Source organism: Streptomyces sp. NPDC054842 (assembly GCF_053611025.1).
Genome location: NZ_JBSGZN010000013.1, coordinates 111,493 through 167,817 on the forward strand (window position 1 = coordinate 111,493; position 56,325 = coordinate 167,817).

The following is a 56,325-nucleotide window of genomic DNA, read 5'->3' on the forward strand; positions in this document are numbered from 1 at the left end:
CGAGCAACTCTCCACCACCGGTGAGCGGTTGGGCGAGCTGCGCCTGGACTCAGCGCGCGTCGCCGCACGGGACGTCATCGAGGCGGACGGCGCCTGGGAGGGACTGCGTGAGCTTCTCACCACCGGCACGTGCGCGCTGGCGCTCGGGCTCGGGGAGCGCGTGCTCGGCATGACGAGCGCGTACACGAGCAAGCGTGAGCAGTTCGGCTTCCCGGTCGCCACCTTCCAGGCGGTGGCCGTGCAGTCCGCCGACCGCTACATCGACCTGCGCGCGATGGAGGTCACGCTGTGGCAGGCCGCGTGGCGGATCGGCACGGGCGCGGGAGGCGCGTTGCCCGCCGCGGCCGACGTGGCCGTCGCCAAGACGTGGGCGTCCGAGGGCGTGCGACGTGTCGTGCAGACCGCGCAGCACCTGCACGGCGGCTTCGGGGCGGACGTGGAGTACCCGTTGCACCGCTACCACGCCTGGGCCAAGCAGCTCGAACTCTCCCTCGGCCCGGCGGCAGCCCACGAAGAGGCCCTGGGCGACCTCCTGGCAGCCCACCCCCTGAGCTGAACGGCCCCACAGACCCCCGGCCCCGCACCCGGCACCCGGCACCCGGCACGCGGCACCACCCGGCAACGACATCCGCCCCCGCCGACCCGCCGGGCGTCCGGCCCGCGCATCTCACCTAAGCCGAAGCCGCAACCTCACCGGAGGCCGGCGGCCGGCGCTCAGGACCCCGACGACCGGGACCACCGGCGTCGGCCCTCGCGCCGCCGGGCGTCCGCCTCCGTCGTGGCCCGGCGCGCGAAGCGCCCTAGAGCACGAACCCCGGCTCGCCCTTGTCGTTCAGCACCGGGCGGCCCGCGGCGGCCCACACCTGCATGCCGCCCTCGACGTTCACCGCGTCGACGCCCTGCTGTACGAGGTACATGGCCACCTGGGCCGAACGACCCCCCGAACGGCAGATCACATTGACCCTGCCGTCCTGCGGCGCCGCCTCGGTCAGCTCGCCGTAGCGGGCCACGAACTCACTGATCGGGATGTGCAGCGCCCCCTCGGCATGACCTGCCTGCCACTCGTCGTCCTCGCGGACGTCCAGCAGGAAGTCTCCGTCCGTCAGGTCCTTGACCTCGACGGTGGGCACACCAGCTCCAAAATGCATGCCTCGACGCTACCTGACCGCACCGGCACTCCGTCGCCCCAGCCACCCGCGGTCCCACCACAGCCACCGGTGGTCCCACCACGGCCCTTGGTGCCCAAGCCCACCACGACAGCCCGCCGACTCGGCCTCCCGCTGATCAGCCCTGCCAGCCGGGCCTCCCGCTAGCCGATCAGCCCTGCCAGCTGGGCCTCGCGCTCACCGACCTGGGTCAGGAGCTGTTCGGCGATCTCCTCCAGCAGCCGGTCGGGGTCGTCCGGGGCCAGCTTGAGCATCGCGCCGATCGCGCTCTCCTCCAGGTCACTGGCGATGAGCGTGAGCAGTTCCTTGCGCTGCGAGAGCCATTCGAGGCGGGCGTAGAGCTCCTCGCTGCGACTCGGCTTCCACTCCTCCGGCACGGGACCTGCGGCCCACTCGGCGGACAGCTCCCGCAGCAGGCCCTCGTCACCGCGCGCGTAGGCCGCGTTGACCCGGGTGATGAACTCGTCGCGACGCGAGCGTTCGCCGTCGTCCTGCGCCAGGTCGGGGTGGGCCTTGCGGACGAGTTCGCGGTAGAGCCTGCGGGCCTCGTCACTGGGCCGCACACGCTGCGGGGGCCGCACCGGCTGGTCCGTGAGCATCGCCGCGGCCTCAGGGAAGAGGCCCTCCGAGTCCATCCAGCCGTGGAACAGCTCCTCGACGCCCGGCATCGGCATGACCCGGGCCCGGGCCTCGTCCGCCTTGCGCACGTCCTCGGGGTCGCCGGTGCGGGCGGCCTGCGCCTCGGCGATCTGGGCCTCCAGCTCGTCGAGCCGCGCGTACATCGGACCGAGCTTCTGGTGGTGCAGCCGCGAGAAGTTCTCGACCTCGACGCGGAAGGTCTCCACGGCGATCTCGTACTCGATCAGCGCCTGTTCGGCCGCGCGCACGGCCCGTTCCAGCCGCGCCTCGGGCCGCGCGTCCTCGTCGGCCACGACACCCGCACCCTCTCCGGCCGCGTCGGCCCCGGCCACCGCGTCCTGGCCCGCCCCCTCACCGGCACCGTCGGGCTGAGGGCTCGCGGCGCTGCGGGAACGGGCGTTCTCCGCCGCGCGGGCGGCCTCCGCCTCGGTGCGGTCGGGCTGGCTGTGCTCGGCTTCCGGGGTCGTCACCCGTCCAGCCTAGGCCACGGGACCCCGCGGATTCCCGGGCCGACCCGGGATGCCGCCCGCCCCTCCCGTCACACGCCGGTCTCCGCGGCGACGCGACCCCGCGCGACCGCCGCCACCAGCTCCGCGTGGTCCGCCTCCGTGCGGTCCGCGTAGGCGACGGCGAAGGCGGCCATCGCCTCGTCCAGCTCCTCGTTCTTGCCGCAGTAGCCGGCGATCAGGCGCGGGTCGGCACTGTGCGCGTGGGCCCGGGCGAGGAGGGCGCCCGTCATCCGGCCGTAGTCGTCCACCTGGTCGGGGGCGAGGGCGGCGGGGTCGACGCTGCCCTTGCGGTTGCGGAACTGCCGCACCTGGAAGGGGCGCCCGTCGACCGTCGTCCAGCCGAGCAGGAAGTCGCTGACGACCTGTATGCGCTTCTGGCCCAGCACCACGCGCCGGCCCTCGTGCTCCGCTTCGGGCACGGTGTAGCCGGCCGTCCGGAGATGGGGGACCAGCGCCGACGGCCGTGCCTCCTTCACCTGGAGGACGAGGGGCTCCCCGCGATGGTCCAGGAGCAGGACCACGTACGAGCGGGTGCCGACACTGCCGGTGCCGACGACGCGGAAGGCGACGTCGTGCACCGCGTACCGGGCGAGGAGCGGAATGCGGTCCACGGACAGGGTCGTCAGATAGTCCTCCAGGGACGCAGCGACCGCCGCGGCCTCCCCGTCGGGCACGCGGCGCAGCACCGGCGGTGCGTCGACGAACCGGCGGCCGCCGCCCTCCACGGTCTCGGTCGACTTCTCCGCGAACCGTCCGCTGGTGTTGGCCCGTGCCTTCTCGGAGACCCGCTCCAGGGTGCCGAGCAGGTCGTGGGCGTCGGCATGGGAGACGAGCTCCTCGTCCGCGATGGCGTTCCACGCGTCGAGGACCGGCAGCTTCGCCAGGAGGCGCATGGTGCGGCGGTAGGCGCCCGCCGTGTCGTGCGCGGCCTTGCGACAGGTGTCCTCGTCCGCCCCCGCCTCCCGTCCCGCGAGCACGAGAGAGGTGACGAGCCGCTTCAGGTCCCACTCCCAGGGGCCGCGCACCGTCTCGTCGAAGTCGTTCAGGTCGATGAGCAGGCCGCCGCGGGCATCGCCGTACAGGCCGAAGTTCGCCGCGTGGGCGTCGCCGCAGAGCTGCGCCGCGATGCCGGTCATGGGGGTGCGCGCGAGGTCGTGGGCCATGAGGCCGGCCGATCCGCGCAGGAACGCGAAGGGGCTGGCGGCCATTCTGCCGACGCGTATCGGGGTGAGCTCGGGGATGCGGCCGGTGTTGGACTCCTCGACCGCGGTCACCGCGTCCGGCCGGCCGGTGTCGAGCGTCAGCGCGGCGTGCGCGGTGCGCGGCACCGGTTGCCGCAGCGCCTTGCCCTCGGCCTTGGGGCCCCGGTGCCCCCCGGCTTCCCCGGCGCCGCCGGCCGTCCGCTGGAAGGGCTGCTCCGCGAACCCCCGCACGCGGAAGACCCTCGGCGCACGCCGGACGGAAGCCTCCGCGGCCTGCTCGGTGACCCCTGTGTCCTGCTCGGTGACCCCTGCGTCCTGCTCGGTCATCGCGACCGCCTCCCCCGTGCACAACATCAACTCGTGATGACCGTACCGCCGGGCGCCGAGACGCGTCAGACCCTGTGGACAACTATGCGCACCGGCTGCTTACCGGGGCAGGGCACCGGCTACTTGCCGGGACAGGATCCGCCTTCAGGCAGGTGCCGCTCGGCCCAGACGCCGAGTTCCTTGAGCGCGGGTTCGAGTGCGGCCCCCGCCTCGGTCAGGCGGTAGGCGACCCGCAGCGGGGGCCCGTCGTCCACCTCGCGCACGACCAGTCCTGCCACACCCAGCTCCGTGAGCCGGTCCGAAAGCATCCGTTCGCTGATGCCGGGGATGGCCCGGCGCAGTTCGGCGAAGTGCACGGGCCGTTGGATCAGCACCGACACGATCAGGCCGGTCCAGCGCTTTCCGAGCAGCTGGAAGACCCGCGTCATCCCGTCATCGACCTTCTGACACGGCCCTGCGTGGTGGGGCACCGACTCCGCCATGGCTCCAGGGTACTGCGTTCACGCAAGGGGATGAAAAAAAGTAAGTAGCTGTGTTATCTCTAGTCAGGTACGAAAAAGAAGCCCGCCGACCGGGCCGCTTCGCTCTTCCTTGGAGATTCCGATGGCCACGCTCCTGCACATCGACTCGTCCGTGTTCCCCACCGCCGCGTCGGCCTCCCGCGCCGTGACGGACGCCTTCCGCAACACCTGGGAGGAGCAGCACCCCGACGGCACGGTGATCTACCGCGACCTCGCCGCGAACCCCGTGCCGCACATCAGCGCCGACGCCCACACCGCCGGCTTCGCCGCCCCGGACGCGCACACCCCGGAGCAGGCCGCCGCCTTCGCCGAGCGCGTGAAGCTCATCGAGGAGCTGGAGCAGGCGGACGCCGTCCTGATCGGCGCCCCCATGTACAACTTCTCGATCCCCTCGACCCTCAAGGCGTGGCTGGACAACGTGATCCTCATCGGCCGCACCGCCATGGCCGAGGACTCGAAGCTCAAGGGCACCCCGGTCACCGTGGTCGCCAGCCGGGGCGGCTCCTACGCGCCGGGCACCCCGCGCGAGCCCTACGAGTACGTGCAGAACTACCTCCAGGCGGTCTTCGGCGACAGCCTGGCCATGGACGTCCACTTCATCGTCCCGGAGCTCACGATGGCGCCGCAGAACCCGGCGATGTCCGAGCTCGTCCCGCTCTTCGAGGCCTCGCGCACCCAGGCCCTCGACGCCGCCACCGCGAAGGCCAAGGAGGTCACGGCCCACCTGGCCGCCTGACCCGCCGCCGGAACACCCGGCACCGACCCCCCGAACGGCGCGCGCCCTGCGACCGGCCTCACCACCCGGTGACACGACGCGCGCCTGCTCGTACGAAGGGAATGGGTCCACGCCCCCTCCAACGAGCCGGCGCCGCAACGGCTACCGGTGTCGCCCCCATGGCACGAATGCGTCGGGTGCGTGCAGTGAGATAGCTCACCGCCCGGGTCCGAGTCGCCCGCGTCGAATGCCTCGGCCGGCTCTGGCGGGCAACGAGAAACGGACCCTCCCCCCGACTTTCGTCGGAGTGAGGGTCCGTTCGCTGTGCGCGAGGGGGGAGTTGAACCCCCACGCCCTTTCGGGCACTGGAACCTGAATCCAGCGCGTCTGCCTATTCCGCCACCCGCGCATTGGGTGTGTCGTCCGTCTCCCACCAAGTGGTGCGAGCGCCTGTCGACATGCAGAAGATTAGCACGCTGTCCGGGGTGGAATCACATCCCTTTCCCCGGGCCCCGCACCCCCCGTGGACCTCGGCCGATCAGAGCGCGCGTGAGGCGCCCGGGACCCCCGCCGGCGTCCCGGGCCAGGTCCGGGGCGGTGTCGGCACCGGAGGGGGACGCGTCGACACGGGAGGTCGCACGGGGCGCTCCGCGCTCCCGGCCGTCCCCTGTCGCTCTCACCGAGTCCCCCTGCCCACCTGCCGCCCTACCGACCTTCCGCCCTTCACGGATGCGCTCCCGCACGCCCCGCCGCACGCTTCTCGCCCTTCTCGTCCCTCTCGCCCCGCTCGTCCCCTGCCGTTCCGTTCCCCCCGCACCGAACGGAACCGGTTCACGTATCAACCTCGTACCGGTCCTGGCCATCTGTACAGGAGCCGGACAAGGTCCACAGTCAGGTGCGGGACACTGGTCCCGGGCCGCCTCTACGATCCTTGTCGGAAGGAGTTCGAAGAGGCGCTCCGGCGGGAACTTCGGGAGGGAAACCCGGCTCGGTGCTTCGCGAGGTCTCGACACTCGTCGACCGGGCCGACAGGGGGAACCACCCGTTTTCCCGGCGCGTGGATACGATCAGTAAGCAGTATCAGGACGAAGACGATCAGCAGTACGCCGTAAGTGGCACCGCGCTGGGCAGTAGACACGTGAGTGACACGGCGGTGAGCAGCACAGGAAGCACCGCACGCGGCAGCGCGGCGAGCGGTACGGACGCAAGCGGCACGCGGGACGACGTCTAGGAGGAGGTGCCCCATGGGAGTCCTGAAGAAGTTCGAGCAGCGTCTCGAAGGTCTGGTCAACGGCACCTTCGCCAAGGTGTTCAAGTCCGAGGTCCAGCCCGTGGAGATCGCGGGAGCGCTCCAGCGGGAGTGCGACAACAACGCCACGATCTGGAATCGCGAGCGGACCGTCGTACCCAACGACTTCATCGTGGAGCTGAGCACGCCGGACTTCGAGCGCCTCAGCCCCTACTCGGGCCAGCTCGGCGACGAACTCGCCGGCATGGTGCGCGACTACGCCAAGCAGCAGCGCTACACGTTCATGGGCCCCATCAAGGTCCACCTGGAGAAGGCCGACGACCTGGACACCGGTCTGTACCGGGTGCGAAGCCGTACGCTCGCCTCCTCCACCAACCAGCAGTCGCCCGCGTCCGCCCCGGCGGGTCCGGCCGCGGGGCGCCCCGGCGGATACGGCTACCCGCCGTCCGCCCAGCCCTCGGCAGCTCCTCCCATGCCGTCCGCGCCGCCGCCCGGCGGCCGCCCCGGCGCCGCCCCCCTGGGACAGCGCGCCGCGGCAGCCCCGGGACCGGGCACCAGAACACGGCACTGGATCGAGGTCAACGGCACCCGCCATCAGATCTCCCGCCCGACGCTGGTGCTGGGCCGCAGCACCGAAGCCGACGTGCGGATCGACGACCCCGGCGTCTCGCGCCGGCACTGTGAGATCCGGACCGGAACGCCCTCGACGATCCAGGATCTCGGGTCCACCAACGGCATCGTGGTGGACGGGCAGCACACCACCCGCGCTACGCTCCGCGACGGCTCGCGGATCGTCGTGGGCAGCACCACCATCATTTACCGGCAAGCCGAAGGGTGAAGCGGGGGCAATGTCAGAGCTGACCCTCACGGTCATGCGGCTGGGTTTCCTGGCCGTACTGTGGCTGTTCGTGATCGTGGCCGTGCAGGTCATCCGCAGCGACCTGTTCGGAACGCGCGTCACCCAGCGCGGCTCGCGCAGGGAAGCCGCGCGGCCGCAGCAGGCCGCGCGCCAGGCCGCGCCCCCGCAGCAGCGCCAGCAGGCGGCGCCGAGCGGCGGTGGCCGCCAGCGCCGCGGCGCCCCCACCAAGCTGGTCGTCTCGGAGGGCACCCTCACGGGCACGACCGTCGCGCTCCAGGGGCAGACCATCACCCTGGGCCGTGCGCACGACTCGACGATCGTGCTCGACGACGACTACGCGTCCAGCCGGCACGCCCGGATCTACCCCGACCGGGACGGGCAGTGGATCGTCGAGGACCTCGGCTCCACCAACGGCACCTATCTCGACCGGGCCCGGCTGACGACTCCCACACCGGTCCCGCTGGGCGCGCCGATCCGCATCGGCAAGACCGTCATCGAGCTGCGGAAGTAGTACTACGTCATGAATAGGCGCGAGCGGAGCGAGCACGCAGCAGCGGTCCACACGACGGACCCCCGCGCGCTCCCGACCGGAGGGTGGGCACCGTGCGGATGTACCCGGAGCCGACGGGCGAGGTGCGCATGAGTCTGTCACTGCGCTTCGCCGCCGGATCGCACAAAGGCATGATCCGCGAGGGCAACGAGGACTCCGGTTACGCCGGTCCGCGCCTGCTCGCGATCGCCGACGGGATGGGCGGCCAGGCGGCCGGCGAGGTCGCGTCGTCCGAGGTGATCTCCACCATCGTCGCGCTCGACGACGACGTGCCCGGCTCCGACATCCTCACCTCGCTCGGCACCGCCGTGCAGCGCGCCAACGACCAGCTCCGCATGATGGTCGAGGAGGACCCCCAGCTGGAGGGCATGGGCACGACGCTCACCGCCCTGCTGTGGACCGGTCAGCGCCTCGGCCTCGTCCACGTCGGCGACTCGCGGGCGTACCTGCTGCGCGACGGCGTCCTCACGCAGATCACGCAGGACCACACCTGGGTGCAGCGCCTCGTCGACGAGGGCCGGATCACCGAGGAAGAGGCCACGACGCACCCGCAGCGGTCCCTGCTCATGCGGGCGCTCGGCAGCGGCGACCACGTCGAGCCCGACCTCTCCATCCGCGAGGTCCGCCCGGGCGACCGGTACCTGATCTGCTCCGACGGCCTGTCGGGAGTCGTCAGCCATCAGACGATGGAGGACACCCTCGCCAGCTACCAGGGCCCCCAGGAGACCGTGCAGGAGCTGATCCAGCTCGCACTGCGCGGCGGCGGCCCCGACAACATCACCGTCATCGTCGCGGACGTCCTCGACATCGACAGCGGCGACACCCTCGCCGCCCAGCTCTCCGACACCCCGGTCGTCGTGGGCGCGGTCGCCGAGAACCAGCTCCAGTCGCACGACAACGGCGCCATGCAGACCCCCGCCGGACGCGCCTCGAACCTCGGCCGCCAGGTGCCCGGACAGGGCGGCGGCGAGTTCGGCCCGCCCGGCAGCGGCGACACCACCGGCTACGTCCCGACCGGCAGCTTCGGCGGGTACTCGGACGACGACTTCGTGAAGCCGCGCTCGGGGCGCAAGTGGCTGAAGAGGTCCTTCTACACGGTGCTCGTGCTCGCCGTCATCGGCGGCGGCCTGTACGGCGGCTACCGCTGGACGCAGACGCAGTACTACGTCGGCACCAACGACGAGCACGTCGCGCTGTACCGGGGCATCAGCCAGGACCTGGCCTGGGTCTCGCTCTCCAAGGTGGAGAAGGACCACCCCGAGATCGAACTCAAGTACCTCCCGCCCTACCAGCAGAAGCAGGTCAAGGCGACCATCGCCGAGGGCGGGCTCGACGACGCGCAGTCCAAGATCGACGAGCTGGCCGTGCAGGCGTCCGCGTGCAAGAAGAACGCCGAGCGCCGCTCCGCCGAGAACGAGAAGAACGCCAAGACCGGCGAGGGCGAGGCCGGCGGCGTCACGGGAACCACCAAGTCGTCCCTGACGTCCAAGGCCACGTCGTCGCCGACACCCAGCCCGTCGGCGTCGCAGCCCACGTCCCCCAAGTCCAAGACCGCACCCACTCCCACACCCGGCCCCAGCCTCTCCGAGGAAGAGCAGAAGCTGGTCTCGCTGTGCGGTAAGCAGTAAGCAGCCGTGAGGGGCCCTGTCACACCATGAGCAGTACTACGAACCCGTCGACGCACCAGACGTCCACGATCGGCTCGATCGGTACGCCGAGCCGCCGCAACACCGAGCTGGCGCTGCTGGTCTTCGCCGTCGTCATCCCGGTGTTCGCCTACGCCAACGTGGGCCTCGCCATCAACGACTCGGTGCCGCCCGGCCTGCTGAGCTACGGCCTCGGCCTCGGTCTGCTCGCCGGCGTCGGGCACCTCGTGGTCCGCAAGTTCGCGCCGTACGCGGACCCGCTGCTGCTGCCGCTGGCCACGCTGCTCAACGGGCTCGGACTGGTGGTGATCTGGCGGCTCGACCAGTCGAAGCTCCTCCAGTCGATCAACCAGGCGGGCAACGCGGCGCCACGCCAGCTCCTGTACACCGCGCTCGGCATCGCGCTGTTCGTGGTGGTGCTGGTGTTCCTCAAGGACCACCGGGTGCTCCAGCGCTACACGTACATCTCGATGGTCGCGGCCCTCGTGCTGCTGCTCCTGCCGCTGGTGCCGGGGCTCGGCGCCAACATCTACGGCGCCAAGATCTGGATCTCGATCGCCGGGTTCTCCATCCAGCCCGGTGAGTTCGCGAAGATCGTCCTGGCGGTGTTCTTCGCCGGCTACCTGATGGTCAAGCGCGACGCGCTCGCCCTCGCCAGCCGCCGGGTGATGGGTCTCTACCTGCCGCGCGGACGCGACCTCGGTCCGATCCTCGTGGTCTGGTTCATCTCCATCCTGATCCTGGTCTTCGAGACCGACCTCGGTACGTCGCTGCTCTTCTTCGGCATGTTCGTGATCATGCTGTACGTCGCCACCGAGCGGACCAGCTGGATCGTCTTCGGTCTGCTGATGTCCGCGGCGGGCGCGGTCGGCGTGGCCACCTTCGAACCGCACATCCAGACCCGCGTGCAGGCCTGGCTCGACCCGATGCGCGAGTACGCGCTCAGCCAGGCCGGGACCAACGACGGCATCGTCCACTCCGAGCAGGCCATGCAGGCCCTCTGGGCGTTCGGCTCCGGCGGCACCCTCGGCACCGGTCTGGGTCAGGGACACTCCGAGCTGATCCGCTTCGCCGCCAACTCCGACTTCATCCTCGCCACCTTCGGCGAGGAACTGGGCCTGGCCGGCGTCATGGCGATCCTGCTGATCTACGGCCTGATCGTCGAGCGCGGCATCCGCACCGCCCTCGCCGCCCGCGACCCGTTCGGCAAGCTGCTGGCCGTCGGCCTGTCCGGCGCCTTCGGTCTCCAGGTCTTCGTGGTCGCCGGCGGCGTCATGGGCCTGATCCCGCTGACCGGTATGACCATGCCGTTCCTCGCGTCCGGCGGTTCCTCGGTCATCGCCAACTGGGCGCTGATCGCCATCCTGATCCGCATCAGCGACACCGCCCGGCGGCCCGCGCCGGCCCCCGCCCCCAACCCCGACGCCGAGATGACCCAGGTGGTCCGCCCGTGAACAAGCCCCTGCGCCGGATCGCGATCTTCTGCGGGCTGCTCGTCCTCGCCCTGCTCATCCGGGACAACTGGCTGCAGTACGTCAAGGCCGACTCCCTCAAGGACGACCCCAAGAACCGCCGTGTCGCCATCGAGCGCTACGCCACCCCGCGCGGCGACATCATCGTCGACGGCAAGTCGATCACCGGCTCGAAGAGGACCGACAACAGCGACTTCGCGTACAAGCGGACCTACAAGGACGGCGCCATGTGGGCGCCGGTCACCGGGTACGCCTCCCAGGCCTTCGGCGCCACGCAGCTGGAGTCCATCGACGACGGGATCCTGACCGGCAACGACGACCGGCTGTTCTTCCGCAACACCCTGGACATGCTGACCGGCAAGAAGAAGCAGGGCGGCAACGTCGTCACCACCCTCAACTCGGCCGCCCAGAAGGCCGCGTACCAGGGTCTGCTGAAGCAGGGCAAGGGCGCCGTCGCCGCGATCGACCCGCAGACCGGCGCGATCCTCGCCCTGGCATCCACCCCGTCGTACGACCCGTCGACGTTCGCCGGGAACTCCACGACGACGGACAGCAAGGCCTGGACGAAGATCCAGAAGAAGAACGACCCGGACGAGCCGATGCTCAACCGGGCGCTGCGCGAGACCTACCCGCCGGGCTCCACGTTCAAGGTCGTCACCGCGGCCGCGGCGCTGGAGGACGGGCTGTACACGGACGCGGACCAGAAGACCAAGACGCCGCTGCCGTACACCCTGCCGGACACGACGACGGAGCTGAAGAACGAGGGGAACATCCCCTGCAAGAACGCCACCATGCGCGTGGCGCTCCGGGTCTCCTGCAACACCGTCTTCGGCAAGATCGGCGTCGACGTCGGCCGCGACAAGATGGTCGAGCAGGCCGAGAAGTTCGGCTTCAACGAGGAGCAGTTCACGCCGGTGCGCACCAGCGCCTCGACCTTCCCCACGAAGATGGACCGGCCGCAGACCGCGCTCAGCTCCATCGGGCAGTTCGAGACCGCCGCGACCCCGCTCCAGATGGCCATGGTCGCCTCGGCCGTCGCCAACAACGGCACACTCATGAAGCCGTACATGGTCGACAAGCTCCAGGCGCCGAACCTGGACGTGATCGAGCAGACCGACCCGCAGAAGATGAGCGAGCCCCTCTCCGAGGAGAACGCCCAGATCCTGCAGTCGATGATGGAGACGGTCGTCAAGGACGGCACCGGCCAGAACGCGCAGATCAACGAGAACGGCATCACGGTCGGCGGCAAGACCGGTACCGCCCAGCACGGCGTCGACAACAGCGAGAACCCGTACGCCTGGTTCATCTCCTACGCCAAGCAGAGCGACGGCAGCTCCCCGGTCGCCGTGGCCGTCGTCGTCGAGGACGAGAGCGCCAACCGCGACGACATCTCCGGTGGCGGCCTCGCGGCGCCCATCGCGAGGGACGTGATGAAGGCGGTCATCGACAGCAAGAAGTGACCCCCGTCACGTCCCCTGCGCATCGGTGCACGTTGCGATACCGGTCCTGTATCGGGTGACGGTCTTGGCCAGGTCACACAAAGCGATCCGGGTACGGTATGCCCGGACAGCACACCGCCGGACCACACAAAGGTGCGGTCGGGACTGACGGAGAGGGCTGGTAGGTAGCTATGGAAGAGCCGCGTCGCCTCGGCGGCCGGTACGAGCTGGGCCAGGTGCTCGGCCGTGGTGGCATGGCCGAGGTTCACCTCGCCCACGACACCCGGCTCGGCCGCACCGTGGCGGTGAAGACGCTGCGCGCGGACCTCGCGCGCGACCCGTCGTTCCAGGCCCGCTTCCGCCGGGAGGCCCAGTCGGCCGCCTCGCTCAACCATCCCGCGATCGTCGCCGTCTACGACACCGGCGAGGACTACATCGAGGGCATCTCCATCCCGTACATCGTGATGGAGTACGTCGACGGTTCCACGCTGCGCGAGCTGCTGCACTCCGGGCGCAAGCTGCTGCCCGAGCGGACGCTGGAGATGACCATCGGCATCCTCCAGGCGCTGGAGTACTCCCACCGCGCCGGCATCGTCCACCGCGACATCAAGCCGGCCAACGTCATGCTCACCCGCAACGGCCAGGTCAAGGTCATGGACTTCGGCATCGCGCGCGCGATGGGCGACGTTGGCATGACGATGACGCAGACCGCGGCGGTCATCGGCACCGCGCAGTACCTCTCCCCGGAGCAGGCCAAGGGCGAGCAGGTCGACGCCCGCTCCGACCTCTACTCCACCGGCTGCCTGCTGTACGAGCTGCTGACCGTGCGGCCGCCGTTCGTCGGCGACTCCCCGGTGGCGGTGGCCTACCAGCACGTCCGCGAGGAGCCGCAGCCGCCGAGCGTCTTCGACCCCGAGATCACGCCCGAGATGGACGCGATCGTCCTCAAGGCGCTGACCAAGGACCCCGACTACCGCTACCAGTCCGCGGACGAGATGCGCGCGGACATCGAGGCCTGCCTCGACGGCCAGCCCGTCGGCGCCACGGCCGCCATGGGCGCCGTCGGCTACGGCGGCTACCCCGACGACCAGCCGACCACGGCCCTGCGGTCCACGGACGGGCAGGCCACGTCGATGCTGCCCCCGATGAACCCGGACGACGCCGGGTACGGCTACGACGACCGGCCCGACCGCCGGCGCCAGAAGAAGAACAACACCTCGACGATCCTGCTGGTCGTCGCGGGCATCCTGGTGCTCGTCGGTGCGATCCTCATCGGCAAGTGGGCGTTCGGGGGCGGCGGTTCGGGCGACGAGCCGTTCCCGGCACCGAACTTCGTGGGCCAGACGAAGGCCGATGCCACGCAGATGGCGGAGAACCGCGAGCTGGAGCTCACGTTCACGAAGAAGCCCTGCGAGAACCAGAAGACCGGCAGCATCTGCTCCCAGGACCCCGCGGCCAAGACCGAGGTCAACAAGGGCGACACGATCAACCTCGTGGTGTCGACCGGGGCCCCGAAGGTCGCCGTGCCCAACGTCATCGACGACGAACTGGCCGTGGCCAAGAAGAAGCTCGGGGCGGACAAGTACCAGTTCCAGGTGGAGACCACGTCCAAGGAGTCCACCCAGAAGCCGGGCACCGTGCTCGCCCAGGACCCGGACCCGGGCAAGGAGGTGGAGAAGGGATCGACGATCACCCTCACCATCGCCAAGGAGAAGAAGCAGGCCACCGTCCCGGACGTCACCGGCAAGTCCTGTGACGAGGCCAAGCAGCAGATGCAGGCCAACAACCTGGTCGGCGAGTGCCAGGACGTCGAGACCGCCGACGCCGCACAGGTCGGCAAGGTGCTCCAGACGGCTCCCTCGGCGAACTCCACGGTCGACCCGCAGTCGAAGGTCACCATCCAGATCGGCAAGGCCGCCGAGAAGCAGAAGGTGGCCGTCCCGGGTGTGACCGCCCAGCGCCTCAAGGACGCCAAGAAGGCGATCCAGGAAGCGGGCCTGCAGGTCGGCAACGTCACGGGGTCCAGTGACGACAACGCCTTCGTCCTGGCCTCCGATCCGCCGGCCGGCACCCAGGTGGACCAGGGCACCGCGGTCAACCTGACCACCACCGGCCAGGCCGAGGGTGACAACGGGGGCAACAACGGCGGCAACGGCGGCTTCTTCGGAGGCGTCACCGGCACCGTGTTCCGCACGGAGGACTAGCCGGCCGGCCCGCACCGGGCCCGTACACGACGGAGCCCCGGCACCCACCAAGGGTGCCGGGGCTCCGTCGTACGCGCTCCGTCGTACGCGCTCCGTCGTACGCGCTCCGTCGTACGCGCTCCGTCGAACGGCTTTCCGCTAGCGCAGTTCCTTCGGCGGCGTGCGGTCGCCGTCGACCTTCTCGACCCGCTCCAGCTCGCCCCAGACCACATAGCGGTAGCGGGACGTGTAGACGGGCGTGCAGGTCGTCAGGGTGATGTAGCGGCCCGCCTTCTTCGCGCCCGACTGCTTCGGGACGGCGCCCAGGACGCGCACGTTGTACTTCGAGGTCTCCGGGAGGACCGAGAAGACCTTGTAGACGTACCAGTCGTCCTTGGTCTCGAAGACGATCGGGTCGCCCTTCCTGAGCTTGTCGATGTTGTGGAACTTGGCTCCGTGGCCGTCGCGGTGGGCTGCCAGCGTGAAGTTGCCCTTCTTGTCCTGCGGAAGGGCCGACTTGACGGGGTCCGTGTAGTAGCCGGCCACGCCGTCGTTGAGGACCTCGGAGGACGTGCCCTTCTTGACGAGCACCTCGCCGTTCCGCATGGCCGGCACGTGCAGGAAGCCGATGCCGTTCCTGGTGTCCAGGGCGCCGGGGCCGCCCCGGTCCTCCAGCCAGTCGTCGCGGACCTGGTCGGCCTCCTTGTGCGCCGTGCGGTCGGCGATCACGTTCGTCCACCACAGCGAGTAGACGACGAAGAGGCCGAGCACCAGCCCGGCCGTGATGAGGAGTTCACCGAAGACACTGACGGCCATCGCGATCCGGCCGCCGCGGCGGCGCGGCGCCGGCACCTCGCCGGCGTCGGCACCGGCGTCGGCGCGCTCGTCGTGGTCCGTCCTCGCTGCCACTGTGCATCCGCCCCGTCTGGTCCGTCCCGAAATGCGTCCCGGGGCACCCGGATGGTCCGGAAGTGCCCCGGGGAAGCCGCTCCCCGCGCTCCTACTCGACGAGCGCGTCCGGCTTGCCCTTGCTGCGCGGCCGTTCCTCGACCAGCTTGCCCCAGACGATCATCCGGTACTTGCTGGTGAATTCCGGCGTGCACGTGGTCAGTGTGATGTAGCGCCCGGCGGTCGTGAAACCCGACCCCTTGGGGACGGGATCCAGTACGGCGGTGTTCGAGGGCGATGTCACCGGGAGGATCGACGCCATCTCGTAGACGAAGTACTCGTCCTGGGTCTCGACCACGATGGGGTCGCCCGGCTTGAGACGGTTGATGTAGCGAAACGGTTCGCCGTGCGTGTTCCGGTGCCCCGCGATCCCGAAGTTGCCCGTCTTGTCCTCGGGCATCGCCGTCTTCACGCTGTCCTTGTCGTAGTGGCCGACCATCCCGCGGTCGAGGACCCTCGACTTGCTGATGCCCTCCGCGATCGGCGCCACGACGTCCAGGTCGGGGATGTGCAGGATGGCGAACCCCTGTCCCGGTTCGAACGCCCCCGGCTTCCGCTTGCCGTTCGCCCAGTCCTCCTGCAGGTTGTGCGTCGCGCTGCCCGCCTGCTGGTGCGCCCGGATGTTCGACCACCACAACTGGTAGGTCACGAACAGCAGCATCAGGACGCCGGTGGTGATGAAGACCTCGCCGATCACGCGGCTCACCACGACCGCCGCGCCGGGCCGCCGGGCCCGCGCCGCTCGCCGCGCCTCCAGCCGCGACCGGGGCGCCCCCGACGGCCCGTCGGCGGACGGCTCCACGGCCGTCTGCGCGCCTCCGTGCCGCCCCCGGCGTCCGGCGGCCTTCCGGCGGGCCGCCCGGCCCCCTGGCGGCCGTACGGGATCGCTGCCGGCCCCGCCCGGGGAGCCCCCGGCCGCGCGCGGCACGTCGGCGATCCGCAGCGCCACCGTCTCGTCGTCCGGCAACCGCGGCGATACGGCCGGCTGGACGAGGGTGGGAGCCGCGTGCGGGGCGAAGGTCCCTTCCTCGTACGCGGGGACGCCCGGCGCCGGCTGGGGGGCCGCGTACGTCTCCCCGTGCCCGCGCGGGCTCCCCTGCTGCCCGTACTCGGCGTACTGCTCGTAGGACCGGGGCGTCGCCTGGTACGGCTGCGAGGGCGCCGCGTACGTGCCCTCGGCCGCCCCGTACCAGTCCCGCGCGTACCCCGCGGGGTCGTACCACTCCTCCTGGAACCCCGGCCGGGGCTGCGCGGTGAGCGGGTCCGTCAGGGGATCGGCGGTCCGTCCAGCCGGCGCCCCGAACGCCTCGGCGCCCTCGAACGCGTCAGCGCCCCCGTACGCGGCCTCGCCGCCGTGGGGGGAGCTGTCGCGCTCGGGGCGCAGCGCGGTCACGCCGTGGCCCTGCCCACCACCGGGGCGAGCCCCGCCGACCTCGCCACCGCGTCCTGGTCCCCGCACTCCGCCAGCCAGTTGGCGAGCATCCGGTGCCCGTGCTCGGTCAGCACCGACTCGGGATGGAACTGCACGCCCTCGACCCGCTGTTCACGGTGGCGCAGTCCCATCACGATCCCGTCGTGCGTGCGTGCCGTCACCTCCAGCTCGGCCGGCACGGTGAGCGGCTCGGCGGCCAGCGAGTGGTAGCGCGTGGCCGTGAAGGGGGTCGGCAACCCCGCGAAGACGCCCGTGCCCTCGTGCTCGACGAGGGAGGTCTTGCCGTGCAGCAGCTCCGGCGCGCGGTCCACCACCCCGCCGTACGCCACCTGCATCGACTGCATGCCGAGGCAGACACCGAAGACGGGGACGTCGGTCCGGGCGCAGTGCCGGACCATGTCGATGCAGACGCCCGCCTGTTCCGGGGCGCCCGGTCCCGGCGACAGCAGCACGCCGTCGAAGCCGTCCTGGGCGTGCGCCGTGGACACCTCGTCGTTGCGCACCACCTCGCACTCGGCGCCCAGCTGGTACAGGTACTGGACCAGGTTGAAGACGAAGCTGTCGTAGTTGTCGACGACGAGAATGCGCGTGCTCACTGGTCGTCCACCGTCACATCGTTGAAGGGCAGCAGCGGTTCGGCCCACGGGAAGACGTACTGGAAGAGCACGTAGACCACCGCGAGGGCCAGGACGAGGGAGATCAACGCCCTCACCCATGCGTTCCCCGGCAGATGCCGCCAGATCCAGCCGTACATGCCGTCCCTTCCGTAGCACCACGGCACCAGAGTCACGCCACACCCCACCGGACTCACGCCGTACCTCACCAGACTAACGGCGCAGCGCCTCCGGTTTCCCGGCCTCCACAGGCTGGGTGGAATCCAGATGCGCCCAGACGATCAAGCGGTGGCTGTGCCCCCACTCCGGCTCGCAGGTGGTCAGCGTGAGGTAGCGCCCCGCTCGCGTGTACCCGGACTTCCTCGGTACGGGGTCGACGACCGCGACATCGCCGGGCAGCGTCCGGTAGGGCTTCGTGTCGATCCGGTACGTGAACCAGGTCGTGCCGTCCGTCAGCACCACCGCGTCCCCGGGGCGCAGCCGGGGGAAGTCCTTGAAGGGGTCGCCGTAGGTCCGGCGGTGCCCGGCGACCGCGAAGTTGCCGCGCTGTCCGAGCCGGGCGGTGCGCGCGTAGTGCCCGAGCCCCTTCTTCAGGGTGCCGGTTCCGGTCCCCTCCAGCACGGGCTTGTTCCACGTGAAACCAAGACGCGGCACGTACATGATCGCGAACGGCTCGTCGTTCTCGTAGGGTGCCGGTTTCGCCGGGGCGGTGGCGACGGGCTCGCCGGAGCTTCCGCTTCCGCCCGGTGTGCCGGTTCCCGGGGGCGCGGGCCGGACGCTTCCCTGCGACCAGCGGTCCTGGAGCTCGTCGATCTGGCGGTCCATGACGCCGTCGGCCTTCACGCCGGTCCAGAAGAGCACATAGACGACGAAGAGCACGATCACGGCGCCGACGGTGATGCACAGTTCGCTGAGCGTCCGGACGACCACTCGCACCGACACAGGCCCCCCAGTGGCAGCTGCTCCGCTACTCCGGCCACCGCGTCCGCCCGCCGACCGCGCTACTCCACGGGCTTCGCGTAGTGGAGATCCACTGTGCCCGAGTAGCCGGGAAGAGTCACCTTCCCGTCGTCCTCGACTTTCCAGCCGAGCCCGTAGACGTTGACGTACACCATGTAGTTCTGGATCGCCGCGGAGGCGGCCAGCGCCTTCTTGAGCTTGGCCGGGTCACCGACCGCCTGGATCTTGTAGGGCGGCGAGTAGACCCGTCCCTGCAGGATCAGGGTGTTGCCGACGCAGCGGACCGCGCTGGTGGAGATCAGCCGCTGGTCCATCACCTTGATGCCCTCGGCGCCCCCCTGCCAGAGCGCGTTCACCACGGCCTGGAGGTCCTGCTGGTGGATCACCAGGTAGTCCGGCTGGGGCTCGGGGTAGCCCGGCAGCTTGGCGGTCGCGTTCGGCGGGGCGTCGTTGAGCGTGACCGTGATGGCCTTGCCCCTCAGCTTCCGGGTGCCGGCGTTCTTCTCCAGGGCGGCCAGTTTGGCGTCCTCGGCCTCCGTACGGCCGTCGTCCCGCTCGGCGAGGGACTCCACGTCGTCGCGCAGTGCCCCGTTGGACTCGTCGAGCCGCCCGTTCTTGTGGCTCCGCTCCTGGATGAGGTCGGAGAGCTTCAGCATGGACGCATCCGTGCGGATATTGGTGCCCTTGGCCGTGTTGAAGCTGGTGAAGAAGATGAGGCCCGCCAGGGCGAACACCGCTACGGTGAGCACCCGCACGGGCCGGAAACGGCGCGTGCGGCCAGGGGTGGGACCCGTCCCGGGGGAGTCGGCAGAATTGCTCAACGTACCCTTATCTCCTTAGGCGCCGCGGAAGCACTACGCTAACGGACGCCCGGGGGAGCACTCAGTGTCCCCTTGTACGCTGCCCCGGAGCCCGCCCCCGTTCCCTGCGCGGCCACGCAGCGCATCGACAGGAGAGACCCTCGTGCCGAAGTCACGTATCCGCAAGAAGGCCGACTACACGCCGCCGCCGTCCAAGCAGACGACGGCCATCAAACTGAACAGCCGCGGCTGGGTCGCCCCGGTCATGCTGGCCATGTTCCTCATCGGCCTGGCCTGGATCGTCGTCTTCTATGTGACCGACGGTTCGCTGCCGATCGACGCGCTCGACAACTGGAACATCGTGGTCGGTTTCGGCTTCATCGCGGCGGGATTCGGCGTCTCCACGCAATGGAAGTGACGTCCTTCCCGGTGGGATAACGGTGGCCCACGGCGGAGTGGACTCAGCTCTGCCCTCAGCTATCCACTGAGTTATCCACAGAAGTTTTCCACAGTGGGGAAAAAGAACGACGATCTGTGGATAACCCACCGGGTGTTGACGCCGGTGTGACTGGCCTACCGGGATGCGGAAGCCTGTTCGCCCCCTGTCCTACCTGCGAAAACGCGGGTCAGCGACAGGGGGCACAGTTGTTCCCGCACAGCGTGCACAAGATCCGCCACAGACTGTGGACAACATCGGTCACTCAGGTGAGCTGACCGGTCCTGACCAGCGTCATGACGACCACCACGGCCAGGACCAGCGCACAGGTCCCGTACTGGACGAGACTCCGCCGCTTCCGCGGGGCGTGGACCATGGCGTACCCGACGACGAGCCCCGCGACCAGCCCGCCCACATGGGCCTGCCAGGCGATGTCGGGCACGGTGAAGGTGACGACCAGGTTCACCGCGAGCAGGATCAGGATCGGGCGCAGGTCGTAGTCGCGCCGGCGCAGCAGGACGACGGTCGCGCCGAAGAGGCCGTAGATCGCACCGGAGGCCCCGACCGAGGGCTGGTTCTGCGCGGCGATCACGTACGTCAGCGCGCCGCCCGCGAGGCCGGACACGACGTAGAGCGCGAGGTAGCGGGCACGGCCGAGGGCTTGCTCCAGCGGCCCGCCCAGCCACCACAGCAGAAGCATGTTGAAGGCGATGTGCGTGAGGCCGCTGTGCAGGAACGTCGAGGTCAGCAGCCGGTACGGCTGGCCCTCCGCGACGCCCTGCAACGAGTTGAGCACCGGGTCGTAGCCCCGGCCGACGAGCTGGAAGCGGCTCGTGAACCGGTCCCCGGCCGTCTGCTGCACGAGGAACGCGGCGAGGTTGATGCCGATCAGGATCTTCGTGACGAGCCGGGGGTCCGCGGCGACCGCGCCGCCGGCGAGGGTGCGGGGCCGGGCGACGTCGGGGGCGTGCCCGGTGCCCGATCCGTTCCGCACGCAGTCGGGGCACTGGAAGCCGACCGAGGCGCTGACCATGCACTCGGGGCAGATGGGACGCTCGCAGCGGGTGCAGCGGACGCCCGTCTCCCGGTCGGGATGCCGGTAGCAGGCGGGCAGGCTCCGGGCGTCCTGCGGTCCGTGGTCACCCGGTCCCTGCGGGCTGCCTGGCACCTGGTCCATGACGGGGTCCCCTCACCTCTGCGTACGGCGGGCTGCGCGGCCGGCGCACAGCGGTCCGCCCGGGCTCCGTGCGGGCCCGTGCGCGAACGCACCGCCCCGCCCATCCCTACGGACGAACGGGGCGTTTGGTTCCCCACAGGATCCGCGGGCTCAGCCCTCGCGGGTCTCCACGACGACGGACTCGATCACGACGTCGTTGACCGGACGGTCGGTGCGCGGGTTGGTCTGGGTGCTCGCGATGGCGTCCACGACCTTCTGGCTGGCCGCGTCGGTGACCTCGCCGAAGATGGTGTGCTTGCGGGTCAGCCAGGCCGTCGGGGAGACGGTGATGAAGAACTGGGAGCCGTTGGTGCCCGGGCCGGCGTTCGCCATGGCCAGCAGGTACGGCTTGTCGAAGGCCAGGTCGGGGTGGAACTCGTCCTCGAACTGGTAGCCGGGGCCGCCGGTGCCGTTGCCCAGCGGGTCACCGCCCTGGATCATGAAGCCGCTGATCACCCGGTGGAAGACCGTGCCGTCGTAGAGCCGGTCCGTGGACTTCTGGCCCGATTCCGGGTTGACCCACTCACGCTCGCCCTGGGCGAGCTCGACGAAGTTCCGGACCGTCTTGGGCGCGTGGTTCGGCAGGAGCCGGATCTCGATGTCGCCTTGGTTGGTCTTCAGGGTGGCGTAGAGCTGCTCAGCCACGTTGTGCCTTCCGTTGCCTTCTCTGACTCCCCGATCCTCGCACGGACCGGCCTAACCGACGCCCGCCACCACTCGTCCCGGCGATTGGGTCTCTTTCTACCGGGCACCCGGATCACGTCCCCGGACAGACGTCCGGGGGTGATGTGCGCAGAAAACCGGTCGAGTCCTCCCGGATGGGGGCGCGTCGCGACGATCCGTGGCATTGTCGTCGACAAGCTCCCGTTGCCCTGTATTAATCCGCTATTGGACCTGATCGTCGCCTGATGGTCACCGATCGTCCTGTGATCGGCGACCACTCCGGGCTCGCCCGGGAGGGGGGCATTCGTGACCCGGATGCCCGTCCTCACATGCCCCGGTGGTCACTGGCGGGCATGATCCCGATAAGGGCGGAAAGGTGAAATACCGTACGCCACCGAGGAGGAGGAAACCCGTGACCCGCATCGACAGCGTGCGCGCCGCGACCGGCTCGGCAAAGGACAGCGTGCTGCACGCCGCGGAAGTGGTGGCGCCCTATGCCGACACGGCCAAGGACAGGGCCGCTCACTACGCAAACGAGGCACGCGTACGGCTTGCGCCGAAGGTGTCGCTGGCCGCCGACCAGGCCCGCGTCCAGTACGGCGCTCATCTCGCGCCGCGGCTGGAACAGGCCCGCTCGCACGTACCGCCGAAAGTCGACCAGGCCGCCCATGACGCGGCGGTCCGTACCCGCAAGGCCGCTCGTCAGGCCGCCGACTACTCGAAGCCGAGGATCGACCAGGCGGTCGCGGCGGCCCAGCCCGTGAGCAAGGAGGCCGCGGCCCGCGGAGTCGCCGCACTGGCCGCCCTGCGCGGTCAGGTCTCGCCCAAGCAGATCGAGAAGCTGGTCCGCAAGCAGCAGCGGCGGGCCAGGGCCGGGCGGATCGCCAAGGGCCTGGCCATTCTGGGCGTCGTGGCGGGCGGCGCCTTCGCGGCCTGGAAGTGGTGGGACAAGCAGGCCAACCCTGACTGGCTGGTCGAGCCCCCCGCCGCCACCGAGGTGCCGGACAACGGTCACCTCTCGGCCGTGGACGGCAGCCAGGCCGCCCTGGACCCGGAGGTACAGGCCAAGGAAGCCGAGGAGGAGTCGGCGGACCGCGACGAGCACCGCTGATCCCGGCCACCGCGCCGGCCTCAACAACGCCGTGGGGCAGAAGACTTGAGGGTCTTCTGCCCCACGGCGTTGTTTCACGTGGAACACGAACCGGAACGGCGCTTCCGGGTGCGGACAGTGGCGTTTACAGCACTCGCCCTCGATGACGTTTGCAATGACCCGCACACATGACATCCACACAAAAACCTTAACGGAGCGCATTGCGCCGGTTACGGGACGGCGGCCACCCCCGCCCCCGTAAGGCCCCCTCATCGGCGGACACGACTCCATGGAGGCGCGAGCCGCCGGCGTGACCGCCCCGCGGGCTTCGGTTTCGACTTCCCTTTGCGCAAATAAATGCAACGGAGCAAATGTTTTGCGTGTGATGCAGGTCACTCGTCCGTGCCCGCATCGCCTCCACCGGGCTCCCGGAGTCGTCGGACACCGGGAGAAACGGGGGCATAAGAAGACCGACCGGCCGCCCCATGAGGGTGGCCGGCCGGTCCGAGGTGTGGAGCCTAGGGGAGTCGAACCCCTGACATCTGCCATGCAAAGACAGCGCTCTACCAACTGAGCTAAGGCCCCGGAAGAGAACGTCCGGCCGGAGGAGACTCGCACCGGCGGGCGCCGCAGACCAGAGTACCGGGTCACCCCCGGGATCTCGCAAAAAGATAGGGGGTCCCCGTGGACGACCACTCTCCGTAAGATGCTCGGCGTGGTTCGCGGCAGCGAACCACGGTACTTGGGGAAGCGATGGGGAGACGCAATGGACGCCGCACAGCAGGAAGCGACCGCAAGAGCCCGGGAGCTGCAGCGGAACTGGTACGGGGAGCCGCTGGGGGCGCTGTTCCGTAGGCTCATCGACGATCTGGGTCTCAACCAGGCGCGTCTCGCCGGGGTGCTTGGGCTGTCCGCCCCCATGCTGTCGCAGCTGATGAGCGGTCAGCGCGCCAAGATCGGCAATCCCGCCGTGGTCCAGCGGGTCCAGCTGCTCCAGGACCTGGCGGGGCAGGTCGCGGACGGCAGTGTCAGCGCGGCCGAGGCCACCGCCCGGATGGACGAGATCAAGAAGTCCCAGGGGGGCTCGGTGCTCAGCAACACCACGCAGACGACCAGCAGTTCAGGGGCCCCGACGGTGAAGCGGGTGGTCCGCGAGATCCAGTCGCTGCTGCGTTCCGTGGCGGCGGCGGGGGACATCATCGAAGCGGCGGACACCCTCGCCCCGACCCACCCGGAACTGGCAGAGTTCCTCCGGGTGTACGGCGCGGGCCGTACCTCCGACGCGGTGGCGCACTACCAGTCCCACCAGAACTGAGCAGACCGCCCGGCGGCAACACCCCCGTGACGAAGGGTTCCTGGGCCTTCGGACGGGGAGGTGGGCAGCCGGGCACCTGACGGGGTATGCGCAGTCAGGAGACCGCACGACGGCCCGGGCAACGGCACCCGGCAACCGAGACCACCGGGCGGCCCGGACAGCGGGGCGCCTTGAAGTGCCCCGGGGGCGCGGGCACTTCGACGAGCTCCGGCCGACCGGGCACCGCGGCACGCGGCAGCCGGGCCGACTCCGAAGGGGGAGCGAGGCACGACCATGGGTGAGGTCTTCGCCGGCCGGTACGAACTGGTCGACCCGATCGGACGCGGGGGAGTCGGTGCCGTCTGGCGCGCCTGGGACCACCGGCGCCGCCGGTACGTGGCCGCCAAGGTCCTCCAGCAGAGCGACGCGCACTCGCTGCTGCGGTTCGTGCGCGAGCAGGCGCTGCGGATCGACCATCCCCATGTGCTCGCCCCGGCCAGCTGGGCAGCCGACGACGACAAGGTCCTCTTCACGATGGATCTGGTGGCCGGAGGCTCCCTGGTCCATCTCGTCGGCGACTACGGCCCGCTGCCCCCGCACTTCGTCTGCACCCTGCTCGACCAGCTCCTCGCCGGGCTCGCCGCCGTGCACGCGGAAGGAGTGGTGCACCGCGACATCAAGCCCGCCAACGTGCTCCTGGAGGCGACCGGCACGGCCCGGCCGCGGCTCAGGCTCTCCGACTTCGGCATCGCCATGCGTCTCGGCGAGCCCCGGCTGACCGAGACCAACTACGTGGTCGGCACGCCCGGTTACTTCGCGCCCGAGCAGATGATGGGCGCCGACCCCGACTTCCCCGCCGACCTGTTCGCCGTCGGGCTGGTCGCCGTCTACCTCCTCGAAGGCGCCAAGCCCGACGCCAAGGCGCTGATCGAGCACTTCGCCGCCCACGGCACGCCCAGGGCGCCCCAGAGCATCCCCGAGCCCCTGTGGCAGGTCGTCGCGACGCTGCTGCAGCCCGACCCCGACGCACGGTTCCGTACCGCGACGGGCGCGCGCAAAGCCCTGGCTTCCGCCATCGAACTCCTGCCCGAGCCGGGGCCCGACGACGAGCTGGTCGAGGTCTTCGACCAGGTGGGACCGCTGCCCGCCGGGTTCGGCCCCGAGGGACCGCTCCGCAAGGCACCGGGAGTGACACGGACGCCCCCGCTCCCGGGCTCCGCGTCCCCCGACGGCGCCGACACGACACCGCCGTGGCCGGACATCGGCGCGGCGCCCTCGCTGCCCGACGGCACCCCGATCCCCCCGCGGCCCGACGGCGGCACGCTTCCCCCGGGACCGGGCCACGGCACGATTCCGCCGCGTCCTGCCCACGGGGCGCCACTCCGCCCGGCCGGCGCCGAGACACCTCCCCACCCGGTCAACGGCGCCGTACCCCCGTATCCCGGTACCGGCCCCGGCACGGGCACCGGTTTCGGCACGGGGACCGGCCCTGGTGCGGGTACGGAGACCGGTTTCGGCACGGGAACGGGAGTCCCGCCCCACCCCGCCGCCGGCGTACCGCCCCGCCCTCCTGCGGGTGCGATACCCCCGCTCCCCGGCGGCGGCGACGGGCGCCCCCGTGCGGACGGCGGCGTTCCGGACTCCGGACCGCGCACGGAGACCGCACAGCCCGGCTTCCCCACGACCGGCGCCGGGCACCCGCAGCCCTACGAGGGCGCGATCCCTCCCCGCCCGGCCGGTGAACCCGTACTCCCCCAGGAACCCTCCGGCCAGCCGGAACAGGGCCGGCACCGGGGCGGGACGACGTACCCCGCTCCGCCACGGCACACGGACCCGACGCCGTCGGCCGTCGGTGACGACACCGCGCCCCAACCGTCCACGATGTCGGACACCGGGAGCTTCCATCTGCCGCCGCCCCGGGCCCTGGCGGAGACCCCCCGCCCGCAACCGGCCGTCCCCGTGCGGCCGTACCCGTCCCCGGCCCCCGCCGAGCTGCCGACACCGGCCCACGTGCACGCCCTCCCCTTCGCACCCACGCACGTCTCCACCGTCCACCAGCCCATGGCACCGATGACCGCGCTGCCGCAGCACGCGCTCGCCCCCACGGCCTCGTACGCCGCCCCGGCACCCGCGCCGCAGGCCCCGCGTCCGTCACCCTCGGCCGCACGGCACCGCACCAGGCGCCCGGGCCCGCCCGCGAAGGTGGCCCTTCCGATGCTGCTCCTGGCCCTCGCCTGCTTCGCCGTCGGGTTCTGGGCGCTGGCGAGGATCTGACCGGGAGGCAGGCCGCAGGAGCCTCCAGAGGGGCACACGGGCACTCTCGAAGAGAGCGGAGCGGAATCGGGACTTCCCGCCACTCCGGGCCCCGCCGATGCCGGAGACCGCGCGGTGCACGCCGTACTCGGCCCCCGTGACGGCCGCGCCCCCGGAGTCCGGGTGCATCTTTGGAATCCGGGGTTCACCCTCGGAATCCGGGGTTCAGCGGCTCCGTCTCCGCCCGGAGCCCGCACGCGCCGGGCTCGCGCGCCGGCGCGCCAGGGCCGTCCACAGGACAAGCGTGAGCACCAGCGCGCAGCCGGACCCGATCCCCGTCGCGGCGACCACCTTCATCGCGGCCTTCCCGCCGACTCCGCCGCCGTCCTCGGTGCCGTCGCCGCCCCCGCCCGACAGGCCGCTTCCCGCCGCTCCGGAGGCCGCCCCGCGGTCCTCCGCGGTGACCTCGAACGCGCCGTCCGGCCGGGCGCGGCCCAGGTAGGCCGGGCCGTCCTCCGCGTCGCCGCGCACGCGCACGCGCAGCGTCAGCGGGACCGGGCCGTCCCCGAACTTCTCGGCGACCCCGGCGCCCAGGTGCACCACGAGGTAGTAGGAACCGGCGAAGCGCATCGCGCTCACCCGGGCGCTGATCGCGTGCCGGTTGTCGTACGCCACGGGCGGCAGCACGGGCAGCGCGGCCGACCGCCGGCTGCCGCCGTACCCGGAGCCGACGTCCTCGACGAAGCCCCGCACCGGGTTGTAGAGCGCCATGGCCAGGGCGGTGCCGACGTAGCGGCCGCCGCTGCCCGCGGCGCCGAGTTCGGCGGTCGCGTAGACCTGCTGGCCCCAGTCGACGGGCACCTTGTAGAAGAGGGTCTGCCCGGCCTCGATCCCGGTCTGCCAGACGCCCTCACCGAGGGGAGCGGCGGTGCTGAAGCCGGTACCGCCCACGCGGCGCCCGGCATCGCCCAGGAGGCCCTCGGGCGGGGCAGAGTCCCAGTTCTCCGGGGCGGTCGTCGCGTCGGCCTTCCGCAGCCTGGGCTCCGTCACGTAGCCGATCTCCAGGTCCCAGTCGTCCGGGGAGGAGCCGGGCGGCCCGCTGCGCTCGACGACCGCGTAGTACGTCCCGGGCTCCTGGCACACGTACTTCGTGCGCCCGATTTCACGGGACGCGGAGGCGGCGATCGGGTGCGGGCTCTGGGTGGCTCCGATGTGGGCGGACTTGACGGAGCAGGTGGAGCCGTCGGCCTCCTGCACGGACACCTTGACGCCGTCCGCCGCCGAGACCTCGCTCCCCGGGGCGGGCACGGCCGTGGCGGAGACGTACGCGCTGGAGGCGGCGTCGAGTTCGAGGCGGTAGTAGAGCTTGCCGTCCTCGCCTATGGAACTGCGGTACGTGCCTCCGGGCTCCAGGCGGACGGCCCCGGTGGCGCCGTCCGCGCCCTCGACCGTCCTGGCGTCCTCGTCGAAGGCGTACGGGTCCGGGTCACCGGCGGAGGGGAGCAGCCGGGCCGCGTGCACGGGGGACGCGGAAACGGCTCCCGCACGGGCACCGGCGCCCTGCGCTGCACCGGCCGGCCACGACGACGGGTTCGCCGCCGCCTGTCCCGGTACCGCCGCCGTCACACCCAGGGCCCCTGTCGTGCACAGCGCCGCCACCACCGCCACCGGTGTACGGCCGCGCCTCACCGTGCGCCGCCCCATCCCGCGCCACCCCTCGTCGTCTCCCCCGGACCGTGGCCCATCCTGCCGCGCACGTCGTCACGGCGCCCGCACTCCGGTCAGGAGAGGCCGAAACGAAACTCCCGGGACCACGGCCACGAGCGGAAGCGGTGCGTTCCCCCGGGCGCCACGCGCTGAACGACCCGGCTCGGCGGGCCCGCCCGGCCCGTGACAACACAAAACCCCGACCGTGTGGACGGCCGGGGTCTGCTCTGAGACTGGTGTCGCTACTCACGAACCCGTGGGCACGGAGTCAGTCGCCTCCGTCCACAGATCCTGCTCGGCGCGATCCGCCTGGATCTGGCGGTACACGAGGAGCCCGCCGATGGCGGCCAGTGCGACCAGGAGAAGCTTCTTCACCGCGCTACCTCGTCTTTCCTTGACGTAGGGGACCTCTGGCGCCCGACTATACACACCGACCGATACCGATCGGTGACCTGCGTCGGCCCTCAACTCCCGCCCCGCGCACCCCAGTAGGACCGTAGAGCCGGGCCCCGTTCATAGGGTGACAACTCATCACACACAGTGATTTACCACCGCAGATCCGGGGTTTTCGGTCTCCATGGGTCCATCCGGGTGGTGTTCATCTGAACATCGACGCGCCACGGGCGTCGGTCCACCACTTCGCGGCGCTCATACACATCATGAGGAAAGTACGCAAATCGCCCAACCCGAAAGTGAGGGGCCATGGCCCAGAACAAGGTCATGAAGCTGTGGATCGCCATCGTCACCGCCTTCCTCGCGGTGTGCACGACGCTCGGACTCATCACGACCGCCGCGGCCGCCGCGGTACCGCAGGCCGAGGCCCCGCGCAACACCGGCACCGCCGTGACCGTGCCGACGGCATCCCCCTGGGCCTGGTCCTACAGCCGGTCCCTGCCCCCCACGATGAAGCAGCGCATCCGCGCCGAGGCCCACGGCTCCTCACCGAGCTGCCGCCACCGCGCGACCGACGACGAGGCCGCGACGGACACGGACGCCCCCTGCGACGACGACTCCCCCGCCGAGGCCGCCCCGGAGCCCCTCACACCCCTCCAGCACTGAGCCCGCGGCACCACCACAAGGCACGCCCCTGACGTAGCGGCGAACTTGCGTACAAAGCCACACAGGGCGAAGGCCCGGCGACTCCTGCGAGTCGCCGGGCCTTCGACGTTCCAGGCTCTTCGGACCCTCACCGCTGCCCCCGGCCCAGCGGACCACGGCACCGGCCGGCACGACGAACGCCTCATGTCACGGCACTTCCACGACAGACCCCTAGGCAACTTCTGAGGCGGCAACCGCCCGGGCGACATCGTGTACCTGGACGGGCGGCCCGGGAGGGACAACCGAGTCGCCAGTTACCGGGAACCGGCCGATACTGGTCGTATGGCCCAGAAAACCGCGAAACCTCGTGGGCCGTCCACCTTGACGGTCAAGGGGCGGGACTACCGGTTGCGTTCCGTCGGCTTCTTCGTGCTCGCAGCCCTCGCCATCTGGTTCATCGCCGCCAACACCAAGTCGGTGACCATCCGGCTCTGGATCTCCGACGTCACCCTCCCCCTGTGGATCGTCCTGACCGCGACGCTCCTCGTCGGCATCCTCCTGGGCCTGCTGATCGCCTACCGCAGGGCCCGCAGGTAGTCGCCTGGAAGGCGGTTCCGGCCAGGGCCGGCGGCGGGGAGGCCAGGCCCTCGGCCCCAGGAGTCCTGCAGACGCCGAAGACCCCCGATCCATCCGGACCGGGGGTCTTCGCACTGTGGGGCTAACAGGATTTGAACCTGTGGCCTCATCCTTATCAGGTCGATGATCGGAGGGTGTTGGCGCTCGTCAGCCCTAGCGCCTCCCAGGCCGGCGATCCGCTGGTGTTCGGCGGGAACCGTCGCCGTGCGCCCCTGTTGGTGTCAGCCGCTGGTGTCAGGTCGAGGCACAGAGTGGAAACCCAGCTGTCCCAGGAGTTGTGCTCATCTCCACACCACTCGCGGGCAGAGCCATGCTCACCTAACGATGGACAGGCGGGGCCTAGAAGCGACTGGGGGCACACCACGACCGGCTCCGGCCCGAACCGTGACCACCAATCCGAAGATCCAGCTACTGAGCTCTTGGGTACTGACGTCTAGATCATCTGCAACTTGACGAGTCGAAATACCCTTCCCATGCGCCATATTGAACACTTTCTCCAAAAGCTGCGATTTTTCGCGAGTAGGAATACCCCGAGGTTCCGAAGACCGGTAACCCTTCTTACTCAGCTCAATACACGCTTTGCGATAGTGCCAATCCGACAACAGATCAAGATCGTGCAGCCGATACGTGAGCGCCATGGCTGCAACTTTCCAAATCCTCTTAGCCTCAATAATCTGAGATGGCAGGGGCGACTTCGGAATGAGATTCTTAACGCTAGCCTGTGGCATCAGAAAGGCGCTGGCGAACGAGTTAGCTTCTTTCTCCGCAGGAGGGCCGTGAAGACCCCGTTCTTCACCATGGAGCACAAGGTGGCCTAGCTCGTGGGCCACATCGAACCGTCCACGCTCCGGACTCTTCAGAGTACTCAAGAAAATGAAGGGCGTACCATTCCGCCAGAAGGAAAAGGCGTCCACATCAGAAAACTCGGGGGGCAGTGAGAATACCCGCACGCCGCGCGATTCGACCAAGTGAACCATGTTCGAGATCGGCGCATCACCCAAACCCCAGCGTGCCCTAAGAACGTCCGCCGCAGACTCAGGGTCGAGACGACCCAAAGTAGGCAGTTGCGCGGCTGGCAGCTTGTAGCGGGACTCAATCCAGTCGTTCAACTCCAACGCCAACGTGCTGGCAGCGAGTGCCGCATCCCTTGGCGCCGCAGCCAGCTTGCTACGCGCCCGAAACGACACGGCATCTAGCGGCAATAGCTCGACGTCGCTTTTCCGAAAGAACGATTCCGGGAAGTCTAGTGCGGCTGAGATCCTTGCAAGCGTCTCGCTCGTAGGGTCGGTGCGCCCAGTCTCATAGTTGGACAGGCTCTGAAGACTCACCCCCACGCGCTCGCTGAGTTCCGCGAGGGTGAGCCCCCTTCGCTTGCGAGCGATGGCGATACGCGAGGAAGAAACCATCTGCTACCGCCACCCTCACATATGACCGGATTGCCCCTATCTCACCACTCTTCGACGGGAACGTCGAAGCCAGCGTCGCCCTCAGGGTAATCGAACGTCCTTTTGAATCGAATAGCAGGAAGGAGGATCCTCCGGTCCCAGCTATCGATCTTGCCCTTGGCACCCACCCTACTGGGGAGGGACAGTTCGCTCCGCACCTCGATGAAGCCCTGCTTCCTCGCTGCGTACCGGTAAGTCAACAGGTACCACGTCGTCAAACGTGCGTACTCGTCCTCCGTGAGCTCCGCCTCGGCCTCTTCCTGGTGGGGCAGCGGGAACAGGCCCGGTTCGAGGTCCTGGTTGCGAGCCACCAAGGACTCCTTCGCGACCCCCGCCGGCCTGTGACTTCGAGGCTGCGGCTTCCCCGGCAGTCCTGTGCGGGCATCGCCCAGCAAGACCCCAATGGCCATCGTCTTGGCGGGGTTGACTGTGAGCGGGGACTGCTTGGGGTCGTAGCGCTTCCAGCCCTCCTCGGTCCTGAGCAGGTAGCGCAGGGTGCGAACACGGGCGAAGTAGTCAAAGGTGCCCGCAGCGTTGGCAGCGTCGTCCTCCGTGGCGCCAGCCCGAGCCTCTTCCCCCTCGCTGATCAGGCGCTCGAAGTACTCGTACTTCAAGCCCAGTTCCGCGAGCTGAACTTCGTGGCCGCCGCTTTCGTCGGGCCTGGCCCAGGCGTTCTCGCTCACACACCCCTCCCTGGGGTTATAAGAACGCTCCCTCTGGTGAGGGGCGATTTTTATAAGCGTAGCGTCCCTCACTGACAACTGTCGGCTTGATTGGTAGTCAAGTCCCTTTGTAAGCAGGCCAGTCGGTGTGCCGACAGGTTCCGACGCGTCCCTTACTCACGACTCACCCGCGCTCCCATCCCGTCCGCCGTCGACCCACACACCGTGGAGCGGGCGTGGTTCATGGCGTCCAGGTGGAGCGCGCCACTGTACGAACGACCTGGACGCCATGAACCGCGTCTGCTCGGCTCTGCCTGGGTCGGCGGTGGACGGGATGGGAGCCCTCCGGGCACCCCCCTACGGGCCCGCGGCCGCGAACGGCGCCCCCTCCATCCCGGTGCCGGCCGATCCCCCGCCGGAGGCATCGTCTTGACCGTAGGCGGCGCAATGCGGTGATCGACTCATGGCTTCCGGCCCTATCCACATGTGAGCGCGCGTCGGCGGCGGCAGCGCCGAGCGGGCCGAAGGCAGGAGCGCGGGCGCAGCCAGAGCCGGGAAGCGCGCCCGGCGGAGCGGAGCGCAGCCGGGGCTTGATGAGGTAGAGAAACCTGTAACAGCTCTCGCTCTTGCTCGGATCAAGCCGAAGGCGCGTCGGTGGCCATGAGTCGGCTCGTGAATCCGGCTTGGCACAGGCGCTCGTACGCATCGGCCACGTCGGCGGGCACCGGTTGGCTGATCATGAATCCCTGCTCGGGGTAGATCATCAGTCGTTGAAGCGCACCGACCAGCATGTCGATCACTAGGCGGGCGTCGCCGATGGAGTCGACGTACTGGTCGAGCGTCATCGGAGTGGAAGCGCTGACGATCTCGACTTCGGGCCAGAGCTTGCGTGCGGTGGCGTACGCTCGCCGCTCCTCGTACGGCTTGCTGATCATGAGCACCGAGGACACCTCGATGCCGGCCTCTTCCAACAGTTCTCGCGAGAAGCGGATGTTCTCACCCGTGTTGCGAGCGCGAGGCTCTACGAGAACGGCCGTACTGGGGACACCGAGTTCCAATGCCCGCTCCCGGTAGTGCACCGCTTCACCGCGGGGCATGCGTTCCCGTGTCGTGGGGCTGGTGGCACCGGTGAACAGGAGTAGGGGAGCCATGCCGCGCTTGTACAGGTCCACTGCCGTGTCGGCCACTCCCAGGTCGTGGCTCCCGAGCCCGATGGCAACCGAGCACGGCCGGGGTGAGTGACCCATCTGGTGGTAGTCCCATACGCGCCGGGCGTCTGCCCAATCCTGTGTCGAGATCACTGCTACCCCTCACTGTCCTTCGCTGAGTCGGGCACCTTGAAGTCGTACTCCCACGCGAAGCGCGATGCCGCGTGTACCCCGATGGCGTACTCCACGACGATGCCCGCGGCCGTGTAGGTCGTCCGGTGCAGCTCGACGACCGGTTCGCCCGGCGGTAGCTGGAGCTGCTTCACCTCGTCCGGTGTGGCAGCACGGGCGAAGAGTCGCTCCTTCATGTGGTCGATCTCGTAACCCGCGTCGTACAGCACGCGGAACCCTCCGCCTCGGCCGGCGGGCCCCGGCGTGGGGTCTACCAATCGAGTGCCTTCGACGTGCTCGGGCCGGTAGTAGCTGGTCAACGTGTGTGTCGGCTGATCGCCTTCCTTCACCAGCCGCGCGCGGGCGTAGACCTCGGCGCCTTCCGGCAGTTCATGAGCGGCTGCCACTTCCGGTGGCGCTACGACGCGGCTGACCGTCTGGGTCTGCTCGTTCCGGCGGTACCCCCGGCCGGAAGCCACACGGTCCGCGATGAAAGCGACCTCGTCGCCGTCCCGCCACTTGGCCTTGTCGTACCTGGCGATGCCGAGCCGCTTAAGAGGCACTCGCTCGCGCACCACGGTTCCGTGACCGCGAGACGACGTCACCAGGCCCTCGGCCTCAAGCGCCTTGTATGCCTGATGGACGGTGGACTTGCTGCCCTCGCCTGCTGCGACCAGCTCCCTGATCTGCGGGAGCTGCTGGCCGGGGGCGTACTCACCCCTCTTGATCTGTTCAGCCAGCTTGTCCGCCAGCTCCCGCCACTTGGGCGCCATTGCATGACTCCTCTCAACCCGTCCAGTCAAGCACAGTCCCAGGACTGTTGACAGTCCTAGGACTGCGTGCCACAGTCGTGGCAAGCCCACCGCAGTCCCAGGACAGCGGGAAGGAATGGCCTTCTTTGGGCTGCTCCAAAGCTTCAAAACAGGGAGTGCTCATGCCGTCGTTCAAGATCGACCTTTCGACTGCCGTCGTGTTCGTGGCAACCGCGCCGGAACCGAAGATGGCGAACAAGAAGACCGGTGAGCGGGCCATGGACCGGGACAACCCGAGCCTGGGGCTGTCCACGGTGGGCCTGCTGGTCTCGGACGAGGGGGAGGGCAACCTCTACCAGGTGACCGTCCCGGAGAACGGCTACCCGGAGAACCTCGTGCCGGGGACGCCCGTCAAGGTGCACGGCCTGAAGGCACGGGACTGGGAGAACGAGTTCAACGGCCAGAAGCGGCACGGGATCTCGTTCCGCGCGGTCGCGATCACCCCGGCGGCCTGATCATGGCTGACCTGACGATGTGCCTGGAGGCCGCGGGGGCGTTAGCGGGGGCCAGCGGTCTCGGCTACGCGAGAGTACGGGCCCCGCAGGTCTACTGGTCGCTGGTGGGCATGCCGCTCACCTGGGGCCGGTTCACCTTCTCGTACCGGTCGACTATGGATGTGTGCGGGCTGACGGTTCAACCGTCCGGGCTGCGGGCGTTCATGACACGCAGCGTCGCTCGTCGCGAGGTCCAGCCGGTACCGCCGAAGATCCGTCGTGTCCGGCCCACGTCGACCGGCCTGCGGGTGACGCTGCGGCTTCCGGCCGGCCTGGAGCCCGCCGACGTGACGGCTTCCTCCGAGCGGCTGCGGCACGCCTGGGGTGTGCACTCCGTGACCGTCGTTGAGACGAAGCCCGGGTTTGTCGAGCTGCGCATGACCGGTTATGACGTGCTGCGCCAGGTGCGGATGCCACGCAAGGCTGCCCCGCACGATCTGGTGGTGCCGGTGGCGTTGCGGGAGGACGGGACCGCATTCGAGCGGGACTACCGCAAGGCCCCGATGGCGCTGACGCTGGGCGCGAATCACTCGGGCAAGTCGATGTATCAGCGGAACCTGATCAAAGGGCTGGCTCAGTTGCCGGTGGCGTTGGTCGGTATCGACTGCAAGCGCGGGGTGGAACAGTCCGCGTTCGCTCCCCGGCTGTCGGCCCTGGTCACCACTCCCGACGATGCCTCTTCCCTGCTCGCGGTCCTGGTCGCGGAGATGGAAGACCGCTTCGACCTGCTGAGCCGGAACGGGGTCTCAGACGTGTGGGAGCTGCCCGAACGTCTGCGGCCGGTGCCGGTCGTCGTCCTGGTCGACGAGGTGGCAGAGCTGTTCTTGATCTCGGCGAAGAAGGACGAGGAACGCCGCGAGCGGATCGTCACGGCGCTGATCCGGCTGGCGCAGATGGCCCGCGCGGTCGGGATCTACCTGGAAATCTGCGGGCAGCGCTTCGGCTCCGACCTGGGCAAGGGCGCCACCATGCTCCGTGCCCAGCTCACAGGCCGTGTCGTGCACCGGGTCAACGACAAGCAGACCGCCGAAATGGGCCTGGCGGACGTGGCCCCGGACGCCGTATTGGCTGCCGGTCTGATCCCGATGGAGCGCCCCGGGACGGCTGTCGCGGTCGACTCGACGGGCGGCTGGTCGAAGATCCGCACCCCGCACACGTCCCGCGCGGAAGTGATCGCAGCCTGCCAAGAGTTCGCCCACTTGGTCCCGGACTTCCCCGCCCTCGACCCGTTCCGGCCTCTCGTGCCCACCGAGGCGCCGGTGGCCGGTCCGTCGCTGGTCAAGCCGCGCCCGGTCACCGACTGATCCCCACGGCCGGGCGGCCGGCCACCGCTCCCCGCTCCTTCCCTCGCCCAACCCCCCTCGAAGGGAGGTGCCCCCATGCCCCGCTCGATCCGTATCGACGCCGTGCTGGTCCAGGCCGTCATCGCCGGCGCGCTGTCCTTCGCCCACTTGCATGACCTGGCCGAAGCCGCCGGACAGTCCGGCTGGAAAGCCTGGGCCTACCCGATCTCCGTCGACCTGCTCTTGGTCGCCGCCTGGCGCCGATTGCGCACGGCCCGCCGGGACCGCTCCGCCTGGACCTGGTTCGTCATCGCCCTGTTCGCCTCGCTCGGCGCGAACATCGCGACCGCCGGACTCCTCGACCTGGCCCACGTGCCCGACTGGCTACGCATCCTCGTTGCTGGCTGGCCCGCCCTGGCTTTCCTCGGCGGAACTCTCCTGGTCCACACCCCGGCCGACAATCACGGCCCTGCTCCTGCACAGCCTTTGGACGACGAACCGGCAGGTCCGCCGGAAGCCGACGTCACACACTCTGACGCTCCTGCGGCACCCGCCCCGTCCGAGCTGCCACCGGCACCGTCGCAGCCCGCGGTACCGGCCGCGCTGCTGGATCACGCCCGCAAGCTCGCCGACGCACACCAAGCGTCCACCGGTGCCCCGATGCCCGCGGAGGCCCTTTCGGCCCGGCTCGACCTGCCCGCGCCGATGACCGACGCAATCGCCGCCCAACTCCAGCTCACCTGACCAGGAAGGAGAACTACCCATGAGCGTCTACCGCCGCTTCCGTAACCGGATTCGGATCGGGCCCGTGCAGGTCGGCACGTACTACGACGGTCGGGGCCGCGAGATGCACACCGCCGCCTGCACCGCCCCGCGCTGCGGCTTCTCCGCCGACTACCACGACCGCTCCGCCGCCGAACTCGCCGCCCGCACCCACCGCTGCAAGGCATAGGAGGACACCGCGTCATGGACGTCCCGCTCTGGCTCGCGCTGCTCGTCGTCGGCTTCCTCGGCATCAAGCTCATCCGCCCGCCTTGGTGGCTGGTGGCTGTGCTCCTCCTCGGCGGCTACCTCCTCGCCGACAGCCTCCTGTCCCCGGTCATCGACACCGCCGTCAAGTAACCCGCGAAAGGAGATCCGCCCATGTTCCGTCCCAAGCTCCCGACCATGCCGCAGCCCACGGGCCTGGCCACCCCGCCGATCCTGGTCGAGCCGACCAGCATCACGCCGGGCACCCCGGCATCTCGGCCGGCCCCGGTCGCTCCGGCCTCAACCCGTTCCACGATCCAGGTCACGCCCGGCACCGTGCTCGCCCTCGTCGGCGGCGGTACCGCCGTCGTCCTCGTCGTCGGTGCGGTCTTGGTCTCGATGCTCCTGGCGGTCGCCATCACGGGCGTGTCCGTCGCCCTGGTCGCCGTCGTCCTGCGCCTGCTCGTCAACGACATGCACAAGGGACGGTGAGCTATGGAAACCGTGATCGCCGCCGCCTTACCGGCCCTCGGCTGGGCCCTGCACGGCAGCCTGCTCCTGCGCCGCCTGTCCACCGCCCGTCGCGACCCGCTGACGGGCCTTCACACCCGGGTTGGCTTCACCACCCGCGCCGAACATCTGCTCGACAGGAACCCGGCCGCGCTCGTCATCCTGATCGACCTGGACGACTTCAAGGCCATCAACGACACGCACGGACACCCCGCCGGTGACGCCGTCCTTACGGCGACCGCCCGCCGACTACGTGACTGGTGCGCCGGCCATGGCATCGCCGCCCGACTCGGCGGAGACGAGTTCGCGGCCATCGTCACCGACCCTGCACGCACGCCCGGAACAACGGCACTGCGGACCGCCCTCGACCGACCCGTCGCCCATGACGGACAACTTGTGCCGGTCTCCGCCTCGGTCGGCCTCTGCCACCGCACCGACCTGCCGGTCCCCGCCCTTACCGACGCACTATCGGCGGCCGACGCCGGGATGTACGCGGCCAAGGGCCACGGAAGGCGCAACGTCCACAACTGAACGGCCCCCGGAGCGGCCTCGGTCGCCAAACTTCCGCCGCTCCGGGCGCCTGCACCCAATCCAGATCCAAGGGACCTGAAAGGGAAGCCCCATCATGCCCCAGCACGCCCAGCCAACGCGGGTCTGCCGCGACTGCGATGGCTTCGCCTCCGCCGCCATCGCCACCGGCACCCGCCGAACCGACGGCATCCGCGCCACCCTCCGCGTCACCTGCCCGACCTGCCAGGGCACCGGCCGCACCGTCGCCGCCGCCTCGCTGTACCGCGCAGGGCGGTGACCACGTGACCAACACCGCCACCATGGCGGGCCTGGACCCGGCCACCCTCGCCGACGTGCTGAGGCTGGCCGGGTCCACCGGCTTCGATCGCATCCAAGACCAGATCCGCCGTACCGGCGGCTGCTCCGACCCCATCCACCTGCAAGGCTCCGTCGTCGTCCGCGACGCCCAGACCCGCCACGTCCTGCACCGATACTCGACCGACGCCGAGCCCGGAGGACGCCTGCGCATCGCGTGCGGCAATCGCCGTGCCTCGCGCTGCCCGGCCTGCGCCTGGACGTACGCGGGGGACACGTACCACCTCATCCGCGCCGGACTGGTCGGCGACCCCGCCAAGGGCACCCCGGACACCGTCCGGGACCACCCGAGGGTCTTTGCCACGCTCACCGCTCCGTCCTTCGGCCCTGTGCACAACCGGCCCGGCAACCGGCCGTGCCGTTGCGGCGCCCGCCACCTCGAGGACGCCCCGGAGTTGGGCACCCCGCTCGACCCGGATGCCTACGACTACGCAGGCGCGGTGCTGTGGAACAACCATGCCTCCGAGCTGTGGCGCTACTTCACGATCTACCTGCGCCGCGAGATCGCCAAGCGGGCTGGTCTCACGCAGAAGGCGGCACGGGAACAGTCGCGCGTCTCCTTCGGCAAGGTCGCGGAGTACCAGAAGCGCGGAGCCGTCCACTTCCACGCCGTGATCCGCTTCGACGGCCCCGAAGGACCCGACGATCCGCCCCCGGCGTGGGCGACCCTCGACCTTCTCACCGACTCCATCCACGCCGCTGCTGCTCGCGTCGCCGTAGACGTGCCCCCCAGCGGTGACCAGCCTGCCCGGACTCTGCGCTGGGGCACGCAGCTGGACGTCCGCACGATCCGGGCCTTCGGCAACGGCGAGGAAATCACCGAACAGGCGGTGGCCTCCTACGTCGCCAAGTACGCCACCAAGGCGGCCGAGACCACCGGCACCGTGGATCGCCGCATCGGCAACAAAGAGGCCCTGGCGCTGCTCGGCGTACCCGCTCACCCCGCCCGGCTCATCGCCGCGTGCCTCGACCTGCACGCCCTCTACCCGGACCGAAAGCTTTGGGACTGGGCTCACATGCTCGGCTTCCGGGGCCACTTCTCCACCAAGTCCCGCCGCTACTCCACCACCCTCGGCGCCCTCCGCCAGACCCGCGCCGACTACCGCGCCGCCCAGCAACGCGCCGCCCTCGGCCTGCCGGACCCCGACGCCGAAGAGGCCACCACGCTCACCCTCGCCCACTGGACCTACGCCGGCCACGGCCACACCCCCGGTGAATCCTGGCTCGCCGCCAGCATCCGGCGGGACATCCAGCTCAACCGCGAGATCGCCCGCGAGGAACTACCCGCCCTGCTCGACCTGGAAGGAGCCGCTACATGACCACCGCTGCCCCGGAGCTACTGACCGTCCCAGAGGTCATGGCGCGGCTCAAGGTGGGACGGACCAAGGTCTATGACCTCATCCGCACTCACCGCCTCGTGTCCATCAAGGTCGACGGATGCCGTCGCATCCCGGATGACGCCGTCCGTGACTTCATCGTCGGTCAGATCGGGAAGGCTGCCTGATGGCCAAGCGTCGGCCCAACGGCGGCGGCACCATCGCGAAGCGGTCCGATGGCCGGTACCAGGGCGCTGCCTACGTCACCGACACGGACGGCAACCGCGTGCGCAAGTACGTGTACGGCCGGACCTGGGACGAGGCGAACGAGAAGCTCGGCAAGCTCCAGGACCAGGAGCGCAACGGCGTTCCCGTCCCCTCCCGCTCGTGGAGCCTCGGCGAGTGGCTGGCCTACTGGCTGGAGCACATCGTGAAACCAGAGCGGGAGCACAACACGTACGTGAAGTACGAGTCCAAGGTGCGGCTGTACCTGGTCCCGCATCTCGGCAAGAAGGCCATGATCAGGCTGACGCCCGCGCAGATCCGTACCTTCATGGCGAAGCTCAAGGCGGACGGTGTCGGCGCTGCTGCCCGGTTCGAGGTGCTGCGCGTCCTCCGCAACGCCCTGAACCGCGCCATGCGCGAGGAGCTGGTGACGCGGAATGTCGCGCTGCTGGTGGACATGCCCAAGGTCAGCAAGGGCGAGGCTCGGCCCTGGAACGCTCAGGAGGCCGTTGCCTTCTTGCGGGCTTCCCGCGCGCACCGGCTCTACGCGGCTTGCGTCCTGGTGCTCGTTCTCGGCCTGCGTCGCAGCGAGGTCCTGGGCTTGCGCTGGCAGGACATCGACTTCGACCGGGGACAGTTCACGCCCATCAAGCAGGTGCAGCGGGTCAAGGGCGCCGGCCTGGTCCTCAAGGACCTCAAGACCGAGTCCTCTCAGGCCGTGCTGCCGCTGCCCGAGTTCTGTGCCCGGGCTCTTCGCGAGCGTCGGGAGCTTCAGGACCTGGAACGCCGGATCGTCGGCGACTGTTGGGCCCAGGAGCCGGGGCAGGATCTCGTCTTCTCGTCCGAGCGGGGCGGCCCGATCGACCCGATGGGCTTTTCTCGGAGCTTCGAGCGGCTGGTGAAGCGGGCCGGTGTCCGCCGCATCACGGTCCGGCTCGCCCGGCACACCTGCGGGACCCTGCTGGCGTTCCTGAAAGTGCATCCCAAGGTCGCGCAGGCGATCCTGCGGCACAGCCAGATCAGCATGACCATGGACGTCTACACGCACGTGGTGGGCGACGGCGAACGCGAAGCCGTGGCGATGCTCGCCGAGCTTCTGGAAGATCCGCTGATCGGCTGATGTCAGCCGTGGATGTCAAAGACCCCCAGCCGGTATCGACTGGGGGTCTTTGCACTGGTGGGGCTAACAGGATTTGAACCTGTGGCCTCATCCTTATCAGGGATGCGCTCTAACCAACTGAGCTATAGCCCCGCCGCGCTCTGCGGTGTATGTCCCGCGCGCTGACCTCTGAAGATTAGCGCACGACGCGGCCAGTCCCAAAATCGGTATCCCGGGGCCTGCGGGCGGCCCCGGAGAGCCGCTGCTACTCGTCCTCGGCCAGGGTCAGCTCAACGCCTCCGACGAAGCCCGCGGAGAGGTTGTAGATGAACGCGCCGAGCGTCGCCAGCGCCGTGGCCAGCACGACGTCGATGACCGCGATGATCGTCGTGAACATCAGGACGTGCGGCAGCGACAGGAACGACTGGAGGTCGAAGCCGTTCGACTCGTTCGAGCCGGTGGCCTCGGAGATCGTGCCGCCGACGGTCGAGAAGACGCCCATCGCGTCCATGACCATCCACAGCACCGCCGCCGCGACGATCGTGCAGATGCCGAGCGCGATGGAGAGCAGGAAGCTGACCTTCATCACCGACCACGGGTCGGCCTTGGCCACCCGGAGCCGCGCCTTGCGGGTGCGGGGCGTGGTGCGGGCGCCGGTGCGCGGACGGCGTACCGCGCCCGCCGGAGCCGGCTGGTAGGCCTGCGGCGGGTGGTAGGGGCCGGCGGCGGCCTGCTGCGGCTGGCGTTCCCCCGGGAGGGCGGAGCCGGCGGGCGCAGTGGCCGCCGTGGACGCCGGTGTCTCCGGAGCCGCGGGGCCCGCTCCGGCCGCGTACTGCTGTGCCTGCGGACCTCGGGTGTCCGTCACAGTTCCCCCCTGGGATCCATGGGAGTCATGGGAGTCGGTCGCATCAGTGGCGGAGCCACGGCCGCCGTCCGTTTCCTTACCGGTCGTTCCGGCGCCCGTGGCTCCGCTCACGATGACTCACTCCTCGCGCTACTCGGCCGGGGTCTGCTCGCCCTCGTCCGTTCCCGCGGCCGCGACCGCTTCGGCGGTGTCGTCGTCGGCGTCCACGCCGTCGACTTCCTCCGCCTCGCGACCGGCCTCGGCGTTCCGAGCGATACCGACCACGGCATCGCGCTTGCCCAGGTTGATCAGTTGGACGCCCATGGTGTCACGGCCCGTCTCCCTGACCTCGTTGACTCGCGTACGAATCACACCGCCGGACAGCGTGATGGCGAGGATCTCGTCGGTCTCCTCGACCACCAGCGCACCGACGAGGGAGCCGCGGTCCTCGACGATCTTGGCGGCCTTGATGCCCAGGCCACCGCGACCCTGGACGCGGTACTCGTCGACAGCGGTCCGCTTCGCGTACCCGCCGTCCGTAGCAGTGAACACGAACGTACCGGGTCGAACAACATTCATCGAGAGCAGCTCGTCGCCCTCGCGGAAACTCATGCCCTTGACACCCGAGGTGGCACGGCCCATCGGGCGCAACGCGTCATCCGTGGCGGTGAACCGGATGGACTGCGCCTTCTTGCTGATCAGCAGCAGATCATCCTCCGCCGAAACCAGCTCAGCACCGATCAGTTCGTCGTCCGAACCGCTCTCCGTCTCGCGGAGATTGATCGCGATGACGCCACCGGACCGCGGGGAGTCGTAATCCTTCAGAGACGTCTTCTTGACCAGTCCGCCCTTGGTGGCGAGGACCAGGTAGGGCGCCGCCTCGTAGTCGCGGATCGCCAGGATCTCGGCGATCGCCTCGTCCGGCTGGAAGGCGAGCAGGTTCGCGACGTGCTGTCCGCGCGCCTCACGGCCGGCGTCCGGCAGCTCGTACGCCTTCGCGCGGTAGACCCGGCCCTTGTTCGTGAAGAACAGCAGCCAGTGGTGCGTGGTGGACACGAAGAAGTGGTCGACGATGTCGTCCTGCTTGAGCTTCGTGCCGCGGACGCCCTTGCCGCCGCGCTTCTGCGAGCGGTAGTCCTCGGTCTTGGTCCGCTTGATGTAGCCGCCGCGCGTGATGGTGACGACGATGTCCTCTTCGGCGATCAGGTCCTCCATGGACATGTCGCCGTCGAAGGGGACCAGCTTGGAGCGCCGGTCGTCGCCGAACTTCTCGACGATCGCGTTGAGTTCCTCGCTGATGATGCCGCGCTGGCGCACCGGCGAGGCGAGGATCTCGTTGTACTCGCGGATCTTGGCCTGGAGCTCGTCGTGCTCCTGGATGATCTTCTGGCGCTCCAGGGCGGCCAGTCGGCGCAGCTGCATCTCGAGGATGGCGTTGGCCTGGATCTCGTCGATCTCCAGGAGGCCCATCAGGCCCTCGCGCGCGATGTCGACGGTGTCGCTGCGCCGGATCAGCGCGATGACCTCGTCGATGGCGTCCAGGGCCTTCAGGAGGCCGCGCAGGATGTGCGCGCGCTCCTCGGCCTTGCGCAGCCGGAACTTCGTACGGCGGACGATGACCTCGATCTGGTGCGCCACCCAGTGCCGGATGAACGCGTCCAGGGAGAGGGTGCGCGGCACGCCGTCGACGAGCGCCAGCATGTTGGCGCCGAAGTTCGTCTGGAGGTCGGTGTGCTTGTACAGGTTGTTCAGCACGACCTTGGCGACCGCGTCGCGCTTCAGGACGATGACCAGGCGCTGGCCGGTGCGGGACGAGGTCTCGTCGCGGACGTCGGCGATGCCGCCGATCTTGCCGTCCTTGACGAGGTCGGCGATCTTCTGCGCGAGGTTGTCCGGGTTCACCTGGTAGGGGAGTTCCGTGACCACCAGGCACTGGCGGTTCTGGATCTCCTCGACCTCGACGACCGCGCGCATCGTGATGGAGCCGCGGCCGGTGCGGTACGCCTCCTCGATGCCCTTGCGGCCCACCACGAGGGCGCCGCTCGGGAAGTCCGGGCCCTTGATGCGCTCGATCAGCGCGTCCAGGAGCTCCTCGTGCGAGGCCTCCGGGTTCTCCAGGTACCACTGGGCGCCGGACGCGACCTCGCGCAGGTTGTGCGGCGGGATGTTGGTGGCCATGCCGACCGCGATACCGGCGGAGCCGTTGATCAGCAGGTTCGGGAAGCGGGCCGGGAGGACGGTCGGCTCCTGGGAGCGGCCGTCGTAGTTGTCCGTGAAGTCGACGGTCTCCTCGTCGATGTCGCGGACCATCTCCATGGACAGCGGCATCATCTTGCACTCGGTGTACCGCATGGCGGCCGCCGGGTCGTTGCCGGGAGATCCGAAGTTGCCGTTGGAGTCCACCAGCGGCATCCGCATCGACCACGGCTGCGCGAGGCGGACCAGCGCGTCGTAGATCGAGGAGTCGCCGTGCGGGTGGTAGTTGCCCATGACGTCGCCGACGACGCGGGCGCACTTGTAGAAGCCCTTCTCGGGCCGGTAGCCGCCGTCGTACATGGCGTACAGGACGCGGCGGTGGACGGGCTTGAGGCCGTCCCGTACGTCGGGCAGCGCGCGCGACACGATGACGGACATCGCGTAGTCGAGGTAGGAGCGCTGCATCTCGGTCTCGAGCCCGACGGGCTCGACGCGCAGGGCGATCTCGCCCTCTTCGTCAGGGATGCTCGGAGTGTTCTCGTCGGCCATTGCTGGTGAAGATCCTTTCTGCGGCGGTCAGCTGAGACCGACTCAGATGTCGAGGAAGCGGACGTCCTTGGCGTTGCGCTGGATGAACGCGCGGCGTGCTTCGACGTCCTCGCCCATGAGGACCGAGAACAGGTCGTCGGCCTGGGCGGCGTCGTCCAGCGTGACCTGGCCGAGGACGCGGTGCTCCTGGTCCATCGTCGTGATGCGCAGTTCCTCGGCGTTCATCTCGCCGAGACCCTTGAAGCGCTGGATCGAGTCCTCCCGGACCCGCTTGCCCGCCTGGCGGCCGAGCTCGATCAGGGCGTCGCGCTCGCGGTCCGAGTAGGCGTACTCGAAGTCGTCACGGCCCCACTTGATCTTGTAGAGCGGCGGGCGGGACAGGAAGACGTGCCCGGCCTCGACCAGCGGCCGCATGAAGCGGAACAGGAAGGTCAGCAGCAGGGTGTTGATGTGCTGGCCGTCGACGTCGGCGTCCGCCATCAGGATGATCTTGTGATAGCGGAGCTTCTCGATGTCGAAGTCCTCGTGGACTCCGGTGCCGAAGGCGGAGATCAGCGCCTGGATCTCCTGGTTCTGCAGGATCTTGTCGATCCGCGCCTTCTCGACGTTGAGGATCTTTCCCCGGATCGGGAGGATCGCCTGGTACTGCGGGTTGCGGCCGGACTTGGCCGAACCGCCGGCGGAGTCACCCTCGACGATGAAGATCTCGCACTTGGTGGGGTCGTTCGACTGGCAGTCGGAGAGCTTGCCCGGCAGGGACGCCGACTCCAGCAGGCCCTTGCGGCGGGTGAGGTCGCGCGCCTTGCGGGCCGCCACGCGCGCGGTGGCCGCCTGGATCGACTTGCGGATGATGTCCGCGGCCTCGTTCGGGTTGCGGTCCAGCCAGTCGCTGATGTGCTCGTGGACGACCTTCTGGACGAAGGTCTTCGCCTCGGTGTTGCCCAGCTTGGTCTTGGTCTGGCCCTCGAACTGGGGCTCGCCGAGCTTGATCGAGATGATCGCCGTCAGACCCTCGCGGATGTCGTCGCCCGTGAGGTTGTCGTCCTTCTCGCGCAGCAGCTTCTTGTCGCGCGCGTACCGGTTGATCAGACCCGTCAGAGCGGCCCGGAAGCCCTCTTCGTGCGTGCCGCCCTCGTGCGTGTGGATGGTGTTGGCGAAGGAGTACACACCCTCGCTGTAGCCGCTGTTCCACTGCATCGCGACCTCGAGGGAGAGCAGGCGCTCCTTGTCCTCGGCCTCGATGTCGATCACCGTGGGGTGGATGACGTCGCCCTTGCGGGAGTTGAGGTACTTCACGAAGTCGACGATGCCGCCCTCGTAGTGGTACGTGACGGTCTTGACCTCGTCGTTCTCGTCCGCACCCGCCTCGTCCGCACCGGTCACGGCCTTCGCGGAGTCACGCTCGTCCGTGAGCTTGATCGTCAAGCCCTTGTTGAGGAACGCCATCTCCTGGAAGCGCCGCGAGAGCGTCTCGAAGGAGTAGTCCGTGGTCTCGAAGATGTCGCCGTCGGCCCAGAACGTGACCGACGTGCCCGTGACGTCGGTCGCCTCGTGCTTGGCCAGCGGGGCCGTCGGGACGCCCAGCTTGTAGTCCTGCGTCCAGCGGTGGCCGTCGGTCCTGACCTCGACGGCCACCTTCGTGGACAGCGCGTTCACGACGGAGACACCCACGCCGTGCAGACCACCGGAGACCGCGTAACCGCCGCCGCCGAACTTGCCGCCCGCGTGCAGCACGGTCAGCACGACCTCGACGGCCGGCTTGCCCTCGGACGGGACGATGCCCACCGGGATGCCGCGGCCGTTGTCGACGACCCGTACGCCGCCGTCGGCGAGGATCGTGACCTCGATCGTGTCCGCGTGACCGGCGAGGGCCTCGTCGACGGAGTTGTCGACGACCTCGTACACGAGGTGGTGGAGGCCGCGCTCACCGGTCGAGCCGATGTACATGCCGGGCCGCTTGCGGACCGCGTCCAGCCCTTCGAGGACGGTGATGGCGCTGGCGTCGTACGCAACGCCCTGGGCCTCAGCTGTGCCGGCGTGTGCTTCTGAGCGGGGCGCCTTACCCTCCTCATCCGTTTCGGTAGCGGCGATGTTCTCGTTGGGGTTGCCGGAATCGGCCACGAAGCGCCCTTTCTGGCACAGCACGAACCAAGCTTCCGGCGGTGGCCGGAGCGGCTGCGGCGTGTTGCGTTGGTAAGCCTGCCTTGCACACCTTTTCCCGAAGCTCCCCGCAAGCGGGGCGGGATTGGCTTCCAGTCTACCGGTAGCGCCGACAGTGATGGGGGTTTGCGGGTACCTGAGTCCGCATGTGCCGCCCTCAACCGGTCTCTCGCGACTCCCCATATGCGGAACGGGGCTCCAAGAGGCTCACGGAGGCACTCAGCGCTTCCGGGTGTCAACCCCTAGCTACTGACGAGTCAGGTCACCCGTAGGTGTCACCGGGGCCGGTGCTGCCAGGGGCGCGCAGGGGGCCGAAACGGCGGGCGGGGCCACCGGGGCCGAGCACCTTGATCACCCTCACGGTGCCGTGTCCGAGGTCCTCGTTGAGCCGTGCGACCAGCTGCGGGGCCAGCAGCCGCAGCTGCGTGGCCCAGGCCGTCGAATCGCACTGCACGGTCAGCACGCGCTCGTCCTCGTCGTACTTCTGGGGCACGCAGTGCTTGGCCAGGTCGTCTCCGACGATCTGCGGCCAGCGGCCCATCACGCCGCCCACCGCGGCCGGGGCCTCCCAGCCCCGCTCGGTGAGCAGCCGGTTGATCGCGGCGCCCAGCGCCATCGGGTCCCGCCCGTCGGCGCGCGCGCCGGAGCGCAGTCCGCCACCGCGCCGCGCCTGCTTCTTCTGCTGTGCCGCGTCCCCACGCGCGCGTGCCTGCTCCTTCGCGGCGCGCAGGGCCACGCGCGCGAGGTCCACGCCCGACGGCTCGGGGATCTTCTTGGCCGCGCCCCCGGACGCACCCCCGGGGACGTCCCCGGCGGCTCCCGGTGTGTTTTCCGTCATACGCGCTCCACCGTGCCCTCCGACACGGCGAACCGCGTCCCAGCGAGGACGCCCGGCACATCGTCGTCCACCGCGGCCGTCACGAGCACCTGCTCGCCCGGCGCGACCAGTTCGGCGAGCCGCTCGCGCCGACGGGTGTCCAGTTCGGCGAACACGTCGTCCAGAACGAGCACGGGCTCGTTGCCCTCGGCCCTGAGCAGGTCGTACGAGGCCAGGCGCAGCGCCAGCGCGTACGACCAGGACTCGCCGTGGGACGCGTACCCCTTCGCGGGCAGCTGGCCGAGCTTGAGGAGCAGTTCGTCGCGGTGGGGGCCCACCAGGGTCACGCCCCGCTCGATCTCCTGCTTGCGGGCCTCCGCGAGGGCGGCCATGAGCTGTTCGTACAGCTCCTCGCGCGCGTGGCCGGCGATCTCCGGCGAGGACGGCTTGTACTCCAGGGCGATGGGGCCGCCGCCGGGTGCCAGCTGCTCGTACGCCTTGTCGGCCAGTGGCTGGATCGCGGCGACCAGGTCGAGGCGCATGGCGAGGAGTTCGGCGCCCACACGCGCGAGGTGCTGGTCCCACACGTCGAGCGTGGACAGGTCCATGGTCCGGCCGCCGTGCCGCCGGGCGAGGGCGGCCGACTTGAGGAGGGTGTTGCGCTGCCGCAGGACCCGGTCGTAGTCCGAGCGGACGCCCGCCATGCGCGGGGAGCGGGCGGTGATCAGCTCGTCGAGGAAGCGGCGCCGCTCCCCTGGGTCGCCCTTGACCAGCGCGAGATCCTCGGGGGCGAACAGCACCGTCCGGACGATCCCGAGCACGTCACGGGGCCTGACCTGGGAGGACCTGTTGATGCGCGCGCGGTTGGCCTTTCCCGGGTTCAGCTCCAGCTCGACGAGCTGCTGGCGCTCGCCCTGCCGGACGTTGGCCCGGATGATCGCGCGGTCGGCGCCCATGCGGACCAGGGGCGCGTCCGAGGAGACCCGGTGGCTGCCGAGGGTGGCGAGGTAGCCGACCGCCTCGACGAGATTCGTCTTGCCCTGGCCGTTGGGGCCCACGAACGCGGTGACACCGGCGTCGAGCGGGACCTCCACCTGGGGATACGAGCGGAAGTCGGCCAGCGACAGATGCGTGACGTGCATGGTCGTTCGCCGACCTCCCCCAACGTGGTGCTTCGGGTGTTCCTTCCCGTGGGCCGGGTCAGTCCCGGCCCACGGTCGTCCCCGGTTGTGGACAACCGGGTCGTTCCCCGGGGACGTCGTCCCCAGGGTGTGGATCAGCTCTTCTCGACGGCGTGGCCGCCGAACTGGTTGCGCAGGGCGGCGATCATCTTCATCTGCGGCGAGTCCTCCTGCCGCGAGGCGAAGCGGGCGAACAGCGACGCGGTGATCGCGGGCAGCGGGACCGCGTTGTCGATGGCCGCCTCGACGGTCCAGCGGCCCTCACCGGAGTCCTGGGCGTAGCCCTTGAGCTTGTCCAGGTGCTCGTCGTCGTCCAGGGCGTTGACGGCGAGGTCGAGCAGCCAGGAGCGGATGACCGTGCCCTCCTGCCAGGACCGGAAGACCTCGCGCACGTCGGTGACGGAGTCGACCTTCTCCAGCAGCTCCCAGCCCTCGGCGTAGGCCTGCATCATGGCGTACTCGATGCCGTTGTGGACCATCTTCGCGAAGTGGCCGGCGCCGACCTTGCCCGCGTGCACCGATCCGAAGTCGCCCTCCGGCTTGAGCGCGTCGAAGACCGGCTGCACCTTCGCGACGTCCTCCGGGGCACCGCCGTACATCAGCGCGTAGCCGTTCTCCAGGCCCCAGACGCCGCCGGAGACTCCGCAGTCGACGAAGCCGATGCCCTTGATGCCGAGTTCGACGGCGTGCTTCTCGTCGTCCGTCCAGCGGGAGTTCCCGCCGTCCACGACGACGTCGCCCGGCTCCAGGAGGGCGGCCAGCTCGTCGATGGTGGACTGGGTCGCGGCACCGGCCGGGACCATCACCCACACCACGCGCGGGCCCTTGAGCCCGCCCACGAGCTCTTCCAGGCTGTGGACATCGGCGACGTCCGGGTTGCGGTCGTATCCGATGACGGTGTGGCCTGCGCGGCGAATCCGCTCGCGCATGTTGCCGCCCATCTTGCCGAGGCCGACGAGACCGAGCTCCATCAGTTGTTCCTTAGGTTTTCGACGTGGCGTGAGTGCACTTTCGTGCCTCGTCCGAGCCTAAACCCGGACGCTCACGCACACCTGTGGGCATAGCCGCTCAGGCGTACGCCCCGACCTGCGGACTTCGCCCGCCCCGGGTCAGCCGCTGAGGCGCACCGGCATGATCAGGTACTTGTAGGCCTCGTCCGCCTCGGCGTCCGGCGCGGGCCTGCCGCTGAGCAGGGCGGGCTTGGTCGAGGTCGTGAAGGAGAGCTGGGCGACGGGCGAGTCGATGGCGCTCAGGCCGTCGAGCAGGAACGTCGGGTTGAAGGCGATCGAGATGTCGTCGCCCTCCAGCTGGGCGTCGACCCTCTCCACAGCCTGTGCGTCGTCGCTGGAGCCGGCCTCCAGGATGAGCACGCCCTGCTCGAAGCTGAGGCGCACCGGGGTGTTCCGCTCGGCGACCAGGGCCACACGCTTGACGGCCTCCACGAAGGGGGCGGTCTCGATCACGGCGATGGAGTTGAACTCCGTCGGGAACAGCGTGCGGTACTTCGGCAGGTCGCCCTCGAGCAGACGGGTGGTCGTCCGCCGGCCGGCGCCCTCGAAGCCGATGAGTCCCTCGCCCGCGCCTGAGCCGGACAGCGCCAGGATCACGTTGTCGCCGCTCGTGAGGGCCTTGGCGGTGTCCAGGAGCGTCTTGGCGGGCACCAGGGCGACCGCGGAGGCGTCCGGGTTCTCCGGCTTCCACAGGAACTCGCGGACCGCGAAGCGGTAGCGGTCGGTGGAGGCCAGGGTGACGGTGTCGCCCTCGATCTCGATCCGCACACCGGTGAGCACCGGCAGCGTGTCGTCACGGCCGGCGGCGATGGCCACCTGGGCGGCCGCCGAGGCGAACACCTCACCGGGGACCGTGCCCGTCGCCGACGGCATCTGCGGCAGCGCCGGGTACTCCTCCACAGGCAGGGTGTGGAGGGTGAACCGCGAGGATCCGCAGACCACGGTCGCCCGTACACCGTCTGTGGAAATCTCCACCGGCCGGTTGGGGAGCGCGCGGCAGATGTCGGCGAGGAGGCGGCCGGAGACGAGGACCGTGCCCTCCTCGTCGATCTCGGCGTCCACGGAGACGCGGGCCGAGACCTCGTAGTCGAAGCTGGACAGGCTCAGGGAGCCGTCCTCGGCCTTCAGCAGGAGGCCGGCGAGGACAGGCGCCGGCGGACGGGCCGGGAGGCTGCGTGCCGCCCAGGCCACTGCCTCCGCGAGTACGTCGCGTTCCACCCGGATCTTCACCGTTGCCGCCTCCGTCTGTTGCCGGCGCTCTCGCCCTGCTGGCCTTCGCTGTCTGACTCGGTGTCGTCGGTCCCTGTGACGGGAAGGACACCGGGGACCAGTCTGACGCACCGCACTGACAGTCGGTGCCCCCCTCGGTCAAGTCGTACCGGGCGGCACCGGAGCTCCCGACCCCGAGTTGTGCACAGCCCCCACTTCGAAACGGATTCCCAGCTCTCTCTAGTTGGGAGTAGTAGTAGGGGCTGTGGAAACCGTGGATAACCCCGTTTTCGCAGCTCAGAGGGCAAATTTTGTCCACCGGGCCTGTGGGCGAAGGCGGTGGACAACCGGGGTTCGCTGTGGACGGGGAAAAGTTCTGCACACCCGATGCACAGGCTGAGGGCACTTCTCCCCAACGCCGTCCCCAGTTTTACCCAGGTTCCCCACAGGCCAACCAGGCAGCTTCGTGTGACGCCTTTCACTCGACCCGGTGAGAAGGCGCGCCGCATTGCCGAACAGTGGACAGGCATGTGGAGAAGCCGCGAGAGGCTGGGGACAACCAGCTCGTTCCTGTGGGCCGCCGGTGGACAACTCCGTGCACAGCCTGTGGATCATTTCTTCGTCCACAGTCTGTGGACATCCTTCGTCCACCGATCCACAGGCACCTGACCTGGCCCGAACGACTTTCGACAGGGTCTCCTGTGGACACCGTATGGACAACTTCGCGGTCCCCAGCATGTGGAGGAAAGAAAGTCCCCGGATCTGTGGAGGGCGGCCGTAACCCCGCCGCTATTCGAACAGTGGATGACGGTTCGGCGTCGGTGCGCGGGCCCGTTCCGGGGGTGGAAACGCCTTCGGAGGGGCCGCGGAAGGGCCGCGGAGGGACGTCGGAGCCGGTTCGGCAGCCCGGGAGAGACCTCCTGAGGGAACTCCGCAGGCGCGAGAGAACCCTTACGGGCGTGCTCCGAGGACCGGGCGAGGAGGCCGTGGCGGGGTTCGCGGTCCCTTCCCGTGGCTCCGGTGATCGCGAGTGAGGACCCGTAAGCCGACCCCCGGGGATGCGTCCGCCGATCCGGACGAGCGCCTGGGGGAGCCGGGAGCCGGCCGGGGCCACTGACGGTGCCGGGGACGCCGTGGGGGCGCCGGGGGATGCACAGGCAGTCTCCCCGGGGACGGCGAAAGGCGCCCCCGGGGAGAAGCCCGGGAGCGCCTGTGCGGCCGTAGCCCTGCCGTCAGCCGTTCTTGATGCGGTTCGTCAGCTCGGTGACCTGGTTGTAGATCGAGCGCCGCTCCGCCATCAGCGCGCGGATCTTGCGGTCGGCGTGCATGACGGTCGTGTGGTCCCGGCCGCCGAACTGCGCGCCGATCTTCGGCAGCGACAGATCGGTGAGCTCCCGGCACAGGTACATGGCGATCTGGCGGGCCGTCACCAGGACGCGGCTGCGGGAGGACCCGCACAGGTCCTCCACGGTGAGCCCGAAGTAGTCGGCCGTCGCCGCCATGATGGCCGTCGCCGTGATCTCGGGAGCGGAGTCCTCACCGCCCGGGATGAGGTCCTTGAGGACGATCTCGGTGAGTCCGAGGTCCACGGGCTGCCGGTTGAGCGAGGCGAACGCCGTCACCCGGATCAGCGCGCCCTCCAGTTCGCGGATGTTCCGCGAGATCCGGGAGGCGATGAACTCCAGGACCTCCGGCGGGGCGTTGAGCTGCTCCTGCACCGCCTTCTTGCGGAGGATCGCGATACGCGTCTCCAGCTCCGGGGGCTGGACGTCCGTGATCAGACCCCACTCGAAGCGGTTGCGCAGCCGGTCCTCCAGCGTCACCAGCTGCTTGGGCGGCCGGTCCGAGGACAGCACGATCTGCTTGTTCGCGTTGTGGAGCGTGTTGAAGGTGTGGAAGAACTCCTCCTGCGTCGACTCCTTGTCCGCGAGGAACTGGATGTCGTCGACCAGCAGGATGTCCATCTCGCGGTACCGCTTGCGGAAGCTGTCGCCCTTGCCGTCGCGGATCGAGTTGATGAACTCGTTGGTGAACTCCTCCGAGCTCACGTACCGCACGCGCGTGCCGGGGTACAGGCTGCGGGCGTAGTGCCCGATCGCGTGCAGCAGATGCGTCTTGCCGAGGCCCGACTCCCCATAGATGAAGAGCGGGTTGTACGCCTTCGCGGGCGCCTCGGCGACGGCGACGGCGGCGGCGTGCGCGAAGCGGTTCGAGGCGCCGATGACGAAGGTGTCGAAGAGGTACTTCGGGTTGAGGCGGGCGGTGGGCTCACCGGGACCGGCCGCCGGGGCGGGCTGGGCGGCCAGCGGGCCGGGGGCACCGCTCGCCGCGGGCAGCGCGGAGCCCACCGGGCCGCCGCGGTGCACATGACCGGAGGGCGACGGCGGCTCCTGGAGGTCGCGCCGGTCGAGGTCGCGCCGGCCGTCGCGCGGCTCGTAGTCCTGACGCTGCTGCTCGTAGTCGGAGCGCGACTGGTCGTAGTCCTGGCGCTGCTGCTCATAGGGCGGACGGTCCATCGCCTGCGGGCGGTAGTCCTGCGAGGGCGACGCGTACGGGTCCCGGTCCGGGAAGCCGAGCCGCTGCTGCTGCCACCCGTAGTCGTCCTGCGACGGACGCGGCCAGGCGCCCGGCTCGGGGCGCTGGTAGTCCGGGTAGGCCGGGCGGGCGGTCGGCAGATGGTCGCCGGGACCCTGCGGCAGCTGCTCCGGGCGGCCGGAACGGTGGTCGTCGGCGCGGTGCCGGCCGTAGCGCTCGTAACCGTCGCGGCCCTGGCCGTCGTAGGGGTTCCGCTCGTCGCGGCCCTGGTCGTAGCCGTCCCGGCTGTCGCGCGAGTGCCGGCCGCCCTGACCGTGTCCGTCACGGCCGTCCCGAGGGTCGCGGCTGTCACGGGAGTCGCGGCCGTCCCGCGTGTCACGTCCGGAGCCGTCGTATCCATCACGTCCGTCGCGTCCGTCGCGGCCCTGCCCGTCGTACGGATCGCGTCCCTGGTCGGGACCGGCGGGGAGCTCGGACTCCTCGTAGCGGGGCGGCGCGGGCGGGCCGGAGGGCTCGCCCGCGGTGTCGTCGACCGTGATCGCGATGCGGATCGGCCGGCCGCACTCGCGGCTCAGCGTCTCACTGACGACAGGGGCGAGCCGGCCTTCGAGTACGCCCTTCGCGAACTCGTTCGGAACCGCGAGCAGCGCGGTGTCCGCGACGAGGGCCAGGGGCTGGCAGCGCTTGATCCAGTGCTCGTCCTTCGCCTCCACACCCTGCCCGCGGCCCTCACCGAGGAGTTGTTCCAGTACTCGTGGCCACACTGCGGCAAGATCGGCAGGTACGTCAGCCACAGGGCACGCTCTCTCATGGGTCCCACGAACGTGTGGTTCTGGGAACGGGTCGGGATGCAACTCGGGTGGGGCAGGGGGGAACGAATCAGATGGCGCAGGGAGAAGGGAACGAATCGGAGTTCGGCCACGGTAGTCAGGCCGACCCATGCGGTTCAAGTTGTTGTCCCCAGCCTGTGGACAGTGTCCCTTGCGAGAGGCTGGTTTGACCGGATGGCGTAGCCGCGCGTACCGTAACCAGGTCGAGTTGTCGATGGCTGCTGCCGCCTGCCTCCGATGGGCACAGGTCACGTCCAGTGATCGGGAAGCGGTGCACTCGGGCGTAATACGAGCTACTCGTGGGCGCACGGTGACAGCCAGGACGGCACCCCGCCACCACCGATTCTTTCTGGAGCCCCCGAGTGAGCAAGCGCACCTTCCAGCCGAACAACCGTCGTCGCGCCAAGACCCACGGCTTCCGCCTGCGGATGCGCACCCGTGCCGGCCGCGCGATTCTCGCGAACCGTCGTGGCAAGGGTCGCGCCAGCCTGTCCGCCTGATCACCAACAGGTCATGACGTGCTGCCTACCGAGCATCGGCTGAGGCGGCGCGAGGACTTCGCGACCGCGGTACGCCGAGGACGCCGGGCCGGACGCCCGCTTCTCGTCGTCCATCTACGTAGCGGTGCAACGGACCCGCACGCGCCTGGGGAGAGCGCTCCCCCGGTGCGTGCGGGTTTCGTTGTCAGCAAGGCCGTGGGCGGGGCGGTCGTACGCAACAAGGTGAAGCGCAGGCTTCGCCATCTGATGCGGGACCGTGTGGCCCTGTTGCCCCCCGGTAGCCTGGTAGTAGTACGAGCGCTGCCCGGTGCGGGCGACGCCGACCATGCACAGCTGGCCCGAGACCTGGATGCCGCCCTGGAGCGGTTGCTGGGAGGGGGCGCGCGATGAAGTACCCGCTGCTGGCGCTGATCAAGCTGTACCAGTGGACCATCAGCCCCTTGCTCGGGCCGGTGTGCAAGTACTACCCGTCGTGCTCCCACTACGGCTACCAGGCCATCGACCGGCACGGTGCGGTCAAGGGAACGGCACTCACCGCCTGGCGCATCCTCCGGTGCAATCCGTGGTCGCTGGGCGGTGTGGACCATGTTCCGCAGCGCAAGCGTCCGCGGTGGCACGAGATGCTCCGCAACGCCTGGCGTGCACGCAAGGGCGGGACCTCCGCCGCCGAACCGGCCATCGAAGGGCATGGAATGTCCGACCATCCCTCGAGCCCGGCCGCCGAGACCCCGTCCCATGCTCAAGGAGCCTGATTAGTGGACACGATTGCCAGTCTCTTCAGCTTCATCACGACACCCGTTTCCTGGGTCATCGTCCAGTTCCACTCCGTGTACGGAAAGCTCTTCGGGGCTGACACGGGCTGGGCCTGGGGCCTGTCCATCGTGTCCCTGGTGATCCTGATCCGTATCTGCCTGATCCCGCTCTTCGTGAAGCAGATCAAGGCGACCCGGGCGATGCAGACGCTGCAGCCCGAGATGAAGAAGATCCAGGAGCGCTACAAGAACGACAAGCAGCGCCAGTCCGAAGAGATGATGAAGCTGTACAAGGAGTCGGGTACCAACCCGCTCTCCTCGTGCCTTCCCATCCTGGCGCAGTCGCCGTTCTTCTTCGCCCTGTACCACGTGCTCAACGGCATCGCGACCGGCAAGACGATCGGCGTCATCGACGATCAGCTGCTGGAGAGCGCCCGTAAGGCGCACATCTTCGGCGCCCCGCTAGCGGCGAAGTTCACGGACGGCGCGGAGAAGGTCTCCTCCCTCGGCGCCACCCTCACCGACGTCCGCGTCGTGACCGCGGTCATGATCGTCATGATGTCCGCGTCGCAGTTCTACACGCAGCGCCAGCTGATGACGAAGAACGTCGACACCACGGTGAAGACGCCGTTCATGCAGCAGCAGAAGATGCTGATGTACGTCTTCCCGGTCATGTTCGCCGTCTTCGGCATCAACTTCCCGGTCGGTGTCCTCGTCTACTGGCTGACCACCAACGTGTGGACCATGGGCCAGCAGATGTTCGTCATCCGCAACAACCCGACCCCGGGCAGCAAGGCGCAGGCCGCCTACCTCGAGCGCCTGCAGAAGCACGTGGTCAGCCACGGCAAGGTCCGCCGGCGTGGCGAGAAGGCCATCGTCAAGGCCATCGTCGCCAAGGGCCGCGACCGCAACGAGTTCGAGCGCAAGTTCATCAACAGCCTGACGAAGGCGGGCCTCGCGGCCCAGGCCGACGGCACGGTCGCGAAGAGCGAGAACGCGACGGTCACGGAGACCGAGGACGGCACCACGACGACGACCGTCGTCGCCACCCCCAAGCGTCAGCAGCCGAAGCGGCAGTCGAAGTCCCAGCGTCAGTCCGCCGCGGCCAAGGCAGCGGCCGAGGCCGAGCCCAAGACCTCGCTGACCAAGTCCGACGAGC

55 protein-coding genes and 3 tRNA genes (2 of these 58 cut by a window edge) are annotated in these 56,325 nt (G+C 69.5%); 29 read left to right on the forward strand and 29 right to left on the reverse strand.

What is annotated here, in order from left to right:
* Positions 1–556, forward strand: the 3' end of a protein-coding gene (locus ACWGIS_RS13045) for an acyl-CoA dehydrogenase family protein (RefSeq protein WP_453362464.1). Its footprint begins 578 nt before the window's first position; the window shows 556 of its 1,134 coding nt (coding positions 579–1,134); the start codon falls outside the window, past its left edge; it ends in the stop codon at positions 554–556.
* A gap of 244 nt (positions 557–800) precedes the next feature.
* Here ACWGIS_RS13045 and ACWGIS_RS13050 read toward each other — a convergent pair whose 3' ends face one another.
* The 4 genes from ACWGIS_RS13050 to ACWGIS_RS13065 form a co-directional block, all read right to left on the reverse strand.
* The gene (locus tag ACWGIS_RS13050) at positions 801–1,130 is read right to left on the reverse strand and encodes a rhodanese-like domain-containing protein (RefSeq protein ID WP_453362524.1); all 330 of its coding nucleotides are present in this window, start codon (positions 1,128–1,130) and stop codon (positions 801–803) included.
* A gap of 179 nt (positions 1,131–1,309) precedes the next feature.
* Positions 1,310–2,137: a hypothetical protein gene (locus tag ACWGIS_RS13055; protein WP_453362525.1), complete on the reverse strand. Its 828-nt coding sequence runs from the start codon at positions 2,135–2,137 to the stop codon at positions 1,310–1,312.
* A 206-nt stretch (positions 2,138–2,343) separates the two neighbouring features.
* Entirely contained in the window at positions 2,344–3,843 is a 1,500-nt protein-coding gene (locus ACWGIS_RS13060) for a DUF2252 domain-containing protein (RefSeq protein WP_453362465.1), read from the reverse strand.
* A gap of 119 nt (positions 3,844–3,962) precedes the next feature.
* The gene (locus tag ACWGIS_RS13065) at positions 3,963–4,325 is read right to left on the reverse strand and encodes a winged helix-turn-helix transcriptional regulator (RefSeq protein ID WP_453362466.1); all 363 of its coding nucleotides are present in this window, start codon (positions 4,323–4,325) and stop codon (positions 3,963–3,965) included.
* Between the two features lie 121 nt (positions 4,326–4,446).
* On the opposite strand from ACWGIS_RS13065, the gene ACWGIS_RS13070 reads away from it, so the two are divergent.
* On the forward strand, positions 4,447–5,100 hold the full coding sequence (locus tag ACWGIS_RS13070; protein WP_453362467.1) for an FMN-dependent NADH-azoreductase: 654 nt from the start codon (positions 4,447–4,449) through the stop codon (positions 5,098–5,100).
* Positions 5,101–5,404: 304 nt separating this feature from the next.
* Here the strand turns inward: ACWGIS_RS13070 and ACWGIS_RS13075 are convergent.
* Positions 5,405–5,488: transfer RNA gene (locus ACWGIS_RS13075), tRNA-Leu, on the reverse strand.
* Positions 5,489–6,323: 835 nt separating this feature from the next.
* Here ACWGIS_RS13075 and ACWGIS_RS13080 point away from each other — a divergent pair.
* The 6 genes from ACWGIS_RS13080 (at position 6,324) to pknB (ending at position 14,498) form a co-directional block, all read left to right on the forward strand.
* Complete coding sequence (locus ACWGIS_RS13080; RefSeq protein ID WP_453362468.1) at positions 6,324–7,166, forward strand: FhaA domain-containing protein; 843 nt, start codon at positions 6,324–6,326, stop codon at positions 7,164–7,166.
* Positions 7,167–7,176: 10 nt separating this feature from the next.
* Complete coding sequence (locus ACWGIS_RS13085; RefSeq protein ID WP_121405035.1) at positions 7,177–7,698, forward strand: FHA domain-containing protein FhaB/FipA; 522 nt, start codon at positions 7,177–7,179, stop codon at positions 7,696–7,698.
* A gap of 128 nt (positions 7,699–7,826) precedes the next feature.
* Positions 7,827–9,365 carry a Stp1/IreP family PP2C-type Ser/Thr phosphatase gene (locus tag ACWGIS_RS13090; protein ID WP_453362469.1) on the forward strand — a complete coding sequence of 513 codons (1,539 nt, stop codon included), beginning with the start codon at positions 7,827–7,829 and terminating at the stop codon, positions 9,363–9,365.
* Between the two features lie 26 nt (positions 9,366–9,391).
* Entirely contained in the window at positions 9,392–10,837 is a 1,446-nt protein-coding gene (locus ACWGIS_RS13095) for an FtsW/RodA/SpoVE family cell cycle protein (protein WP_453362470.1), read from the forward strand.
* Positions 10,834–12,315 (forward strand): peptidoglycan D,D-transpeptidase FtsI family protein, encoded by a 1,482-nt coding sequence (locus tag ACWGIS_RS13100; protein WP_453362471.1) that lies wholly within the window; start codon positions 10,834–10,836, stop codon positions 12,313–12,315. Before ACWGIS_RS13095 ends, ACWGIS_RS13100 begins: the two co-directional genes overlap by 4 nt.
* A 170-nt stretch (positions 12,316–12,485) precedes the next feature.
* Positions 12,486–14,498, forward strand: coding sequence for a Stk1 family PASTA domain-containing Ser/Thr kinase (gene pknB, locus ACWGIS_RS13105; RefSeq protein WP_453362472.1), 2,013 nt, complete (start codon positions 12,486–12,488; stop codon positions 14,496–14,498).
* A 138-nt stretch (positions 14,499–14,636) separates the two neighbouring features.
* Here pknB and ACWGIS_RS13110 read toward each other — a convergent pair whose 3' ends face one another.
* The 6 genes from ACWGIS_RS13110 to ACWGIS_RS13135 form a co-directional block, all read right to left on the reverse strand.
* Positions 14,637–15,386 (reverse strand): class E sortase, encoded by a 750-nt coding sequence (locus tag ACWGIS_RS13110; RefSeq protein WP_453362473.1) that lies wholly within the window; start codon positions 15,384–15,386, stop codon positions 14,637–14,639.
* Between the two features lie 91 nt (positions 15,387–15,477).
* Positions 15,478–16,818 carry a class E sortase gene (locus tag ACWGIS_RS13115; protein WP_453362474.1) on the reverse strand — a complete coding sequence of 447 codons (1,341 nt, stop codon included), beginning with the start codon at positions 16,816–16,818 and terminating at the stop codon, positions 15,478–15,480.
* Entirely contained in the window at positions 16,815–17,453 is a 639-nt protein-coding gene (locus ACWGIS_RS13120; RefSeq protein WP_453362475.1) for an aminodeoxychorismate/anthranilate synthase component II, read from the reverse strand. The genes ACWGIS_RS13115 and ACWGIS_RS13120 overlap by 4 nt, the downstream gene beginning before the upstream one ends.
* A complete protein-coding gene (locus ACWGIS_RS13125) occupies positions 17,450–17,647 on the reverse strand; it encodes a hypothetical protein (RefSeq protein WP_356163697.1) in 198 nt (65 codons plus the stop codon). The genes ACWGIS_RS13120 and ACWGIS_RS13125 overlap by 4 nt, the downstream gene beginning before the upstream one ends.
* A 37-nt stretch (positions 17,648–17,684) precedes the next feature.
* Positions 17,685–18,407 (reverse strand): class E sortase, encoded by a 723-nt coding sequence (locus ACWGIS_RS13130; protein WP_453362526.1) that lies wholly within the window; start codon positions 18,405–18,407, stop codon positions 17,685–17,687.
* Positions 18,408–18,472: 65 nt separating this feature from the next.
* Complete coding sequence (locus ACWGIS_RS13135) at positions 18,473–19,252, reverse strand: DUF881 domain-containing protein (RefSeq protein ID WP_453362476.1); 780 nt, start codon at positions 19,250–19,252, stop codon at positions 18,473–18,475.
* A 142-nt stretch (positions 19,253–19,394) separates the two neighbouring features.
* Here ACWGIS_RS13135 and crgA point away from each other — a divergent pair, with 142 nt between their 5' ends.
* Positions 19,395–19,649 (forward strand): cell division protein CrgA, encoded by a 255-nt coding sequence (crgA, locus tag ACWGIS_RS13140; protein WP_453362477.1) that lies wholly within the window; start codon positions 19,395–19,397, stop codon positions 19,647–19,649.
* Between the two features lie 283 nt (positions 19,650–19,932).
* Here crgA and ACWGIS_RS13145 read toward each other — a convergent pair whose 3' ends face one another.
* Positions 19,933–20,844, reverse strand: coding sequence for a rhomboid family intramembrane serine protease (locus tag ACWGIS_RS13145; RefSeq protein WP_453362478.1), 912 nt, complete (start codon positions 20,842–20,844; stop codon positions 19,933–19,935).
* Positions 20,845–20,994: 150 nt separating this feature from the next.
* Positions 20,995–21,528, reverse strand: coding sequence for a peptidylprolyl isomerase (locus tag ACWGIS_RS13150; RefSeq protein WP_453362479.1), 534 nt, complete (start codon positions 21,526–21,528; stop codon positions 20,995–20,997).
* A gap of 430 nt (positions 21,529–21,958) precedes the next feature.
* Between ACWGIS_RS13150 and ACWGIS_RS13155 the strand changes: the two genes are divergently transcribed.
* Entirely contained in the window at positions 21,959–22,657 is a 699-nt protein-coding gene (locus ACWGIS_RS13155; protein WP_453362480.1) for a DUF5324 family protein, read from the forward strand.
* 491 nt (positions 22,658–23,148) lie between these two features.
* Here ACWGIS_RS13155 and ACWGIS_RS13160 read toward each other — a convergent pair.
* Positions 23,149–23,221: transfer RNA gene (locus tag ACWGIS_RS13160), tRNA-Ala, on the reverse strand.
* A 181-nt stretch (positions 23,222–23,402) separates the two neighbouring features.
* Between ACWGIS_RS13160 and ACWGIS_RS13165 the strand changes: the two genes are divergently transcribed.
* On the forward strand, positions 23,403–23,951 hold the full coding sequence (locus tag ACWGIS_RS13165; protein ID WP_453362481.1) for a helix-turn-helix domain-containing protein: 549 nt from the start codon (positions 23,403–23,405) through the stop codon (positions 23,949–23,951).
* 273 nt (positions 23,952–24,224) lie between these two features.
* Complete coding sequence (locus tag ACWGIS_RS13170) at positions 24,225–26,204, forward strand: protein kinase domain-containing protein (RefSeq protein ID WP_453362482.1); 1,980 nt, start codon at positions 24,225–24,227, stop codon at positions 26,202–26,204.
* Positions 26,205–26,408: 204 nt separating this feature from the next.
* Here the strand turns inward: ACWGIS_RS13170 and ACWGIS_RS13175 are convergent, their stop codons facing one another.
* Positions 26,409–27,704: a hypothetical protein gene (locus ACWGIS_RS13175; RefSeq protein ID WP_453362483.1), complete on the reverse strand. Its 1,296-nt coding sequence runs from the start codon at positions 27,702–27,704 to the stop codon at positions 26,409–26,411.
* A gap of 432 nt (positions 27,705–28,136) precedes the next feature.
* Positions 28,137–28,265, reverse strand: a complete 129-nt coding sequence (locus ACWGIS_RS13180; protein WP_003999697.1) for a DLW-39 family protein — start codon at positions 28,263–28,265, stop codon at positions 28,137–28,139.
* A 327-nt stretch (positions 28,266–28,592) separates the two neighbouring features.
* Between ACWGIS_RS13180 and ACWGIS_RS13185 the strand changes: the two genes are divergently transcribed.
* Complete coding sequence (locus ACWGIS_RS13185; protein WP_453362484.1) at positions 28,593–28,949, forward strand: DUF6344 domain-containing protein; 357 nt, start codon at positions 28,593–28,595, stop codon at positions 28,947–28,949.
* 321 nt (positions 28,950–29,270) lie between these two features.
* On the forward strand, positions 29,271–29,525 hold the full coding sequence (locus ACWGIS_RS13190; protein ID WP_453362485.1) for a lipopolysaccharide assembly protein LapA domain-containing protein: 255 nt from the start codon (positions 29,271–29,273) through the stop codon (positions 29,523–29,525).
* A gap of 353 nt (positions 29,526–29,878) precedes the next feature.
* Here ACWGIS_RS13190 and ACWGIS_RS13195 read toward each other — a convergent pair whose 3' ends face one another.
* The 4 genes from ACWGIS_RS13195 to ACWGIS_RS13210 form a co-directional block, all read right to left on the reverse strand.
* Positions 29,879–30,970, reverse strand: coding sequence for a helix-turn-helix domain-containing protein (locus tag ACWGIS_RS13195; RefSeq protein WP_453362486.1), 1,092 nt, complete (start codon positions 30,968–30,970; stop codon positions 29,879–29,881).
* A gap of 41 nt (positions 30,971–31,011) precedes the next feature.
* Entirely contained in the window at positions 31,012–31,692 is a 681-nt protein-coding gene (locus ACWGIS_RS13200; RefSeq protein ID WP_453362487.1) for a hypothetical protein, read from the reverse strand.
* Between the two features lie 614 nt (positions 31,693–32,306).
* Positions 32,307–32,972 carry a YdcF family protein gene (locus tag ACWGIS_RS13205; protein ID WP_453362488.1) on the reverse strand — a complete coding sequence of 222 codons (666 nt, stop codon included), beginning with the start codon at positions 32,970–32,972 and terminating at the stop codon, positions 32,307–32,309.
* Positions 32,973–32,974: 2 nt separating this feature from the next.
* Positions 32,975–33,763 (reverse strand): GntR family transcriptional regulator, encoded by a 789-nt coding sequence (locus ACWGIS_RS13210; RefSeq protein WP_453362489.1) that lies wholly within the window; start codon positions 33,761–33,763, stop codon positions 32,975–32,977.
* 161 nt (positions 33,764–33,924) lie between these two features.
* On the opposite strand from ACWGIS_RS13210, the gene ACWGIS_RS13215 reads away from it, so the two are divergent.
* The 11 genes from ACWGIS_RS13215 to ACWGIS_RS13265 all read left to right on the forward strand — a co-directional run bounded on the left by ACWGIS_RS13215 (position 33,925) and on the right by ACWGIS_RS13265 (position 40,604).
* Complete coding sequence (locus ACWGIS_RS13215; RefSeq protein WP_385642369.1) at positions 33,925–34,257, forward strand: SCO3933 family regulatory protein; 333 nt, start codon at positions 33,925–33,927, stop codon at positions 34,255–34,257.
* Between the two features lie 2 nt (positions 34,258–34,259).
* Positions 34,260–35,600 (forward strand): FtsK/SpoIIIE domain-containing protein, encoded by a 1,341-nt coding sequence (locus tag ACWGIS_RS13220; RefSeq protein ID WP_453362490.1) that lies wholly within the window; start codon positions 34,260–34,262, stop codon positions 35,598–35,600.
* A gap of 75 nt (positions 35,601–35,675) precedes the next feature.
* Complete coding sequence (locus ACWGIS_RS13225; protein WP_453362491.1) at positions 35,676–36,323, forward strand: DUF2637 domain-containing protein; 648 nt, start codon at positions 35,676–35,678, stop codon at positions 36,321–36,323.
* 19 nt (positions 36,324–36,342) lie between these two features.
* Complete coding sequence (locus ACWGIS_RS13230) at positions 36,343–36,531, forward strand: mobile element transfer protein (RefSeq protein ID WP_031017547.1); 189 nt, start codon at positions 36,343–36,345, stop codon at positions 36,529–36,531.
* Between the two features lie 14 nt (positions 36,532–36,545).
* Positions 36,546–36,701 (forward strand): hypothetical protein, encoded by a 156-nt coding sequence (locus ACWGIS_RS13235; RefSeq protein WP_383553680.1) that lies wholly within the window; start codon positions 36,546–36,548, stop codon positions 36,699–36,701.
* Between the two features lie 21 nt (positions 36,702–36,722).
* On the forward strand, positions 36,723–37,040 hold the full coding sequence (locus tag ACWGIS_RS13240) for a SpdD-like protein (RefSeq protein ID WP_453362492.1): 318 nt from the start codon (positions 36,723–36,725) through the stop codon (positions 37,038–37,040).
* 3 nt (positions 37,041–37,043) lie between these two features.
* A complete protein-coding gene (locus ACWGIS_RS13245) occupies positions 37,044–37,589 on the forward strand; it encodes a GGDEF domain-containing protein (protein WP_453362493.1) in 546 nt (181 codons plus the stop codon).
* A 94-nt stretch (positions 37,590–37,683) separates the two neighbouring features.
* Positions 37,684–37,866 carry a hypothetical protein gene (locus ACWGIS_RS13250; protein WP_453362494.1) on the forward strand — a complete coding sequence of 61 codons (183 nt, stop codon included), beginning with the start codon at positions 37,684–37,686 and terminating at the stop codon, positions 37,864–37,866.
* A gap of 4 nt (positions 37,867–37,870) precedes the next feature.
* A complete protein-coding gene (gene repSA, locus ACWGIS_RS13255; RefSeq protein ID WP_453362495.1) occupies positions 37,871–39,262 on the forward strand; it encodes a replication initiator protein RepSA in 1,392 nt (463 codons plus the stop codon).
* Entirely contained in the window at positions 39,259–39,447 is a 189-nt protein-coding gene (locus ACWGIS_RS13260) for a helix-turn-helix domain-containing protein (RefSeq protein ID WP_453362496.1), read from the forward strand. The genes repSA and ACWGIS_RS13260 overlap by 4 nt, the downstream gene beginning before the upstream one ends.
* A complete protein-coding gene (locus ACWGIS_RS13265) occupies positions 39,447–40,604 on the forward strand; it encodes a tyrosine-type recombinase/integrase (protein WP_453362497.1) in 1,158 nt (385 codons plus the stop codon). The genes ACWGIS_RS13260 and ACWGIS_RS13265 overlap by 1 nt, the downstream gene beginning before the upstream one ends.
* A gap of 55 nt (positions 40,605–40,659) precedes the next feature.
* Here ACWGIS_RS13265 and ACWGIS_RS13270 read toward each other — a convergent pair.
* The 9 genes from ACWGIS_RS13270 to dnaA all read right to left on the reverse strand — a co-directional run bounded on the left by ACWGIS_RS13270 (position 40,660) and on the right by dnaA (position 53,878).
* Positions 40,660–40,736, reverse strand: a tRNA-Ile gene (locus tag ACWGIS_RS13270).
* Positions 40,737–40,848: 112 nt separating this feature from the next.
* Positions 40,849–41,559, reverse strand: coding sequence for a DUF3566 domain-containing protein (locus ACWGIS_RS13275; protein WP_453362498.1), 711 nt, complete (start codon positions 41,557–41,559; stop codon positions 40,849–40,851).
* An 18-nt stretch (positions 41,560–41,577) separates the two neighbouring features.
* A complete protein-coding gene (gyrA, locus tag ACWGIS_RS13280; protein ID WP_453362499.1) occupies positions 41,578–44,172 on the reverse strand; it encodes a DNA gyrase subunit A in 2,595 nt (864 codons plus the stop codon).
* Between the two features lie 42 nt (positions 44,173–44,214).
* The gene (gene gyrB, locus ACWGIS_RS13285; RefSeq protein WP_453362500.1) at positions 44,215–46,317 is read right to left on the reverse strand and encodes a DNA topoisomerase (ATP-hydrolyzing) subunit B; all 2,103 of its coding nucleotides are present in this window, start codon (positions 46,315–46,317) and stop codon (positions 44,215–44,217) included.
* Between the two features lie 277 nt (positions 46,318–46,594).
* Entirely contained in the window at positions 46,595–47,170 is a 576-nt protein-coding gene (locus ACWGIS_RS13290; protein ID WP_453362501.1) for a DUF721 domain-containing protein, read from the reverse strand.
* On the reverse strand, positions 47,167–48,291 hold the full coding sequence (recF, locus tag ACWGIS_RS13295) for a DNA replication/repair protein RecF (protein WP_453362502.1): 1,125 nt from the start codon (positions 48,289–48,291) through the stop codon (positions 47,167–47,169). The genes ACWGIS_RS13290 and recF overlap by 4 nt, the downstream gene beginning before the upstream one ends.
* A gap of 134 nt (positions 48,292–48,425) precedes the next feature.
* The gene (gene gnd, locus ACWGIS_RS13300; RefSeq protein WP_453362503.1) at positions 48,426–49,301 is read right to left on the reverse strand and encodes a phosphogluconate dehydrogenase (NAD(+)-dependent, decarboxylating); all 876 of its coding nucleotides are present in this window, start codon (positions 49,299–49,301) and stop codon (positions 48,426–48,428) included.
* 138 nt (positions 49,302–49,439) lie between these two features.
* Positions 49,440–50,570 (reverse strand): DNA polymerase III subunit beta, encoded by a 1,131-nt coding sequence (gene dnaN, locus ACWGIS_RS13305; protein ID WP_453362504.1) that lies wholly within the window; start codon positions 50,568–50,570, stop codon positions 49,440–49,442.
* A 1,211-nt stretch (positions 50,571–51,781) separates the two neighbouring features.
* A complete protein-coding gene (gene dnaA, locus ACWGIS_RS13310; protein ID WP_453362505.1) occupies positions 51,782–53,878 on the reverse strand; it encodes a chromosomal replication initiator protein DnaA in 2,097 nt (698 codons plus the stop codon).
* A gap of 398 nt (positions 53,879–54,276) precedes the next feature.
* On the opposite strand from dnaA, the gene rpmH reads away from it, so the two are divergent.
* The 4 genes in view from rpmH to yidC are tightly spaced (at most 18 nt apart) and all read left to right on the forward strand, a layout consistent with a single transcriptional unit that may run on beyond the window.
* Positions 54,277–54,414 (forward strand): 50S ribosomal protein L34, encoded by a 138-nt coding sequence (rpmH, locus tag ACWGIS_RS13315; protein WP_006381191.1) that lies wholly within the window; start codon positions 54,277–54,279, stop codon positions 54,412–54,414.
* Between the two features lie 18 nt (positions 54,415–54,432).
* A complete protein-coding gene (gene rnpA / locus ACWGIS_RS13320) occupies positions 54,433–54,804 on the forward strand; it encodes a ribonuclease P protein component (RefSeq protein ID WP_355792493.1) in 372 nt (123 codons plus the stop codon).
* The gene (gene yidD / locus ACWGIS_RS13325) at positions 54,801–55,166 is read left to right on the forward strand and encodes a membrane protein insertion efficiency factor YidD (protein WP_121405002.1); all 366 of its coding nucleotides are present in this window, start codon (positions 54,801–54,803) and stop codon (positions 55,164–55,166) included. Before rnpA ends, yidD begins: the two co-directional genes overlap by 4 nt.
* A 3-nt stretch (positions 55,167–55,169) precedes the next feature.
* A protein-coding gene (gene yidC / locus ACWGIS_RS13330) for a membrane protein insertase YidC (RefSeq protein WP_453362506.1) crosses the window boundary here: on the forward strand, positions 55,170–56,325 show its 5' portion. It continues 128 nt past the right edge of the window; only the first 1,156 of its 1,284 coding nucleotides appear in the window; it begins with the start codon at positions 55,170–55,172; its stop codon lies beyond the right edge, outside the window.

What these genes read in the sequence shown, in the direction of transcription:
- ACWGIS_RS13060 (WP_453362465.1), bottom strand. Translation starts at nt 3,843, where the DNA reads ATGACCGAGCAGGACGCAGGGGTCACCGAGCAGGACACAGGGGTCACC.
- ACWGIS_RS13065 (WP_453362466.1), bottom strand. Translation starts at nt 4,325, where the DNA reads ATGGCGGAGTCGGTGCCCCACCACGCAGGGCCGTGTCAGAAGGTCGAT.
- ACWGIS_RS13070 (WP_453362467.1), top strand. Translation starts at nt 4,447, where the DNA reads ATGGCCACGCTCCTGCACATCGACTCGTCCGTGTTCCCCACCGCCGCG.
- ACWGIS_RS13080 (WP_453362468.1), top strand. Translation starts at nt 6,324, where the DNA reads ATGGGAGTCCTGAAGAAGTTCGAGCAGCGTCTCGAAGGTCTGGTCAAC.
- ACWGIS_RS13085 (WP_121405035.1), top strand. Translation starts at nt 7,177, where the DNA reads ATGTCAGAGCTGACCCTCACGGTCATGCGGCTGGGTTTCCTGGCCGTA.
- ACWGIS_RS13090 (WP_453362469.1), top strand. Translation starts at nt 7,827, where the DNA reads ATGAGTCTGTCACTGCGCTTCGCCGCCGGATCGCACAAAGGCATGATC.
- ACWGIS_RS13095 (WP_453362470.1), top strand. Translation starts at nt 9,392, where the DNA reads ATGAGCAGTACTACGAACCCGTCGACGCACCAGACGTCCACGATCGGC.
- pknB (WP_453362472.1), top strand. Translation starts at nt 12,486, where the DNA reads ATGGAAGAGCCGCGTCGCCTCGGCGGCCGGTACGAGCTGGGCCAGGTG.
- ACWGIS_RS13145 (WP_453362478.1), bottom strand. Translation starts at nt 20,844, where the DNA reads ATGGACCAGGTGCCAGGCAGCCCGCAGGGACCGGGTGACCACGGACCG.
- ACWGIS_RS13165 (WP_453362481.1), top strand. Translation starts at nt 23,403, where the DNA reads ATGGACGCCGCACAGCAGGAAGCGACCGCAAGAGCCCGGGAGCTGCAG.
- ACWGIS_RS13170 (WP_453362482.1), top strand. Translation starts at nt 24,225, where the DNA reads ATGGGTGAGGTCTTCGCCGGCCGGTACGAACTGGTCGACCCGATCGGA.
- ACWGIS_RS13185 (WP_453362484.1), top strand. Translation starts at nt 28,593, where the DNA reads ATGGCCCAGAACAAGGTCATGAAGCTGTGGATCGCCATCGTCACCGCC.
- ACWGIS_RS13190 (WP_453362485.1), top strand. Translation starts at nt 29,271, where the DNA reads ATGGCCCAGAAAACCGCGAAACCTCGTGGGCCGTCCACCTTGACGGTC.
- ACWGIS_RS13195 (WP_453362486.1), bottom strand. Translation starts at nt 30,970, where the DNA reads ATGGTTTCTTCCTCGCGTATCGCCATCGCTCGCAAGCGAAGGGGGCTC.
- ACWGIS_RS13210 (WP_453362489.1), bottom strand. Translation starts at nt 33,763, where the DNA reads ATGGCGCCCAAGTGGCGGGAGCTGGCGGACAAGCTGGCTGAACAGATC.
- ACWGIS_RS13215 (WP_385642369.1), top strand. Translation starts at nt 33,925, where the DNA reads ATGCCGTCGTTCAAGATCGACCTTTCGACTGCCGTCGTGTTCGTGGCA.
- ACWGIS_RS13220 (WP_453362490.1), top strand. Translation starts at nt 34,260, where the DNA reads ATGGCTGACCTGACGATGTGCCTGGAGGCCGCGGGGGCGTTAGCGGGG.
- ACWGIS_RS13225 (WP_453362491.1), top strand. Translation starts at nt 35,676, where the DNA reads ATGCCCCGCTCGATCCGTATCGACGCCGTGCTGGTCCAGGCCGTCATC.
- ACWGIS_RS13230 (WP_031017547.1), top strand. Translation starts at nt 36,343, where the DNA reads ATGAGCGTCTACCGCCGCTTCCGTAACCGGATTCGGATCGGGCCCGTG.
- ACWGIS_RS13235 (WP_383553680.1), top strand. Translation starts at nt 36,546, where the DNA reads ATGGACGTCCCGCTCTGGCTCGCGCTGCTCGTCGTCGGCTTCCTCGGC.
- ACWGIS_RS13240 (WP_453362492.1), top strand. Translation starts at nt 36,723, where the DNA reads ATGTTCCGTCCCAAGCTCCCGACCATGCCGCAGCCCACGGGCCTGGCC.
- ACWGIS_RS13245 (WP_453362493.1), top strand. Translation starts at nt 37,044, where the DNA reads ATGGAAACCGTGATCGCCGCCGCCTTACCGGCCCTCGGCTGGGCCCTG.
- ACWGIS_RS13250 (WP_453362494.1), top strand. Translation starts at nt 37,684, where the DNA reads ATGCCCCAGCACGCCCAGCCAACGCGGGTCTGCCGCGACTGCGATGGC.
- ACWGIS_RS13260 (WP_453362496.1), top strand. Translation starts at nt 39,259, where the DNA reads ATGACCACCGCTGCCCCGGAGCTACTGACCGTCCCAGAGGTCATGGCG.
- ACWGIS_RS13265 (WP_453362497.1), top strand. Translation starts at nt 39,447, where the DNA reads ATGGCCAAGCGTCGGCCCAACGGCGGCGGCACCATCGCGAAGCGGTCC.
- gyrA (WP_453362499.1), bottom strand. Translation starts at nt 44,172, where the DNA reads ATGGCCGACGAGAACACTCCGAGCATCCCTGACGAAGAGGGCGAGATC.
- ACWGIS_RS13290 (WP_453362501.1), bottom strand. Translation starts at nt 47,170, where the DNA reads ATGACGGAAAACACACCGGGAGCCGCCGGGGACGTCCCCGGGGGTGCG.
- recF (WP_453362502.1), bottom strand. Translation starts at nt 48,291, where the DNA reads ATGCACGTCACGCATCTGTCGCTGGCCGACTTCCGCTCGTATCCCCAG.
- gnd (WP_453362503.1), bottom strand. Translation starts at nt 49,301, where the DNA reads ATGGAGCTCGGTCTCGTCGGCCTCGGCAAGATGGGCGGCAACATGCGC.
- yidD (WP_121405002.1), top strand. Translation starts at nt 54,801, where the DNA reads ATGAAGTACCCGCTGCTGGCGCTGATCAAGCTGTACCAGTGGACCATC.